This window comes from Celeribacter ethanolicus (genome assembly GCF_001550095.1).
In the GTDB taxonomy this organism is placed as follows: domain Bacteria; phylum Pseudomonadota; class Alphaproteobacteria; order Rhodobacterales; family Rhodobacteraceae; genus Celeribacter; species Celeribacter ethanolicus.
Genome location: NZ_LRUC01000045.1, coordinates 1 through 57,671, shown reverse-complemented (window position 1 = coordinate 57,671; position 57,671 = coordinate 1). Strand labels below are relative to the sequence as shown.

General features: G+C 63.4%; 48 protein-coding genes (1 of these 48 running past the window's edge). 21 read left to right on the top strand and 27 right to left on the bottom strand.

Annotated features, from left to right (window positions below):
- The 3 genes in view from NH195_RS16095 to NH195_RS16085 are tightly spaced (at most 54 nt apart) and all read left to right on the top strand, a layout consistent with a single transcriptional unit that may run on beyond the window.
- On the top strand, positions 1 to 47 hold the 3' portion of the coding sequence (locus NH195_RS16095) for a 2Fe-2S iron-sulfur cluster-binding protein (RefSeq protein WP_066709210.1). 241 nt of this gene lie to the left of the window's left edge; only the last 47 of its 288 coding nucleotides appear in the window; its start codon lies beyond the left edge, outside the window; its stop codon occupies positions 45 to 47.
- A gap of 54 nt (positions 48 to 101) precedes the next feature.
- On the top strand, positions 102 to 1,547 hold the full coding sequence (locus NH195_RS16090) for an aldehyde dehydrogenase family protein (protein ID WP_066709207.1): 1,446 nt from the start codon (positions 102 to 104) through the stop codon (positions 1,545 to 1,547).
- On the top strand, positions 1,548 to 2,297 hold the full coding sequence (locus tag NH195_RS16085; RefSeq protein ID WP_066709205.1) for a sulfite exporter TauE/SafE family protein: 750 nt from the start codon (positions 1,548 to 1,550) through the stop codon (positions 2,295 to 2,297).
- Positions 2,298 to 2,309: 12 nt separating this feature from the next.
- Here NH195_RS16085 and NH195_RS16080 read toward each other — a convergent pair whose 3' ends face one another.
- On the bottom strand, positions 2,310 to 2,957 hold the full coding sequence (locus NH195_RS16080) for a GntR family transcriptional regulator (RefSeq protein ID WP_066709202.1): 648 nt from the start codon (positions 2,955 to 2,957) through the stop codon (positions 2,310 to 2,312).
- 410 nt (positions 2,958 to 3,367) lie between these two features.
- On the opposite strand from NH195_RS16080, the gene NH195_RS16075 reads away from it, so the two are divergent.
- Genes NH195_RS16075 through NH195_RS16065 form a run of 3 tightly spaced genes read left to right on the top strand, consistent with a single transcriptional unit; the run spans position 3,368 to position 5,980 of the window.
- Positions 3,368 to 3,847 carry a GlcG/HbpS family heme-binding protein gene (locus tag NH195_RS16075; protein ID WP_066709200.1) on the top strand — a complete coding sequence of 160 codons (480 nt, stop codon included), beginning with the start codon at positions 3,368 to 3,370 and terminating at the stop codon, positions 3,845 to 3,847.
- Positions 3,848 to 3,854: 7 nt separating this feature from the next.
- Positions 3,855 to 4,898, top strand: a complete 1,044-nt coding sequence (locus NH195_RS16070; RefSeq protein ID WP_066709198.1) for a 2Fe-2S iron-sulfur cluster-binding protein — start codon at positions 3,855 to 3,857, stop codon at positions 4,896 to 4,898.
- 38 nt (positions 4,899 to 4,936) lie between these two features.
- A complete protein-coding gene (locus tag NH195_RS16065) occupies positions 4,937 to 5,980 on the top strand; it encodes a DUF475 domain-containing protein (protein ID WP_066709196.1) in 1,044 nt (347 codons plus the stop codon).
- A gap of 84 nt (positions 5,981 to 6,064) precedes the next feature.
- Here the strand turns inward: NH195_RS16065 and NH195_RS16060 are convergent, their stop codons facing one another.
- The 8 genes from NH195_RS16060 to thiC form a co-directional block, all read right to left on the bottom strand.
- The gene (locus NH195_RS16060; RefSeq protein WP_066709193.1) at positions 6,065 to 6,856 is read right to left on the bottom strand and encodes a carbon-nitrogen hydrolase family protein; all 792 of its coding nucleotides are present in this window, start codon (positions 6,854 to 6,856) and stop codon (positions 6,065 to 6,067) included.
- 394 nt (positions 6,857 to 7,250) lie between these two features.
- Complete coding sequence (locus NH195_RS16055; protein WP_066709190.1) at positions 7,251 to 7,997, bottom strand: hydroxymethylpyrimidine/phosphomethylpyrimidine kinase; 747 nt, start codon at positions 7,995 to 7,997, stop codon at positions 7,251 to 7,253.
- Positions 7,994 to 8,938: a HesA/MoeB/ThiF family protein gene (locus NH195_RS16050; protein ID WP_238379785.1), complete on the bottom strand. Its 945-nt coding sequence runs from the start codon at positions 8,936 to 8,938 to the stop codon at positions 7,994 to 7,996. Before NH195_RS16050 ends, NH195_RS16055 begins: the two co-directional genes overlap by 4 nt.
- Positions 8,905 to 9,513: a thiamine phosphate synthase gene (locus NH195_RS16045; protein ID WP_066709187.1), complete on the bottom strand. Its 609-nt coding sequence runs from the start codon at positions 9,511 to 9,513 to the stop codon at positions 8,905 to 8,907. Before NH195_RS16045 ends, NH195_RS16050 begins: the two co-directional genes overlap by 34 nt.
- Positions 9,510 to 10,271: a thiazole synthase gene (locus tag NH195_RS16040; protein WP_066709183.1), complete on the bottom strand. Its 762-nt coding sequence runs from the start codon at positions 10,269 to 10,271 to the stop codon at positions 9,510 to 9,512. The genes NH195_RS16045 and NH195_RS16040 overlap by 4 nt, the downstream gene beginning before the upstream one ends.
- A 1-nt stretch (position 10,272) precedes the next feature.
- Entirely contained in the window at positions 10,273 to 10,470 is a 198-nt protein-coding gene (thiS, locus tag NH195_RS16035) for a sulfur carrier protein ThiS (protein ID WP_066709180.1), read from the bottom strand.
- On the bottom strand, positions 10,460 to 11,392 hold the full coding sequence (locus tag NH195_RS16030; protein ID WP_066709177.1) for an FAD-dependent oxidoreductase: 933 nt from the start codon (positions 11,390 to 11,392) through the stop codon (positions 10,460 to 10,462). Before NH195_RS16030 ends, thiS begins: the two co-directional genes overlap by 11 nt.
- Positions 11,389 to 13,176 (bottom strand): phosphomethylpyrimidine synthase ThiC, encoded by a 1,788-nt coding sequence (gene thiC / locus NH195_RS16025; RefSeq protein ID WP_066709174.1) that lies wholly within the window; start codon positions 13,174 to 13,176, stop codon positions 11,389 to 11,391. The genes NH195_RS16030 and thiC overlap by 4 nt, the downstream gene beginning before the upstream one ends.
- Before the next feature lie 443 nt (positions 13,177 to 13,619).
- Here thiC and NH195_RS16020 point away from each other — a divergent pair, with 443 nt between their 5' ends.
- The 4 genes from NH195_RS16020 to nadC all read left to right on the top strand — a co-directional run bounded on the left by NH195_RS16020 (position 13,620) and on the right by nadC (position 18,060).
- Positions 13,620 to 14,504, top strand: coding sequence for an NUDIX hydrolase (locus NH195_RS16020; RefSeq protein ID WP_066709171.1), 885 nt, complete (start codon positions 13,620 to 13,622; stop codon positions 14,502 to 14,504).
- A gap of 108 nt (positions 14,505 to 14,612) precedes the next feature.
- Positions 14,613 to 15,581 (top strand): quinolinate synthase NadA, encoded by a 969-nt coding sequence (gene nadA / locus NH195_RS16015; protein WP_238379784.1) that lies wholly within the window; start codon positions 14,613 to 14,615, stop codon positions 15,579 to 15,581.
- A complete protein-coding gene (locus NH195_RS16010; protein ID WP_066709165.1) occupies positions 15,581 to 17,173 on the top strand; it encodes an L-aspartate oxidase in 1,593 nt (530 codons plus the stop codon). Before nadA ends, NH195_RS16010 begins: the two co-directional genes overlap by 1 nt.
- The gene (gene nadC, locus NH195_RS16005; protein ID WP_338012219.1) at positions 17,170 to 18,060 is read left to right on the top strand and encodes a carboxylating nicotinate-nucleotide diphosphorylase; all 891 of its coding nucleotides are present in this window, start codon (positions 17,170 to 17,172) and stop codon (positions 18,058 to 18,060) included. The genes NH195_RS16010 and nadC overlap by 4 nt, the downstream gene beginning before the upstream one ends.
- 102 nt (positions 18,061 to 18,162) lie before the next feature.
- Here nadC and speB read toward each other — a convergent pair whose 3' ends face one another.
- Both speB and NH195_RS15995 read right to left on the bottom strand, forming a co-directional pair.
- Positions 18,163 to 19,134, bottom strand: coding sequence for an agmatinase (speB, locus tag NH195_RS16000; protein WP_066709162.1), 972 nt, complete (start codon positions 19,132 to 19,134; stop codon positions 18,163 to 18,165).
- Between the two features lie 20 nt (positions 19,135 to 19,154).
- A complete protein-coding gene (locus NH195_RS15995) occupies positions 19,155 to 19,796 on the bottom strand; it encodes a glutathione S-transferase family protein (RefSeq protein WP_066709159.1) in 642 nt (213 codons plus the stop codon).
- A gap of 106 nt (positions 19,797 to 19,902) precedes the next feature.
- Between NH195_RS15995 and NH195_RS15990 the strand changes: the two genes are divergently transcribed.
- The 7 genes from NH195_RS15990 (at position 19,903) to NH195_RS15960 (ending at position 32,458) form a co-directional block, all read left to right on the top strand.
- Positions 19,903 to 20,934 (top strand): GlxA family transcriptional regulator, encoded by a 1,032-nt coding sequence (locus NH195_RS15990; RefSeq protein WP_155846206.1) that lies wholly within the window; start codon positions 19,903 to 19,905, stop codon positions 20,932 to 20,934.
- Positions 20,935 to 21,611: 677 nt separating this feature from the next.
- Positions 21,612 to 22,943 carry a type VI secretion system baseplate subunit TssK gene (gene tssK / locus NH195_RS15985; RefSeq protein ID WP_066709156.1) on the top strand — a complete coding sequence of 444 codons (1,332 nt, stop codon included), beginning with the start codon at positions 21,612 to 21,614 and terminating at the stop codon, positions 22,941 to 22,943.
- A complete protein-coding gene (gene icmH / locus NH195_RS15980) occupies positions 22,944 to 25,007 on the top strand; it encodes a type IVB secretion system protein IcmH/DotU (RefSeq protein ID WP_081423980.1) in 2,064 nt (687 codons plus the stop codon).
- A complete protein-coding gene (gene tssM, locus NH195_RS15975) occupies positions 25,004 to 28,606 on the top strand; it encodes a type VI secretion system membrane subunit TssM (RefSeq protein ID WP_066709151.1) in 3,603 nt (1,200 codons plus the stop codon). The genes icmH and tssM overlap by 4 nt, the downstream gene beginning before the upstream one ends.
- 38 nt (positions 28,607 to 28,644) lie before the next feature.
- On the top strand, positions 28,645 to 29,376 hold the full coding sequence (gene tagF / locus NH195_RS15970) for a type VI secretion system-associated protein TagF (protein ID WP_066709148.1): 732 nt from the start codon (positions 28,645 to 28,647) through the stop codon (positions 29,374 to 29,376).
- The gene (locus NH195_RS15965) at positions 29,373 to 30,173 is read left to right on the top strand and encodes a PP2C family protein-serine/threonine phosphatase (protein WP_066709145.1); all 801 of its coding nucleotides are present in this window, start codon (positions 29,373 to 29,375) and stop codon (positions 30,171 to 30,173) included. Before tagF ends, NH195_RS15965 begins: the two co-directional genes overlap by 4 nt.
- Positions 30,170 to 32,458, top strand: coding sequence for a serine/threonine-protein kinase (locus tag NH195_RS15960; protein WP_066709142.1), 2,289 nt, complete (start codon positions 30,170 to 30,172; stop codon positions 32,456 to 32,458). The genes NH195_RS15965 and NH195_RS15960 overlap by 4 nt, the downstream gene beginning before the upstream one ends.
- A gap of 15 nt (positions 32,459 to 32,473) precedes the next feature.
- Here NH195_RS15960 and NH195_RS15955 read toward each other — a convergent pair whose 3' ends face one another.
- The 5 genes from NH195_RS15955 to NH195_RS15935 form a co-directional block, all read right to left on the bottom strand.
- On the bottom strand, positions 32,474 to 33,823 hold the full coding sequence (locus NH195_RS15955; protein ID WP_066709139.1) for a hypothetical protein: 1,350 nt from the start codon (positions 33,821 to 33,823) through the stop codon (positions 32,474 to 32,476).
- Positions 33,820 to 34,224: an ExbD/TolR family protein gene (locus tag NH195_RS15950; protein ID WP_066709136.1), complete on the bottom strand. Its 405-nt coding sequence runs from the start codon at positions 34,222 to 34,224 to the stop codon at positions 33,820 to 33,822. The genes NH195_RS15955 and NH195_RS15950 overlap by 4 nt, the downstream gene beginning before the upstream one ends.
- Complete coding sequence (locus NH195_RS15945; RefSeq protein ID WP_066709126.1) at positions 34,221 to 34,691, bottom strand: ExbD/TolR family protein; 471 nt, start codon at positions 34,689 to 34,691, stop codon at positions 34,221 to 34,223. The genes NH195_RS15950 and NH195_RS15945 overlap by 4 nt, the downstream gene beginning before the upstream one ends.
- 15 nt (positions 34,692 to 34,706) lie before the next feature.
- Positions 34,707 to 35,342: a MotA/TolQ/ExbB proton channel family protein gene (locus NH195_RS15940; RefSeq protein ID WP_198403494.1), complete on the bottom strand. Its 636-nt coding sequence runs from the start codon at positions 35,340 to 35,342 to the stop codon at positions 34,707 to 34,709.
- Between the two features lie 197 nt (positions 35,343 to 35,539).
- A complete protein-coding gene (locus tag NH195_RS15935) occupies positions 35,540 to 36,061 on the bottom strand; it encodes a hypothetical protein (RefSeq protein ID WP_155846205.1) in 522 nt (173 codons plus the stop codon).
- 285 nt (positions 36,062 to 36,346) lie between these two features.
- Here NH195_RS15935 and NH195_RS15930 point away from each other — a divergent pair, with 285 nt between their 5' ends.
- The 4 genes from NH195_RS15930 to NH195_RS15915 all read left to right on the top strand — a co-directional run bounded on the left by NH195_RS15930 (position 36,347) and on the right by NH195_RS15915 (position 40,976).
- Positions 36,347 to 36,718 (top strand): DUF1036 domain-containing protein, encoded by a 372-nt coding sequence (locus tag NH195_RS15930; protein ID WP_238379783.1) that lies wholly within the window; start codon positions 36,347 to 36,349, stop codon positions 36,716 to 36,718.
- 90 nt (positions 36,719 to 36,808) lie between these two features.
- Positions 36,809 to 37,627, top strand: a complete 819-nt coding sequence (locus NH195_RS15925; RefSeq protein WP_066709120.1) for a hypothetical protein — start codon at positions 36,809 to 36,811, stop codon at positions 37,625 to 37,627.
- A gap of 18 nt (positions 37,628 to 37,645) precedes the next feature.
- Positions 37,646 to 39,994: a peptidoglycan DD-metalloendopeptidase family protein gene (locus tag NH195_RS15920; RefSeq protein ID WP_066709111.1), complete on the top strand. Its 2,349-nt coding sequence runs from the start codon at positions 37,646 to 37,648 to the stop codon at positions 39,992 to 39,994.
- A gap of 139 nt (positions 39,995 to 40,133) precedes the next feature.
- Positions 40,134 to 40,976 (top strand): hypothetical protein, encoded by an 843-nt coding sequence (locus NH195_RS15915; protein WP_066709109.1) that lies wholly within the window; start codon positions 40,134 to 40,136, stop codon positions 40,974 to 40,976.
- A 96-nt stretch (positions 40,977 to 41,072) separates the two neighbouring features.
- Here the strand turns inward: NH195_RS15915 and tssH are convergent, their stop codons facing one another.
- From tssH to NH195_RS21485, 11 genes are all read right to left on the bottom strand, one after another.
- Complete coding sequence (gene tssH, locus NH195_RS15910; RefSeq protein WP_066709108.1) at positions 41,073 to 43,712, bottom strand: type VI secretion system ATPase TssH; 2,640 nt, start codon at positions 43,710 to 43,712, stop codon at positions 41,073 to 41,075.
- A gap of 43 nt (positions 43,713 to 43,755) precedes the next feature.
- A complete protein-coding gene (tssG, locus tag NH195_RS15905) occupies positions 43,756 to 44,766 on the bottom strand; it encodes a type VI secretion system baseplate subunit TssG (RefSeq protein WP_066709106.1) in 1,011 nt (336 codons plus the stop codon).
- Entirely contained in the window at positions 44,763 to 46,682 is a 1,920-nt protein-coding gene (tssF, locus tag NH195_RS15900) for a type VI secretion system baseplate subunit TssF (RefSeq protein WP_066709104.1), read from the bottom strand. Before tssF ends, tssG begins: the two co-directional genes overlap by 4 nt.
- Positions 46,679 to 47,206 carry a type VI secretion system baseplate subunit TssE gene (gene tssE, locus NH195_RS15895; protein WP_066709097.1) on the bottom strand — a complete coding sequence of 176 codons (528 nt, stop codon included), beginning with the start codon at positions 47,204 to 47,206 and terminating at the stop codon, positions 46,679 to 46,681. Before tssE ends, tssF begins: the two co-directional genes overlap by 4 nt.
- Before the next feature lie 173 nt (positions 47,207 to 47,379).
- The gene (locus tag NH195_RS15890) at positions 47,380 to 47,865 is read right to left on the bottom strand and encodes an Hcp family type VI secretion system effector (RefSeq protein WP_066709095.1); all 486 of its coding nucleotides are present in this window, start codon (positions 47,863 to 47,865) and stop codon (positions 47,380 to 47,382) included.
- 21 nt (positions 47,866 to 47,886) lie between these two features.
- Positions 47,887 to 49,380 (bottom strand): type VI secretion system contractile sheath large subunit, encoded by a 1,494-nt coding sequence (gene tssC / locus NH195_RS15885; protein WP_066709093.1) that lies wholly within the window; start codon positions 49,378 to 49,380, stop codon positions 47,887 to 47,889.
- Between the two features lie 52 nt (positions 49,381 to 49,432).
- Positions 49,433 to 49,984 (bottom strand): type VI secretion system contractile sheath small subunit, encoded by a 552-nt coding sequence (tssB, locus tag NH195_RS15880; RefSeq protein ID WP_066709090.1) that lies wholly within the window; start codon positions 49,982 to 49,984, stop codon positions 49,433 to 49,435.
- A 96-nt stretch (positions 49,985 to 50,080) separates the two neighbouring features.
- The gene (locus NH195_RS15875; protein ID WP_066709088.1) at positions 50,081 to 51,595 is read right to left on the bottom strand and encodes a type VI secretion system protein TssA; all 1,515 of its coding nucleotides are present in this window, start codon (positions 51,593 to 51,595) and stop codon (positions 50,081 to 50,083) included.
- Between the two features lie 54 nt (positions 51,596 to 51,649).
- A complete protein-coding gene (tagH, locus tag NH195_RS15870) occupies positions 51,650 to 52,996 on the bottom strand; it encodes a type VI secretion system-associated FHA domain protein TagH (protein WP_066709085.1) in 1,347 nt (448 codons plus the stop codon).
- 61 nt (positions 52,997 to 53,057) lie between these two features.
- Entirely contained in the window at positions 53,058 to 53,645 is a 588-nt protein-coding gene (locus NH195_RS15865; protein ID WP_066709461.1) for a DUF6931 family protein, read from the bottom strand.
- A 327-nt stretch (positions 53,646 to 53,972) separates the two neighbouring features.
- The coding region (locus NH195_RS21485) for a beta strand repeat-containing protein (protein ID WP_081423975.1) at positions 53,973 to 57,671 on the bottom strand (3,699 nt) is incomplete at its 5' end.

Below are 57,671 nucleotides of genomic sequence, written 5' to 3'. Positions count from 1 at the left end.
CCTGCCAGACCTTCGTCCGTGGGGATGTGAAAGTGTCCTGGGGCTAGAGGCTGGTGGGCACAGGCCCGACAGCCAAGAAACGCAAGATCAAAGGGACAGCCATGTCTTATCTCAATTTCATTGGCGGGGAATGGGTTCCCGCCCTCTCCGGCGCGACATTCGAAAACCGCAATCCTGCGGATCTGACCGATCTCATCGGGCTGTTTCCCGATGGTGGCGAGGCGGATGTGGCCGCCGCCGTTGAGACCGTGTCGAACGCCTGGCCGGACTGGGCCGCCAAGGGCCCGGAGGCGCGTGCCGACGTGCTTTACAAGGCTGCCGACATCATTTCCTCGCGGATCGACGCCATCGCCGCGGAGTTGACCCGCGAAGAGGGTAAAACCCTCACCGAAGCGCGCAACGAGACCAGCCGGATCGCCGCGAACTTTCGTTTTTACGCCGGTGAGGCGCTGCGGCTCAAGGGCGAGAGCTTTCCGATGCCGGAGGGGCAGATCGCGCTCACTCTGCGCTCTCCTGTGGGGGTTGTCGCGGTGATCACGCCGTGGAATTTCCCGCTTTCCATGGCTGCACGCAAGATCGCACCGGCGCTGGCAGCGGGCAACGGGGTGATTTTCAAGCCCTCCGAGATGACGCCGCTCATGGGGCAACGTCTGGTCGAAGTGCTGCTCGATGCGGGCCTGCCGAAAGGGCTTCTGGCGCTCATCCACGGGCGCGGGCCGACGGTCGGCAAGGCGATTACATCGACGCCGGGGATCGACGCGCTGACCTTCACCGGCTCCTATGCCGTGGGCATGCAGATCGCCCGGGCGCTGACCACCGACACGCGCTGTCAGCTCGAAATGGGCGGTAAGAACGCCACCATCGTTCTCGGCGATGCCGATCTCGACCGTGCCGCCGACATCATCCGCCGCGGTGCCTTCGGGCTGACCGGGCAGGCCTGTACCGGCACCAGCCGGGTTCTGGTCGCGCGCAGCCATTACGACGCGTTGGTGGAAAAACTTACCGGCGCGGCGGAGGGCATCACCATCGGTGCAGGCACGCGTGCGGGGGTCACCATGGGGCCGCTCGCCACCGAGGCGCAGCTCGACAAGGTCAATGCCTATCTCGGCATCGCCAAACAGGAAGGCGGTCGGATCACCACCGGCGGTCTGCCGGAGGCCTCCGCCGGTCTGTCGAACGGGTTCTTTGTGCGCCCGACGGTGATCGCCGATGTGCCGACGGACAGCCGTCTTCTGCGCGATGAAATCTTTGCCCCGGTGGTCGCGGTGCGTGCCATCGAGGATGTGGATGAAGCTATCGAAATTGCCGACGATACCGAATACGGGCTGGCCGTTTCCGTCGTGTCCAATGACATGGCCTCCGTTCTGAAGATTGCGCAAAAGACCCAGCACGGTGTCGTCAAGGTCAACAGCCCGACCACGGGCGTGGCGCTGAATGCCCCTTTTGGCGGCTTCAAGCATTCCTCCAACCAGAGCGCGAAAGAGCAGGGTGGGGCGAATGTCATGGACTTCTACAGCCGGATCAAATCCGTCTATCTGGGGGGCTGAATGGAGCTTGTGCACGAGTTGATCGGCGGCAATCTTTTGACGCCGCATTTTATGGGCATGGTGGCCATGGTCTTCGTGGCCGCCATTCTTCAGGGCGTGGGCGGGCTTGGCTTTGCCATGTTTTCCGCGCCGCTCTCGGCGCTGTTCTTTCCCGAACTTGCGCCGGGGCCCTTGCTCGTGCTCGGCGGCTGCCTCTCCGTCATGGTGGTGTTGCGTGAGCGCTCCGCCATCGACTTCAAATCCGCAGGCACGATGATTTCCGGCCGTGTCATCGGCAATTTCATCGCCGTCTTCATCATGGCGATGCTCAGTGCCAACAGTTTCTACATTCTCTTCGCGGTGCTGATCCTGATCGGGGTGGCGCTGAGCTATAGCGGCTGGCGCATCGTCGCCAACTGGCGCACGCTGGGCTTTGCCGGTGTGATGTCGGGCATCATGGGCACGATCACCTCTTCGGGCGCACCGCCCTATGCCATCGTCATGCAAAACACCCCGCCTGCGACCCTGCGTTCGACGCTGAATTTCACCTTCTTCTTCGGGGCGACGACGTCGCTCATCCTGTTGGCGTCCATCGGTCGGTTCGAGCTGCGCCAACTCATGCTGGGTCTCTTGCTTTTCCCTGCGCTTCTGCTCGGCTTTACCGTTTCGACCCCTCTGGCGCGGCATGTGCCGAAAGGCGCGATCCGGCATGTCCTTCTCGGGTTGTCGGCGCTCAGTGCGGTGGGGCTGTTGATGCGGGCGCTGCTGTAGGGCTGGCTTACCTCAGTCGGTGGCTTGTTCCGGCTCGACCGCATTGTAGACGTGCCGGGAGGCGAGAATGGCCGCGAGCTCTTCGTCGCCTGCGATCACCGCCCGGAGAATATCGGCATGCTCGCGCCAGGTTTCGCGCACCTTGACCGGATCGTCCTGTTTGAACAGCATGGCGGTCTGGTCGCGCAGGGTGCGGATCAGATCCTGAAGTGTCACATTGCCCGAGACCTCGCCCAGAGCCGTGTGAAAGGCATCGTTATGGGCGCGCATCTCGCTGAAATCGCTCTTCTCGATGTCGGATTCCCCGGCGGCCAGAACCCGTTGCAGCTCCTCGATCCGCTCGGGGTCCTTGCGTCGGGCCGCAAGCCGGGCGTTCAGGGCCTCAAGCGTGGCACGCACTTCGATCAGGTCCATTTTCTGATCCGCAGCCGGCATGGAAACGGTCGCGCCGCGTCGGGGAATGATCTTGACCAGACCTTCGGCCGCCAGTTCCCGCAAGGCTTCGCGCACGGGCATCCGGGACACGCCCATTTCTTCGGAAATCCTGCCCTCGACAAGCCGTGTTCCCGGTTCGAATTCCGCATTCAGAATCCGTTCGCGCAGCGCATCCTTGACCATTTTCGTCAAGGGCGTGTGGGCGTCGCCAATTGCCAGAGCCATGTTATGTCCTGTTCATATTCGGTCGCGCATCCTTCGGGCCGGGCGGAAGGCCGCTCTCGGTTGGGGGTCGCGATGCTGCATTCGGTATACCAGAGCCGGTTACGCTTTGCCAAGCCTCTCGCGTGCTCTTCGCGACGTGTCGCGTGCAGGGGGCGGGGTTCGAGTGCCGGCATTGCCGCGCTTTCGGAGCGTGGGATCGCGCGATTCCTATGGCGATGGGAAATCCGGATGTGAGTGCATTTCAGAATGTGTGTCGTCATATTTGGTATACCAAAAAAATAGGCATTCGGAGTATAAATTGGATTTAAAGGCGCTAATTCAGCAAAAATCTCTCAAATAGCCCTTGGAATTTTGAGTATATGGTATACTAAATTGAGGAAAGAGAAACGCACAACCTAAGAGATGGACCATTGAAAACAGTTCTCAGACTGCAATCCGAAGAGGCGCGTGTGATGATCGCCGCCGCTGTTGAAAAATCCAGGGAAATCGGTGTTTTGGAGACCATCTGCATCGCCGATGACGGCGGGTTTCCGATCCTGATCGAGCGCATGGACGGGGCGCGGGTGACCGGGCCGCAGATTTCGTGGAACAAGGCCTTCACCGCCGCCACGCACAAACGCTCCACCCATCTGTTTAACAAGGCGCCCAATGGCCCCGCGCTGCCAGGCAACGAGGCCTTCGGTATCCAATTGTCCTTCGAGGGCAAGTTCGCGGTCTTCGTGGGCGGTTTCCCCATCGTGGTCGATGGCGAGGTGATCGGCGGCGTCGGGCTGTCGGGCGGCAATGGCGAACAGGACACGGCGGCGGGTGTCGCGGCGCTTCAGGCGCTGGCGGATCTACTCGCCCCCCAAGGCCATGAGGTCGTGGTCGCAGCCGATATCAAGAAGTGAGGGGGCCATGACGATCATTCGCGCGGTTCACAAGATCGAAGACGGGGACGAAGCCGTCGTGGCGCAGGTCACCTTGGCGGAGAGCGGAGAGAGTTTCTGCGTCGAGTCCCATGAAACCATTCTCGCCGCGGCGCTCAATGCTGGTGTCGATCTGGCGCATGACTGCAAGAGCGGATTTTGCGGCTCCTGTCGCATTCGGCTGCTCGAGGGCGAAGTTGCCTATGACGAAGAGCCCCTGGGGCTGAGCGAGGAGGAGCGCGGCTGTGGCTTTGCTCTGGCCTGTCAGGCGCGTGCCCGGATGAACCTGCGGGTTGCGGCGGAGCTGATGCCTTCGGATCGGCCGGTGCCGGTCGAGATCGAAGCCGAGGTGGTGTCGCTCACGCCGGTCTGCCCGGATATCCTGCGGCTCAGGCTGCGGCCCGAAGGCGAGATGCCTGACTTTCAGCCTGGGCAATATATCAATGTGGTGACCGAAAGCGGTGCGACACGGTCGTTTTCCATTGCGTCCGCGCCGTCCGAAGGCGAGATCGACCTGCATATCCGGGTGATCCCGGGGGGCATGTTCACTGCGGGCGTACTGTCCGGGATCGAAGCAGGCGAGACACTGCGCCTGCACGGGCCGCATGGACTCTTTCGTCTGCACCCGGAGGATTTTCGGCCGCTTCTGCTGGTCGCGACGGGCACCGGAATCGCGCCGCTGCGTGCCATGCTTGCGGCGCTCAAGGAGGAGCCCGACGGACCGCCGGTGGCGCTGTACTGGGGGATGCGCACGGAAAGCGAGCTTTATCTGGCCGAAGAGATCGCGGCGCTCGGAGCGGCGTTTGACGATTTCACCTTCGTGCCGGTGTTGTCGCGTGCGCCCGGAAGCCCACATCGCTCGGGTCATGTGCAGGACGCCGTTCTGGCCGATCTGCCGGATCTTTCGGATCATGCGATCTATCTCTGCGGCTCGCCCGCGATGATCGCGGAGGCGCGCGGGCGCTTCCTTGAAGCCGGGGCGAGCGTCAACCACATCTACGCCGACAGCTTCCACTTCGCGCATAATCTCTAATCCCCTCCGAGCAGGGCAACACAGGGAGGCCGGGGCCCATGTCCTCGTCCGTATGGAAATATTTTCACTGGAGTTTCGCAGTCACCGGTCTGGGGATTGCGCTCTGTTTCTGGCTCGGCTGGGCCTATACCGGGCATCTGTCCGGCATGGTCACCTTTGCGCTGATCGGGGTGATCCTCTCGGTATTGGAAATCTCGCTGAGTTTCGACAATGCCATCGTCAACGCCAGCAAGCTCAAGGATATGGACGAAACCTGGCGACGGCGGTTTCTGACCTGGGGCATCCTGATCGCGGTCTTCGGCATGCGCATCGTCTTTCCGCTGGCCGTCGTCTCCGTCGCCGCCCACATCGGCCCGATCGAGGCACTGCGTCTCGCGGCGCGCGAACCGACCGAATATGCGCGGCTGATCGGCGAAGCGCATCTGTCGATTTCGGCCTTCGGGGGCACGTTTCTGATGATGGTGGCGCTGAATTACTTCATTGACCCGGAAAAGGAGGTCGACTGGCTGCGGCCTCTGGAGGATCTGTTGCGCAAATGGGCCTCCGTGCGCGGCATGGCCATCGGGTTGGTGCTTTTGATCGTGCTGGTCTTCTCCGGCCTGATCGACGCCTCGCAACGCGGCACCTTCCTGTTTGCCGCCGTGGCCGGGCTCGTCACCTTCATCGCCGTCGAAACCCTCGGTCATGTGCTCGACAGCGGCGCCTCTCTGGCGAAAGGCGGTCTGGGTGCCTTCCTCTACCTCGAAGTGCTCGATGCCTCCTTCAGCTTCGACGGGGTCATCGGGGCCTTTGCCCTCACGCAGAACCTGTTTCTGATCGCCATCGGTCTCGGCATCGGGGCGATGTATGTGCGCTCCATGACCATCATGCTGGTGGAAAAGCAGACCCTCACCGAATTCCGCTATCTCGAACACGGCGCTTTCTATTCGATCCTCGTGCTGTCCTGCGTGATGTTCGCGCAGAGCCTCGTGCATATCCCGGAGGTGATCACCGGGCTGATCGGCGCGGCGTTCATCGCACTCTCGCTGGTGTCCTCGGTGCGCTACAACCGGCGGCGTCGGGAGGAGGCCGTGACCGCATAGACCGGAGACCTCTTCCCGGTCTGCCCAGAGGCGCTTTTCCCGGAGGTCCCCTTTGTTCGGGGAAAGCGTCTCTTTTTTCTGCGATCATTTTGCCGGGGTGTATGTGTCCTCCGCGATGGGGGCGGCGCGAAAATCAGTCCCCTTGCCGGAAAGCGTTTCGGGAGGATAGTCGGACAGTTCCGGCAGATCGACGATCAGCAGACTTTCCGAAGTGCCGGCCCGCGCAAGTGCCCGTCCGTCCGGCCCCGCGACGGTGGAGCCGCCGCCGAACGTCAGCCCGTTGTCCGTGCCGCAATAATTGGCATAGGCGACGAAACCGCCGAGCTCATGGGCGCGGGCGGGCACCAGCACCTCCTGCACATGTTCGTAGCCTTCGGGGTTTGCGGTCGGGACGAAGATCACCTCGGCCCCGGCGTGGGCGAGGGTGGCGGTGTGGCCGGGAAACTCGATGTCGTAACAGATCAGCAGGCCGCATCTGCGCCCGCAGAGATCGAAGGGCGGGGCAAGTTCGGTGCCGGGGGTAAAGCTCGCATGTTCCATCTCGCCGAAAAGCTGGACCTTGCGGTAATGCGCCAGAAGCGTTCCGTCCCGATCCACACAGCTCGCCGCATTATAGACCTTGTCCCCGTCGCGCTCGGCCCATCCGATGACCAAAGCGCAGCCGACCTTCGCGACCATGGCCCGCAGCGCCTGCATCCAGATGCCGTCCAATGGCTCGGCTTCGCGGCGATGCTTCCGGGGGTGGTTGTAGCCCGGGACAAGAAGTTCCGGAACGATCAGCACATCGGCGTCATCTCGGCGGGCCTCCAGAAGAGAGATGTGCAGGGACGCGAGATCGGCGGCAGAGGGGGAGGGCTGAAGCAGGGCGATGCGCATGTGAGATCCCAAGCAAAATGTTCCGGACACAAGAAAGAGCGTCGCGAAAGCCGCATTTCTGCCGCTCCCCCCCTGCCGCTGTTCTCGGCTCAACTCCGGGGCGACCCGGGGCGGTTCGATCCGCAGAGTGGTCTGTGTCCGATGAGATGTGGCTGCTTTCATCCTGCGCCAGAGTGCCGGACTGTCAAGCGCCGGAGACTTGCTGCGAAGTGGAAAGTGCGCCTTCCGCGCCCAGAGTGCTTTTTATGGGGTTTGAAGGTCTTTGCGGTGAAATCCTACGCATGTTCCATATGTGGTTTCCGGGTTGAGATAGCCGGTTCGGATGGTCCTGCCGGAAGGCCGAGCCAGAACGCGGTCGGTGTGCTTCAAGCAGCCCTGCCGGCAACCCGGCTTCTCAGGCTGCAATCGTGGCAGCTTTCAAGGCGTGGAGGACGTGTTTTTTCGCGACCTCAATCGCAGACACGAGCGCGTCAGGGCCTGCGCCGTCACGATTCGCAAGGTGAACTGTGATCGCACTGGCCAGCCGGCATCCCGTGCCGCGAAGCGTTGTATCGGTGCGTCGGGCCGTGAAATCCAACGCAGGCCTGGTGCCGCGATAGAGACGGTCGACGCTCTGTGGTCCGTTGTCATGGCCGCCTTTGACCAACACGGCGCCACAGCCCAATTTCAACAGTTTCGCGACGCAGCCCTCCCGGTCGTCGGGGGCGAGCCCAAGCGCCCGCGCAAGTGCGGAAAGCTCCGGCAGGTTCGGGGTCAGGAGGTCGGTTTTCGGCAAAAGATCCGCAATGAGCGCCGCGATCCCGGTTTCATCTAGCAACATATGCCCGGAGCTCGTCATCAGAACGGGGTCGACGACACAGGGAACGGGAGGCAAAAGCTCCGCAACGGCGCGGACGGTTTCCGCCGTTCCGAGCATGCCGATCTTGACCGCGCCCACCTGACCGGCGATGGCGATCTGTGCCCGGATCGTGTCAGGGGGCACCGGATGGACGGCGCTCACCGCCTGATCGCTTTGTGCCGTGACGGCGGTGACGGCCACACGGGCCGGAACGCCGAAGGCCTCCGCCACGGCACAATCGCGCAACACCCCGGCGCCGCCGCTTGAATCGAGGCCTCCGATCATCAGGACGGGGGCAGTCATGCACCTGCTCCGACGATGGCCACATCCGTATGTCCCTGTGCCGCAAAGGCCCTTGCCGCGCGCCAGGCGCGGAGACCGGAGGTGCAGGTGAAAACCACGCGTTGCCCCGGCGTGGGATGTGGGGCGGGGGTAGGCGTGTTACGCAGGTCGATCACAAGGTCTGTCTCGTTAATCTGGGCCGGAGAGAGAATGGCGGGGGAGGGATTGGTGGGTTCGGGGGCGTTGTCAAAGCGAAAACCACCAAGCCGCCATGTCGCCAGATCAAGTGAGAGCACTTGGCCGAGCGGTGAGAGCCGATGCTGCAACAGCACGGCGAGGGCCATCTGAGCTTGAAGCGCTGCGAGGCATGCGACAACCGGCCCGAGCACACCGGTTTCCGCGCAAGCCCCAAGGCTCTCGGGCAGATCGGGAAACACGGCGCGCAGGCTGGGTGCGCCACCACAAAACCCGCCGACATAGCCTTGTCTGCCGGTCACGGACGCACTGATCAGCGGTTGCCGGGTGGCCCGGCAATGATCCGAAAGCGCATAGCTGGTGGCGAAGGTGTCGGCCGCGTCGAGGATCAGATCGACATCTGCCGCCCATTGAGGGAGGCCAGCGGGATCGAGGCGGGCGATGTGGGGCTCCAGCGTGCAATCGGGGTTCAACAGGCCCAGCGACGCGGCGGCGACCTCGGCCTTGGGGCGTCCCAGATGGTTCATGCGATAGAGCGTCTGACGATGCAGATTGCTTTCCTCGACCACATCTGGGTCTAGGAGCCGGATGAAACCAATGCCTGCGCCCACGAGTTGCGGCAAGAGAGTGGCGCCAAGCCCGCCGGCACCGACGACCAACACCCTTGCTTTGGCGAGTCGCGCCTGACCCTCGGGACCGATTTCCGGCAGGCAGATCTGTCTTTCATACCGGCTCATGTCGCGTTGCCCCGTGTGGCGGCGATCCATTCGGCGCAGCGCGCCTCCGGGTTTTCAGCCGTCGCAATGTCGGTCACGACGGCGGCACAATCTGCGCCCGCCGCAAAGAGACCGGGCAGGCGTTCGGGCGTCAGACCACCTATGCCAACCAGCGGCGTCTGCCCTGCGGCCTTTTTCCACTCCCGAACGCGATCCAACCCCTGCGGCCCCCATTTCATTTGTTTCAAAAGCGTCGGATAGACCGGCCCGAGCGCGACATAGGCCGGACCATGAGACAGCGCACGGTTCAGCTCCGTCTCGTCATGGGTCGAGAGGCCAAAGCGCACACCTGCACGCCTGAGAGCGGCAAAGTCGACGGTTTCCATATCCTCTTGACCGAGATGGACAACGCCACATTTGAGATCGAGCGCCGCCTGCCAATGATCATTCACCACCAGTTGCGCGCGGTGCACCGCACAAAAATCGCGGGCGCGGCGGATTTGCCGCCGGACCTCTGTTTCCGGCTGATCCTTGATCCGAAGCTGAACGAGACGCACGCCGTGAGGCACGAGCAATTCGAGCTGACCGACGTGGCTGACGATGAGGTAAAACGGGTCGAGTGTCATGCCAAAAGCTCCGCCATGCCGAACACCGGGGTGGAAGCCTCAGCCATATCTCGACGCGGCATGAGGCCCGCGTCATAGGCCTGTCTTCCGGCGTCGACAGCACGGGAAAATGCCTCTGCCATGGCCACGGGATCAAGCGCCTTGGCGACGGCGGTGTTGAGCAGGATCGCGTCGAACCCCATCTCCATCGCCTGCGCGGCCTGAGACGGCGCGCCGATCCCGGCGTCGATCACCAGAGGCACGTCCGGGAAATGCGCGCGCATGGACTTGAGCCCCTCAATATTGCGCAGCCCTTGGCCGGAGCCAATCGGCGCGCCCCAGGGCATAAGCACACGGCATCCGGCCTCGATCAGTTTTTCACCGAGGATCAGATCTTCGGTGGTGTAGGGAAAGACCTCGAACCCGTCGGCGCAGAGGATGCGCGCGGCTTCGACCAAAGCGAAGGGATCGGGTTGTAGCGTATCGGCGTGGCCGATCACTTCGAGTTTGATCCAGTTGGTCCCGAACACTTCGCTCGCCATCTGCGCCGTGGTGACCGCTTCGCGGGCGCTGTGACAGCCCGCCGTATTGGGCAGGATGCGACAGCCGCTGTCTTTGAGAATGTCGCGAAACCCCGCGCCGCCTGCGCCCTCGCGACGAAGCGAGACGGTGATCACCTCCGTGCCAGAGGCCGCGATGGCCGCCCGCAAGATGTCGGGAGAGGGGTATTGCGCCGTGCCGAGCAGCAGGCGATTTTTCAACTCGGTGCCGTAGAACATGTCAGCCCCCTTGCATGGGCGAGAGAAGTTCGATCTTCATGCCCGCCGTCAGGTTGACCCCCTCGCGCGCGTCGCGCGGCACGAATTGCCCGTCAACGGCAGAGGCGACAGAGCGCGCCTCATAGTTTTGTTCCGTGATCAGCGCGGCCAGCGTGGGGACTGAGGTTTCGACAGACTGTCCGTTCAATTCAATGCGCATCGGCGCTCTCCTGTGTCAAAAGCCCGGCCAGATCCATGCCCAGAACGGGCGCCATCAGAAAGCCGTGGCGATACATGCCGTTGATGTGAAATCCCGTGTCCTTGCGGCGCAGGGCCGGGATGTTGTCGGGAAAAGACGGGCGCAGGTCGGCGCCGGTCATGATGATTTCGGCCTCGGCAAAGGCGGGGTGAAGGCTATAGGCCGCCGAGAGCAATTCCATCGCCGCGCGCGCCGTGATCGGGCCGGAGCGCGAGGATTCGACCATGGTCGCCCCGATCATGAACCGCCCCTCGCCGCGCGGTACGATGTAACAGGGAAACCGAGGATGCAGCAGGCGCACGGGCCGCGAGAGCGTGACCTCGGGCGTGTAAACCTCAAGCATCTCGCCCCGTACACCGCGCAGATCGGGGAGGGTCTCGGTGGCGGACATGCCGCGACAGTCCACGATCCGCCCCTGTGGTGCGCCGTCGCGAAAAACGACGCCCTGCGCGAGAAGCCTGTGCTTGAGCGCGGTGAGCGCTGCGTTTGGATCGAGATGGGCTTCGTTCTCGAAATAGAGGCCACGGGCAAAGCGATCCTCGAGATCGGGTTCCAACGCATTGGGCGTGACCCAGCGATGCGCGCGCGTGGCACGGGCAAAGCGATCGAGTTCCTGCGCATCGCGGGGCGGGGCCACGACCAGCGTGCCGTGTCGGGTCACATCCACATGAGCGGCCCACCACGCGATGGCGGCCTGACCCCGCGTGACGATGATGTCGGGGGCGCTTTCACCCTCGCAAAACGGGGCCAGCATCCCGCCCGCCAAACGGGAGGCGGGCGCGGGGGCGGTGTCGGGGCATATCACCTCGACCTCGACCCCCGCGTCCATGAGGGCGGTGGCGGCGCAAAGCCCCGCCACGCCTGATCCAAGGATCGAGATCATTCTGCCGGTTCCGCAGCAGGAATGTAGAGTTCCCCGCCTTCGCGGAATTTTTCCGCCATAGAGGCCATGCCTTCCTGTTTGGCCGCTTCGGCACGGATGTCGTGAGAAATCCGCATCGAACAGAACTTCGGCCCGCACATGGAACAGAAATGCGCCACCTTATGCGCCTCTTTCGGCATGGTTTCGTCATGCATTTCGCGCGCTGTGTCCGGGTCGAGGCCGAGGTTGAACTGATCCTCCCAACGGAATTCGAACCGCGCGCGTGACAGCGCATCGTCACGGAGTTGCGCCCCCGGATGCCCCTTGGCGAGATCGGCGGCATGGGCGGCGAGTTTGTAGGTGATCACCCCGGTTTTCACGTCGTCGCGGTCCGGCAGGCCAAGGTGTTCCTTCGGCGTGACATAGCAGAGCATTGCCGTGCCGAACCATCCGATCATGGCAGCACCAATGGCGGAGGTGATGTGATCGTAGCCCGGCGCGATGTCGGTCGTGAGCGGCCCGAGCGTGTAGAAGGGCGCCTCGTGGCAATGCTTGAGCTGCTCGTCCATATTCTCCTTGATCTTATGCATCGGCACATGGCCGGGGCCTTCGATCATGACTTGGCAATCCTTGGCCCAGGCGATTTTGGTCAGCTCGCCCAGAGTGCGCAGTTCGGCAAATTGCGCCTCGTCATTGGCGTCGGCAATCGAGCCGGGGCGCAGCCCGTCGCCCAGAGAAAACGACACGTCATAACGGCGGCAAATGTCGCAAATATCGTCGAAATGCTCGTAGAGAAAGCTCTCGCGGTGATGGTGCAGGCACCATTTCGCCATGATCGACCCGCCGCGCGAGACGATGCCGGTGACACGTTTGGCGGTCATCGGGATCATGTGAAGCCGCACACCGGCATGGATGGTGAAATAGTCGACGCCCTGTTCGGCCTGTTCGATCAAAGTGTCGCGGAAGACCTCCCACGTCAGGTCCTCGGCAATGCCGCCGACCTTTTCCAGCGCCTGATAGAGCGGCACGGTCCCAATCGGCACAGGCGCGTTGCGGATGATCCAGTCGCGGATGTTGTGGATGTTCCGCCCCGTCGAGAGATCCATTACCGTGTCGCCGCCCCAACGGATCGCCCAGACCATTTTCTCCACCTCTTCCTCCATCGAGGAGGTGACGGCGGAGTTGCCGATGTTGGCGTTGATCTTCACCTTGAAATTGCGGCCGATGATCATCGGCTCCAATTCGCGGTGGTTGATGTTGGCGGGAATAATAGCCCGGCCTTCGGCGATCTCCTGACGAACGAATTCCGGCGTGACGAGTTCGGGCAGGTTGGCGCCAAAGGCTTCGCCATCGGTTTTCGCACCCGACAGACGGCCTTCGTTCTCGCGGATCGCGACGAATTCCATCTCCGGCGTGATGATCCCGGCCTTGGCATAGGCCAACTGGGTCACGGCGCGGTCGCCCACGGCACGCAGCGGCGCGCGCTGATGCGGGAAGGCGGGTGTCAGCCGTTCGCCGGTGGCAAAGCCGTTGTCGGCTTCGGTGACGGCACGGCCTTCGTATTCTTCGACATCGCCGCGCTGATGTTGCCAACCGCCGCGCACATCGGGCAGGCCCTTGGCAATGTCGATCTCCGCCGCCGGGTCGGTGTAGGGTCCCGAGCTGTCATAAACGCGAAGCGGAGCTTCACCCGTCACCGCGATTTCACGCAGCGGCACGCGCAGCTCATGCATGTCGCCATGCACATAGATTTTCTGTGACGCGGGCAAAGCCCCGGTGGTGATCGTGGGAATGGTATCTTTCATTTCGGTCTCCTCAAACGATGAGACCCAAGTGAAACGGGTAGCAGACATGGACCGCCGCCCATGCGTCCAAACGCAAATGGGCCATGCGGCCCGAAAGGACCGCCCTCATGATCGAGATTGCGGAGATGCCCTTCGGTCTTCCTACGCCAGTGTCAACTGGGTCAGGTTCTAAGGGTCGCGTCACCTCGGGCGGGTTTGCCGCCGTCAATCAGCCTCTCAGTCCCTTGGGCGGGACTCCCCTGACGTAAGCCTATGTATCTGTAGACTTGTCCGGCTTGTCAACCGGGGGGGCTGCCTGTCATGAAAGGGGGGGAACGGAAAAAATCGACCAGAAGGTTTGTTTTTTCGATAAGGAATCTATCGAAACCCGGACGGGCAAGGTAAACGGGACTGCGGCCAGTTTGAGGCCGACAGGTTTATCTTTTGATCACAGGACGATCCCTTTGCCCGAGAATCTCGCCCATGCCGAACTGATCGCCGTGCTCGTTGCTGTGACCGACAATGAGCCGCGGGTCATGACGCTTGGCGCCGGGGCGGCACTGCCCTCGGGTCCCTTCGAGACCGGGCATCGCAGTCTGCAAAGCGGGTTGCGCGCCTGGATCGAAAGCCAGACCGGGCATCCGGTGGGCTATCTCGAACAGCTTTACACCTTTGCCGATCGCGACCGGGCAGGGGAGGCGTCGGACCCTCAGCGTCAGCCGCGGCACATTTCCATCGGGTATCTCGGGCTGGTGCGTGAACAGGTGGCCCTGGGCGACGCGCGACCGGAATGGCGGAGTTGGTACGAGTATTTCCCATGGGAAGATCGCCGCGAAGGGCGTCCTGCGGTCATGGATGAGATCACCGGACGGCTTCTGGACTGGGCGGGGGAGGATGTCACCCGACGTCAGAGTGTCGAATTTCTGTTCGGATTGAACGGGATGGTCTGGAACGAAGATCTCGTTTTGCAGCGCTATGAGATGATCTATGAGGCACAGCTCGAGAAGGTGCCGGGCTTTGGGCGGCAGATGGCGGGGGACCACCGGCGCATTCTGGCCACAGGGATCACGCGGCTTCGGGCGAAGATCAAATATTACCCGGTGGTGTTCGAACTCATGCCCGACAGTTTCACGCTTCTGGATCTTCAGCGGATGACCGAAGCATTGGCAGGGCTCAGGCTCCATAAATCGAATTTCCGTCGCCAGATCGACCAGCAGAATCTGATCGAGGAAACTGGCGCGATGTCGAGCGAGACGGGTGGGCGACCGGCCAAGCTGTTCCGCTATCGTCCCGCCATTCTGGAAGCGAGCGCGCTGTCGGGCGCGCGCCTGCCGTATTCCCGACACTGACAGGCCATTCCAGAAATCAGAGGTCCCATTGTCATGCACTTGACATAAACTCAAATCGAGAATAAGTCAGGTCTCAGATGTACTCAAGTCGAGTACAAGGAGGATATGATGACAACCCTGCGCCTGCCCGAGCTTTATGATCGCGTGTCGAAGATCATCCCGCAGCCCGACTGGATGCTGTTCGAGGACGATATCGAGGCCATTCTCAGACTGAAACGCGAGAAAAACGCCGTGATCCTCGCGCATAATTACCAGACGCCGGAAATCTTTCACGGCGTGGCGGATATCGTCGGCGACAGTCTGGCACTGGCGCGCAAGGCGGTGGAGGTCGAGGCCGATGTCATCGTGCTGGCCGGGGTGCATTTCATGGCGGAAACCGCCAAGCTCCTGAATCCGGGCAAGACCGTGCTGATCCCCGACATGGGCGCAGGGTGCTCGCTCGCGGATTCGATCACGCCCGAGGACATCGCGCTCTTGCGGGCGGCCCATCCCGGCGTGCCGGTCGTCACCTATGTCAACACTTCGGCGGCGGTGAAAGCGGCGTCGGACATTTGCTGCACCTCCGGCAATGCCAAACAGGTCGTCGAATCCTTGGGCGTCGACAAGGTGCTGATGCTGCCCGACGAATATCTGGCGCAGAATGTCGCACAGCAAACGGATGTCGAACTGATCGCGTGGAAAGGCCATTGCGAGGTGCATGAATTGTTCACCCCGCAGGATGTGCGCAGCATGCGCGAGGCCTATCCGGGCGTCACCGTTCTGGCGCACCCGGAATGCCCGCCAGAGGTGGTGGCGGAGGCCGATTTCTCCGGCTCCACGGCGGTGATGTCCGATTTCGTCGGAGACAAGAAACCCGCCCGCGTGTTGCTTCTGACCGAATGCTCGATGAGCGACAACGTGGCGGTGAACCACCCGGATGTGGAGTTCGTCCGGCCCTGCAACCTCTGCCCGCATATGAAGAAAATCAGCCTCGCGAATATCCGCACGGCGCTGGAAACCGGGCAGCATGAGGTCACCATCGACCCGGCGGTGGCCGATGACGCACGCCGCGCGGTCGAGCGGATGCTGGCGGTGTGATGACCACCTCCGCGCGCCCTCAGGACGCCCCCCTTGTGGATCGCATCGCGCCTTTGGCCGGACAGATCGCGGTGGTCGGCAGCGGCATTGCCGGGCTGATGATCGCGCTCGAACTGGCGCCACGCCCCGTGGTGCTTGTGACCAAGGCGGCGCTTGGCCGGGAAAGTTCGAGCCTCTGGGCGCAGGGCGGGATCGCCGCCAGTGTCGGACCGGAGGACGACCCGGAGCAGCATATTGACGACACGCTGCGCGCGGGCGCGGGGCTTTGCGATCCGGCGGCGACGTGGGGAATTCTCACGCAGGCGCGCGCGGCGATCGAGCGGCTCGAACACTACGGTGTGCGCTTTGATCGCGATGCGACCGGCGCCTATACGCTCGGGCTTGAGGCCGCGCATGGGCGGCACCGCATCCTGCACGCGGGTGGCGACGGATCGGGCGCGGCGATCACCGAGGCGCTGGTCACTGCCGTGCTGAACACGCCGTCGATCACCTGCCTGACCGAGGTCGAAGTGCGGCGGGTCTGTGTGACCGACGGGGCCGTGAGCGGGCTGTGGCTTCAGACCGACGCAGAGGCGGCGATCCTGCCGACCGCGAATGTGGTTCTGGCCACGGGTGGCCTCGGCGGGCTTTACGATGCGACCACGAACCCGCGCGGCAATGTCGGACAAGGGGTGATGATGGCCGCGCGCGCGGGGGCTGTGCTCACCGATCTGGAATTCGTGCAGTTTCACCCAACGGCGCTCGATGTGCCGCGCACGCCGCTGGCGCTGGTGAGCGAAGCGGTGCGGGGCGCGGGGGCGTGGTTGGTGAACGCATCGGGCGCGCGCTTCATGGCCGACACGCCCGGTGCGGAACTGGCTCCGCGCGATGTCGTGGCCCGTGCGATCCACGCACAGATTGCCCAAGGGGAGCGCGTGTTCCTCGATGCGACGCGGGCGATTGGTGATGGCTTTGCCGCGAAATTTCCGATCATTCATCAGTTTTGTGTTGAGGCCGGAATTGACCCGGCACGAGACCCGATCCCGGTGCGCCCGGCGGCGCATTACTACATGGGTGGGATTGCGACGGATCTGCGCGGGCGCAGCTTTGTGCCGGGGCTTTGGGCCGTGGGAGAATGTGCCGCGACGGGGCTGCATGGGGCCAACCGGCTGGCAAGCAATTCACTTTTGGAGGCGGTGGTGATGGGGCGCAGCGCGGCGCGGGACATTTCGGCGCATGCCGTGACGGGACCGCAAGCCGCGCCGCGCACTGCACCGCAGGTCTTGCCGCGACCGGAGACCGCAGAGGTGCGCGCCATCGTCTCGCGCCATCTCGGGATGATCCGGGACGGGGCCGGGATCGCGACCGCTTTGCGTGACTTGCGCCCTCTGGCGATGGCGGAGGGACCAGAGGCGGATGCGGCCATCGTGGCGCTTGGCATTGCCTGCTTCGCATCCCTTCGCGCAGAATCCCGTGGCGGCCATGCCCGCAGCGATTTTCCCGGGACCGCGGCGAAACCTGTCCGTCGTCGTATGACGCTCAATGAAATTTTCGACACCAGCGGCGCGCTCCTTGCCGTCGAGTCCATCCCTCAACCGGAGATCGTAACGTGACCCAGACTTCTTTTCGGGCTTCTTTTCAGCCCCCCTTTCTGGCCCCGCTGCCGCATCTGATGATCGAACCTGTGGTGCGCCGGGCGCTTGAGGAAGACCTCGGGCTGGCGGGCGACATCACCTCGATGGGGGCAATCCCGGCGGAGCATCGCTCCGTCGTCACCGCAGTGTCGCGCCATGACGGCGTGATCGCGGGACTCGATTGTGCCGAGATCGCCTGTCACCTCGTCGATCCCAAAATCACCGTCACCCGACTGGTCGAAGATGGCGCTTTGGTCACGCCCGGCACGCAGATCGCCACGTTCGAGGGGCCGTCCCGCAGCCTGTTGACCGCCGAACGCACGGCGCTCAACTTCATGGGGCATCTGTCCGGGATCGCGACGGTCACGGCGGAGCTGGTGCGCGCGGTGGCGGGGACCGGGGCGGCGATTGCCTGTACCCGCAAGACCACGCCGGGTCTTCGCGCGCTTGAGAAATACGCCGTGCGGGCGGGGGGCGGCATGAACCACCGCTATTCGCTGGCCGATGCGGTGCTGATCAAGGACAATCATATCGCGCTGGCAGGCGGCATTCGTCCGGCACTTGAGGGCGTGCGTGCCACCGTGGGGCATCTGGTCAAGATCGAGATCGAGGTGGACACGCTCGACCAGCTTGTCGAGGTGTTGAAGATCGGGGCGGATGCCGTATTGCTCGACAACATGACGTCGGCCATGCTGCGCGAGGCGGTGGCGATGGTTGACGGGCGCGCGATCACCGAAGCGTCGGGGGGCATCACCCCCGATACGGCGGCCTCTGTGGCGGCGACCGGCGTCGATCTGATCTCGCTCGGCTGGATCACCCACAGCGCGCCGGTGCTCGACATCGGTCTGGATTTCGTGCCGGGGTGAGATGCGCCATTCCATGTCCGTCCCCCCATGTCCGCCTCGGCTGCCAGCTCCATCCCGGGACGGATCGGCGGCCCCGCTCCAGCTTCTGGGGCGATGGGGCCGTCACGACGTTTCGACGCGCTTGCCGTGAAAGATCGCGCCCAGAAAATCGAGTGTCAGTCGCGCCGCCAGAAGCGAGGTGATCCCCGACGGATCATAGTGCGGCGAGACCTCGACGAAATCGACGCCAACGACGTCGAACCGTGACGCGATTTCGCGCAGGATGTCCTTGCCTTCGTAATAGCTCAGCCCGCCATGGCTGATCGTTGCGGTGCCTGGCGCGATGGACGGGTCGAAGGCGTCGATGTCGATGGAGACATAGACCCGTTGCCCGTCCGGCAGATGCGCCAGAGAGGCGGCGGCTCCCTGTTGGCGCAGCCGTCGCAGGGGCACGACATGGGTGCCATAGGCCTGGGCCGCCTCGTAATCCTTGCGGCTGACCGAGGCCATGTTGTGTGGCGCCAGAGTGGTGATGCCGGTCACATGGGACATTTCCGAGGAGCGCCGCATCGGGCTGCCGTGACCCCAGGAAATGCCGTTGCGCTCGTCGATAAAGTCGAAATGCGCGTCGATATGGATGATGTGGAGGGGCGGTTTATCGGAGTATGCCGCCACGGTCGCCATGGTGATCGCATGATCGCCGCCCAAAATGTAGGGCAGGGTGCCCTGATCCAAAAGCGCGCGCACCGCTTCGGTGGCATTTGTGAGGCTGCGTTTCGTGTCGGCATAAATGACATCGCTGTCGCCTGCGTCAACGATCCGCACCTCATCTGCGCTCAGATAGGTCACCTCATCCTCGAAATCGAACACGCCTTCGGGGCCAAAGCTGTGGAACATCGAGGCCTCGCGGATCGCGCGGGGCCCAAATCGGGTGCCGACGCGATAGCTTGAGGCCGTGTCGATGGGTACGCCCAGAATGGCAACATCGGCGCCTTTAAGCTGGCTCCAGTCCTCCTGCGCTGGTTGTCCGGCAAAGCTGACCAGCCCCACGAAGGGCAGGTTCATGCGGTCGGGGAGATCGCGGTTATGTGTCATGTTTCTCATCCTTTCGAGGGTCAGGCGATGCCGTCTTCGATGCCTTCGGCGGCATAGGCACGTTGCACCGAGGGGCGTTTCGTCATGAGATCGAGCAGGCGGGAAATCGACGGGTAGCTGCGCGGCGGCGTGGCCATGGGGCGGGCCCAGCGGCAGAGCATGGTGAGATAGAAATCGGCGGCGCTGATCCTGTCGCCCATGAAATAGGGTCCGTCCTCGGCCAGATGCGCCTCGATCACGTCGAGATAGGCGTTGATCCGGGCCTCCGATCCGGCCTTGACCACCGCTTCGGCGTGGGTGTCACTGCCGGTCAGGCGCTCGGGGTATTGCCAGATCATCAGCTCTTCCTGCAAGGAATTGGTGAGGAAGATCAGCCATTGATAAAACCGCGCGCGCTCCGGTGTGCCGGGGGCGGGGGCAAGGTGCGCGCCGGGGTGTTTGTCCGCCAGATACAGCGCAATCGCCGCCGCTTCGAAGATCACCAGACCGCCGTCGCTCAGCGCCGGGATGCGCCCGTTCGGATTGATCGCGAGAAAGGCTGCGGACTTCTGGGCTTCGGTCTTGCGGTCCACGAGGGACAGCTCGAAAGCGGTGCCGATTTCTTCCAGCATCATATGTGGTGCCGCGTTGGCGTTCGCGGGGTAATAGTAGAGCGTGTACATGGATAACTCCTTATTTTCTTGTGATTAATCGTAGTCTTCGGGTAGCTTTGTCTTCAATCGTCGTGAAAAGACGATTGAAGACAAAGAGCCGTCAGAAAGGGACGTCATGTCCGCACAGCACAAAATCCGGGTGGTGATCTGCATCCCGCCAGACGCGCAATCGCTGGATGTCTCCGGGCCGCTCGATTGCTTTTTGGAGGCCAATCGGCTGATGGGAGAGGCCTGCTACGACATGCAACTCGTGTCTGTGGATGGCGCCCGTCAGGTGCGCGCGGGTGCGATGACCCTGATGCTGGATGCGGAATTCGCCGAGATCCCCGAAGGGATCGACACGCTTCTGGTGGCCGGAACGCCGCGATATGATCGCGCGGACGATTTCCCCGTCTTTTCCGCTTGGCTCCGCGCGCGGGCCGGAGACGTGCGCCGGATCGGCTCCGTGTGTACCGGGGCGTTTTTCCTCGCCGAAGCCGGGCTGCTGGAGGGGCGGCAAGCGACCACCCATTGGCAACATGCGGCAGAGCTTGCGACGTGCTGCCCGGGCGCCGATGTGCTTCCCGATGCGATCTATGTCGAAGATGGGGGGCTCTATACCTCAGCCGGGGTGACGGCGGGGATCGACCTTGCGCTGCGCCTCATTGAGGAGGACCACGGGCATGAGATCGCGATGCGTGTGGCGCAGCGGTTGGTGGTGTTCCTGAAACGCCCCGGAGGCCAGTCTCAGTTCAGCGCGCATCTGGCGGCGCAGATGGCGCAAGAGGGGCGGATTGCACAGGTTCAGGGCTGGATTTTGGACAATGTCTCGGCGGATCTGTCCGTGGCGGCGCTTGCGCAGCGCGTGGGTATGAGCCCGCGTAACTTTTCCCGCTTGTTTCTGGCCGAAGCCGGGATAACCCCCGCGGCTTTCGTCGAATATGCCCGTGTTGATGCGGTGCGCCGCGCGCTTGAGGAGACCGATGCTCCGCTCAAGAGCATCGCTTCGCTTTGTGGATTCGCCGGGCCTGACACCCTGCGCAGGGCCTTCCTGCGCCGGGTGAAAACGACGCCCGCTGAGTATCGTGAGCACTTTTGCCGATCTCACCCTACGTCGCCCCGCACTGGCCCCTTCGCCGCAGGCGTTTCGCGCCCATTTCCCCCGTGAGTTGCCTGTGTGTCGAGGGAGACGCGGCCATGCAGAACCTGTTCGACAACAGGTCTGCGTATGACGCCTTCCGGGACCGCCGCGGATCGCAGTTGGTCGAGGCCGGGGCAAGGCCGGATGTCTCGACGATCATTCCCTATGATATAGTGTCCGCGCGGAAATGCGTCGATCTTCGGGGATCGGAGTGCCGCCGTCGCGATGACACGGGCCTATATCGCGCATGGCGGACATCCCTTGCCCGGGCGCTGTCATGGCCGATCTTCGGCTGTCATGCATGCTGCGCCGGTCCCGAAGGTCCGGGCAATACCATCGGTCGTATCATGTATTTCGAACAGGGGCGCGCCGAGGCCCGATATGTCCCGGTAAGGGCAGGGCGGTTTTTGCCAGAGTGGACCGCATCGGGGACAGGATCGCGATTTGAAGGGTGGTTTCGAACGGTCTGTCCAGAGCCACGGCGCTGCGCATGGCGTTTGGCGATCACCCTCGCAAGACGGTCGGAAATCGTGGATGTGAACAGGGCCAAAGCCAGTTGTGTATCGCGAGAAAGGTCGTCTGGAAAAATGCAATGGGGAAAGCGCCCTGCAACGTATCCTTGACCTTCTGGATCGGCGCCCGTTAAGTTCGCCATCATATTGGCAATTGTTGCACATGTTCGCTTTCGGGGAGTGTTTTGGGCCATGTCTCGGTTTAGTAAGGTGGCTTGGAAAGAAGGGCTTTTCATTAAGCCCCAGCATTTCCAGCAAGCGGACAGATATGTCGAAAAACTGATCGCCAACCGCACGGCTCAGATCACGCCCTTTCCATGGGGCATTGCCGAAATGTCTTTTGACGAGAGTCAGCTCCGTCAGGGGCGGCTGGAACTCGAAAACGTGTCCGGAATCATGCCCGACGGCACGCCGTTCGACGCGCCGCACACAAGCCCGCTGCCGCGTGAGGTGCTCGTCAACGAAAGCGCGACGGGGAAAACCATCTGGCTCACCGTGCCGAACATTCCGCAAAACGAGCGTGAAGTCGGTATGCCCGAGGACATGAGCACCCGCTATATTCTGGCCGAAGAACAGGGGGTGACTGATGTCACCGCCGTCTCGCGCACCGAGGATCAGATCGAGGTCGCCGTGCCGCGTCTCGAACTGGTCATCCGCGACACCCCGCGTGAGGGCTATCAGTGTATCCCGCTCGGGCGCATCGTCGATGTGCAGGACGGCGCGGTCGTCACGCTGGACAAGACCGAACCGCCGGTGGGGCTGATCATCTCGTGCCACAGGGCCTATGCGGGCTTTCTCAAGGCGGTGATGGGCGCGGTCGAAGCCCGGCTCGAAGTCCTCGCGCGCTATGCCGCCGATCCGACCTCGGGCGGGGGGATGCAGGACAAGGACTATCTCATGCTGATGGTTCTCAACCGCGTGCTGCCGCAGCTCAAACATATTCAGGCCATGCCCGCCGTGCATCCCGAACGGATGTATGAATTGCTTGTGGGATTCGCGGGCGAGCTGTCGACATTCGAGGACGGCGCGCGCAAGGCGCGCGATTACAGCTATCGCCACGACAAGCCGAAAGAGACGTTCAAGCCGCTGGTCGACGACATCCGCCGGTTCCTGTCGCGCGATCTCGGGCGTGCGCTGCGCCTGCCGCTCGAACAGCGCCGCGAAAACAGTTTCGCCGCCCTCGTGGGCGATCCGAATCTCTTCGCCAATGCGACGTTTATCGTCGAGGTCTCCGCGGCCCTGCCGCTCACCCAGATCCAGGGCCAGTTCCCGCAGCTCTGCAAGCTCGGCCCCTCGACCCGGATGAAGGAGATCATCGTCAACAACATGCCTGGCATCCCGCTGGTGCATATTCCGAATCCGCCGCCGCAGATCCGCGTGGTCGCCAACCACGTCTATTTCCTCGTCGACAAGACCAGCCCGCTGTGGCGCGACTTCTCGATCGCGCCTGCCATCGGCATGCATTTCGCGGGCGCATGGCCGGGGCTGGAGCTGGAATTGTGGGCCATTCCCGAGGAGCGCTGAATGAGTGACGATGACGACGACCGCACGGTATTCGGTCAGAAAATTCCCCCGGCGAGCCCCGCGCGGCCTGTAGGGCATCCGCCGCAAGCGCCTTACGGACAGCAGCCGCCCGCGCAACCGGGGTGGCCCGCGCCGCCTGTGGCGCAACACTCACCTGTGCCGCCTGTGGCGCAACACCCATCTGCGCCGCCTGTCGGGCAAAATCCGCATGCGCCGAATATGGCGCCGCAACAGCCGTATTACGGTCAGCCCCCGGCGCAGCCGCCTGTGGAGGGCACATCCGACCGCACCATGTTCGGGATGAAAGTGCCCCCGGGACAGCCGCAAGTGCCGCCCGCACAGGGCTATCCGCAGCCGCCGCAGGCCTATCCACCGCATCAGTCGCCGCAAACGCCCCAGCCGCCCGCCTCCGGTGCGGAGGACACGTGGTTCGGTGGACGTCCGCCGCAGCAACCGGCGCAACCGCAGGCGCCGCAGGCGCCTTCCGGCGAGGGCACCTGGTTTCAGGGGCGTGCACCGCAGCAGCCTCCTGCCCCGGCCTATCAGCCGCCGCCACAATCCTACGCCCCGCAGCCAGCCCCCCAGCCGCCGCAACAACCGGCCTATGGTCAACCCTCCTACGGTCAAGCCGGTCAGGGGCAGGGCGGATACGCTCAGCCGCCCGCCTATGGTCAGCCCGCCCAGCCGAACTGGCAGGGTCAGTACCCGGCGCAGCCTGGCCCATACGGTGGGACCTACCCTGCGGGCGGTGGCACGGACGGGCAATTTCCCATGGTGCCCCCGACCACACAGGCCGCAGCCTTTGCCGGCAATGTGCCGAAAATCTCCTTTCAGGACGCGCTCAAGGGGTCCGGGCTGGACATCGGCACCTCGACCAACCCGATTCTCGCGGCCGCCTCGGACCTTCTGGTGCTGTTCGGGCGTCTGCGCACCGGCATGGTCGAGATGCAGGCGATTCCGCTGCGTGATCACGTCATTCGCGAGATCGGCGAATTCGTCCGCAAGGCGCAGGAAAAGAGCGTGCCGCCGGAGGACATCGACGTCGCGCGCTATGCGCTGGCCGCGACCGCCGACGACATCGTGCAAACCATCCCCGGCAGCGATCCGGGCTATTGGCAGCAATATTCCATGGCCGCCGAGTTGTTGAACGACCGCTCTGCGGGGATCGGCTTTTTCGCACGGCTCGATCATGTGATTGCCTATCCGGCACAGCGCAAAGACCTTCTGGAGTTGATGCTGACCTGTCTCTATCTCGGGTTCGAGGGGAAATATCGCACCGAGCCCAATGGCATGGCTTTGCTGGCGCGCTTGCGCAACGAGGTGTACCAGCGCCTGCGCTCCGTCGTCGAACGCCCGAAACCCGATCTCTCGATCAACTGGCTGCCGGTGATCTTCTCCGGCAAGCGCAGCGGAGCGGGGATGCCGCTCTGGGTGGTGGCCGGGATCGGGGGCGGCATGGTGGTGGCGCTGTTCGCGACCTTGTCATGGATTCTGTCGAATGACACTAATGCCGCACAGGCCGCGATCCTGCGGCTCAACGATCCGAACGCCACCGTCGCCATCGAGGGCCAGAGCTTTGCCGCCTCTGCCGTGCCCTATGTGGGGGAGGTGGACACGGCCCAGCTCGACCGCATTCGGAATGCTCTTGCCGCGGAGATCGACAGCGGCGCGCTGAGTGTGGCTGAGAAGGGCGATTACATCATGATCCGGGTGGGCGATGTGCTGCGCTTTGGCTCCGGTTCCGCCGATCTGACCTCGGATTTCTCCGCTCTGGCGAAAAGCATCGGCCAGACGCTCGATGGCGAGCCGGGGGAAATCGTGGTCGAGGGCCATTCGGACAGCATCCCGATTCGGGGCACCGGGCGGTATCGCACCAATGAGGAACTGTCGGAAGCCCGTGCCGCCACGGTGCGCGATGTGCTGGCGCAAAGCCTCAGCGATCCGGCGCGCATGAGCGTGGTGGGCGTCGGGCCGAACGATCCGGTTGACACGAGCGGCACGCGCGAGGCGCAGGCCAGGAACCGCAGGGTCGAGATACTCCTGCAACAGGAAAACAAGATATGAGAGTATTCGGCGTTTCGCCCAAGAAGCTCTGGGGTTACACATGGCTCCGGTTGCCGATCCTGATCCTTGCCGTGGTGATCCTGAGCCTTGCGATCTGGTTTGGCTTGCGGATGACCGGGGTGAGCTGGCTGGTATCGCCCTGGACCCGGGGCGGTCTGATCGCGCTGGTGCTCATGGCCATCGGGACCTCGGCCCTGCTCAAGTATCTGCGCCGGCGCAAAGCTGCGAAAGCACTTGAGGAAACGCTTGTAACCCCCGGAGATGGAGACATTTTGTCCGAGCGGATGCAGGAGGCGCTCGGACGGCTCAAGAAATCCGGCGGCGCGACCTATCTCTACGATCTGCCGTGGTATGTGATCATCGGCCCGCCCGGTGCGGGCAAGACGACGGCGCTCTTGCACTGCGGCTTGGATTTTCCCGGCACCGACAAGGAGGCCGTTGCGGGCTTTGGTGGCACCAAGAATTGCGATTTCTGGTTCGCCGAGGATGCCGTTCTGATCGACACGGCCGGGCGCTACACGACGCAGGACAGCGATGCCACCGCCGACCGCGAAAGCTGGCAGTCCTTTCTGTCGGAACTCAAGAAGGCCCGCTCGGACCAGCCGGTCAATGGCGTTTTGCTGGCGTTTTCCTGCGAAGACATCATGACCGTCGACGCGGCCCAGTTGGAGCGTCACGCTTTGACCGTGCGCCAGCGTCTGGCCGAACTGAACGAGACGCTGCGCATCGACGTGCCGGTCTATGTCATGTTCACCAAGGCCGATATCGTCGCGGGCTTCCGGGATTATTTCGGCCCTCTGGGCGAAGATCGCCGCCGCCGTGTCTGGGGGGTGACCTTCCAGACACGCGACCGCAAGGAAGACACCTATAAAGAGGTGTCGGCGGAGTTCGACAAGCTGATTTCGCGCCTTTCCGACGAGGTCACCGACCGGCTGAACGAAGAGCACGATCCTGTGGCGCGCATCTCGATTTTCGGTTTCCCCGGGCAGATGGCGCTGATGCAGCGCAACATCGCCGATTTCCTGCGCCGGATTTTCCAGAAACCCGAAGAGGTTCACGCCATTCTGCGCGGCTTCTATTTCACCTCCGGCACTCAGGAAGGCACGCCGATCGACCAGGTGCTGGGCGCGATGGCCTCCGGTCACGATCAGGGGGCCGGGTTCCAGCCCGGCTTCATGTCCGGCAAGGGGCGCAGCTATTTCCTGCATGACCTGTTGAAAAAGGTGGTTTTTGCCGAGCGCGACTGGGTCGGCTATGATTTCAAATCCATGCGCCGCCGCCGTATTTTGCGCAGCGGTGCGACGGGGCTGATCGCCACCGTCTGTCTCGGCGCGATGGGGCTTTTCGGTTACAGTTTCTGGCAGAACGCCACGCTGGTGCGACAGGCGAATGCCGCGATGAATCTCTATACGGTCGAGGCGCAGGACATTCTGGCCGAGCCGATCATCACCGATCCGGCGACACGTCCCGTACTCGGTGCTCTGAACACCGTGCGCAACCTGCCGGGCGGTTATGGCGATACGACGGAACAACCATTCATCGAGCGTATGGGCCTGTCGCGGCGCGACAGCATCCGCAAATCCGCCACCGAGAGCTATTCCTACGCACTCGAACACATGTTGCGTCCGCGCATGATGTTGCAGCTCGAAAACACCCTGCCGCGGCTTCTGGCCGCGCAGGATTACGAACAGGCCTACCGCGCGCTCAAGGTCTATCTTCTGCTCGCCAAGGCGCAGCCCGGCAAGGGCGACGACACCGCGATCCAGTCGTGGTTTGCCGAAGCCTGGGCGCGGGAATATTCCGAACCGGGGCTTGAGGTGGCTTATGGGGCGATCAACGATCACCTCGACGCCATGCTGGCGCTCGACGACCGGGTGACGCCCGCGCTTCAGCCCAACAAGGAGCTGGTGGAAACCGCACAGCGGCAGATCGCCACCCTGCCTCTGGCGCGTCAGGCCTATAGCTCGATCCTCGGGCAGGCGGCCAGCATGACCCCGCTCAACATCTACGATCAGCTCTCCGACGTGCAGGTCGATCAGGTCTTGCGCACCGTCGATGGCACGGCGCTGTCCGATCTGACCGTGCCGGGGCTCTTCACCTTCTCGGGCTACTGGGGCGTCTTCAAGGAAGAACTCGCCTCTGCCCAGAGTCGCCTCGACGAGGAGCGTTGGGTGCTGGGCGAGCCGGGCAAGGCCGATTACCAGACCCAGCTCGTGGGCCTCAATCGCGACATCCATGCGCTCTATCAGGCGGATTTCGTCGCGGCGTGGCAAGGAGTGCTCGACAGGATCGAACTGGTGCCTATGTCCGATCCCTCGGGACAATACACCTCGCTCACCATCGCATCCGCGCCTTTTGCCTCGCCGATCCTGAAACTCGCCGAGATGGTGGACCGCGAAACCCGGCTCAGCCGTTTCCTCGACATTGTGGAGAATATGGAAATCTCGCCCGAGGCGCTGGCCTCCGGCAATATCGAGAACGATCTGTCGAACGCGGGCTTCAGCGCGGTGGAGCGCCGCTCCGGCGCCTTCGAGCGGATCGTGCTCAACGCGCTCAAGAACAAGGCCAAGTTCCAGGAACGCGCCGCGCCCTCCGCCACCGCGCCGACCGAGCGCCGTCAGATCGAGGACATCGAACGACGGTTCGAGAAATGGCACGCGCTGATGAAAGGCGACGCCGATCAGCGCAAACGCCCGATCGACACCGTGCTGGCGAGCCTGGAGGAGCTGTTGCAGGATCGCAAGTTTGCGGCGAGCGGCGGTGAGACCCTCAACAACATGGGGCTGCAAGGCGCGCTTGGCAAACTGACGCAGGGCGTCCCTTTCTATCCGGACACGATGGTGCGGTTCGTCAACCAGATCGAGCGTGAATTCCTCACCGTCACCACCAATGCCAATATGGAAGAGCTGCAACGGTTGTTGTCCGAAGAGGTCACGACCTTCTGCACCCAAAACGTCACCGGGGCCTTCCCGTTTGCGGCGAACGGGCGTCACATCTCGACCGCCGCCTTTGGCGAGTTCTTCGGCTATGGCGGGCGGATGGAGAATTTCTACGACGCCCATCTGCGTGAATACACCCAGCGCAGCCCCGAGGGCGACATCGTACCGCGCGACGGCAGCGACATCGGCGACCGGCTGGCCCCCGCCACTCTGGCGCAATTCGGTCGCGCCGAGCGCATCCGCCAGGCGTTTTTCGAACCCGGCAGCATGAAGCCTTCCGTGAGCTTCACCCTGTCGCAGCGTGCCTCTTCGGAGGCGGTCGAAAGCGTTGCCATGTCCTTCGGTGCGCGTCAGGCACAGCTGTTCCCGAATTCCTCTGGGGTCACGCTGACATGGCCCGACGACGTGACGGAGATCGTGTTCCAGCTCCTGCCCAAGGCCAAACGCGGCGCGGCCAACGGTCTGCGCTTTGCCGACGGTCGCTGGGCGCTGGCGGAATTCATCAATGCCGGTGTGGCGCGTCCTTCGGGCAGCCGTGTCGATGTCACCCATAATGTCGGCGGTCGACCGGTGTCCTTCCGTCTCGAATTCGACAGCATCACCGTGCCGTTCCTGATGAAGGAACTGCGCGATTTCTCCTGCCCTACCACTTTGGAATAGACGCCCTTTTACTCAGTATCCTCCGAGGACCCGATCCCGTGATCCCATTTCTTTACGGCAAACATCCCGCCTTCGGCGATTTTCTCTCCTACGGGGGCTCCGGGGCCCTGGTTTCCGGTCTCGATCGGTGGCTGGAGCCGGTGTTGACCGCGCTGCGTGACAGCCTTGGCGACGCCTGGACGATGGTCTGGCAAAGCGCGCCGGTGCTGCGGTTCTGGATCGGGCCGGATGTGCTGGGTGTGCCGGCTTACGGCGTGTTCCTGCCGTCGCGTGATCGGGTCGGGCGCATATATCCGCTTCTGATCGGGGTCAGCGACCCGGAGGGGGAGGGCCACGCCGGTGTGCCGCCGACCGATCCGCGCCATGACGAGACGATCTACGATGCGCTTTTCGCTCATATCGCCGGGATCAAACCGCCTGAAGGCGGATTTCGCGGCGGAGCGGATCTGCTCGAAGGGCTCGACCTGCCATCCTCTCCGGCGCTGATGTGGGAAGAGGGGCTCAGCGGGACGATCTGGGGACAACGCAACGATGGCGATCTGGGGCGGCTTCTGAAAGACGCCGCCGGGGTCGAGGCCGAGCGTGCCGAATTTCGCCGCAGCCATTGGTGGCACCCCGAACAGGGACCGCGTGCCGCCGGGTGGCTGGCCTGTGACGGGTTGCCGGGTGTGGACGCGCTTGGCTGGTTGTTCACGGAGCGACTGCGTTCGCCACAGGACGAGGCCGGAGCAGAAAACAGTCAAGCAGTCAGTGAAGAGTATCGGACATGACAGATCTCGGACGACGCTTCCGCTTCGACAGCGCGCTCAAGAGCGACGTGGGACGGGTGCGCAAGATCAACGAGGACAGCGCGCTCTGTCTGCCCGAGAGCGGAATCTGGGTCGTGGCCGATGGCATGGGCGGTCATGCGGCGGGCGATTTCGCCAGCCAGACCATCACTGGGACGCTAGAAACCGTCGGCGTGCCGGTTTCGCTCAATGACCTGAAAATCCGTTTCATGGAGCGGTTGTCGATGGCCAATGCCCGGATCATCGCGCATGCCCAGTCCTTGGGGGGCGGTACGGTGGGCGCGACTTTGGCGTCCGTGCTGATCCATGGCGACCGTTTCGCCTGTGTCTGGTCGGGCGACAGCCGGGTCTACCGTTTCCGGGCCGGGCAACTGGTGCAGGTCAGTCGCGATCATACGGAGGTGCAGGCGCTTCTGGACGCAGGCTCGATCACCGAGGAGCAGGCCGCCAACTGGCCGCGCAAGAATGTCATCACCCGCGCCATCGGCGTCACCGAAATTCCGCAATGCGATGTGGTCGAGGATGTTCTGCACGACCGCGATCTGTTCCTGATCTGCTCGGACGGGCTGACCGAATATTACGAGAATGACGAGATCGCATCCGTGCTTGCGACCGGGGAAGAAACGGAGCTCGACAGGCTGTGCGCGCGTTTCGTCACGACGGCGGTGGAGCGCGGTGGCAAGGACAATATTTCGGTCGTGCTTTTTCGCTGCCATGAAGAGCCGCCGGAACGGCAGGAAGCGCTTTGGGCCTTCCCTGAATTCGAGGGCACCCTATGAGCGACGATGACAAGACGATCCCGCCGACTGGGGAGGTGCCGAAGCCGCAGCCCGTCGCTGAACAGGGGCCGGAGGAAGACCGCACGGTTCTGGCCTCTCCCGAGACGTTGCAGGCAGCGCAGAAGGCCGTGACGGGCACACCTGAAACGGAAGAGCCGGTGGCAGATCAGCCAGAGCGTTTCGAGGAAGATGCGACGATCCTCTCGCCGATGAACGCCCCGGCGAGCGTGCCGGTCGATCTGTCTGCCGCGTCGTCCCCGGAGCCGGGGGAGGATGCGACCATCCTGAGCCCTCTGCCGACGCCGGATCTGCCGCAGGACATGCAGCCCGCCGACCCGGATGCGACCCTTCTTGCCGGTGTCTTCACGCCGTCTTCCGGGGGCGCGCAACCGCCCGTCGCCCCGCCCGCCGATCCCGATGCTACGGTGCTGGCGGGGGTGGCTCCGGTCGTGGCCGGGGCGGCCAGCGGCGCCGCTGGCTTTGCCTCCTCTGAGGTGCCGCGCCCGGTGACAGTGCTCGAACCCGGCACGGTGATCAACAACATGTACCGGGTCGAAAGCGCGCTCGATCAGGGCGGCATGGGCCGGGTGTTTCGCGGCGAGGAGATCGGCACGGGGGACCCCGTCGCGATCAAGGTGATCCTGCCCGAGATGGCCGAGGACCAGAAGGTCGGTCAGATGTTCCGACGCGAGGCGCGTACCCTGCGCCAGCTCCACCACCCGGCCATCGTGCGCTATTTCGCCTATGTGCCGCCGGACGAGCGGATGAACCTGCACGCGCTGGTCATGGGCTTCATCGAGGGCACCAAGCTGTCCGATCATCTGCGCGACAAGGGCGCCTTGACCACGGATGAGGCCTGTCGCCTGTTCTCGCGGCTTGCCGACGGTTTGCGCCGGGCGCATGACATCGGGGTGATCCACCGCGATCTCGCGCCCGACAACGTCATGTTGCAGGATGGCGACATCACCCGGGGCGTGCTCATCGACTTCGGCATTTCGCGCTCTTCCAAGGTCAGGGATGTGACCATCGGCAACGAGTTCGCGGGCAAGCTGAAATATGTCTCTCCGGAACAGCTCGGCGCCTTTGGCGGCGAGGCGGACGGGCGCTCGGATGTCTATTCCATGGGGCTTCTGATGATCGCGGCGCTCACCGGGAAAACGCCGCAGATGGGCGACACCATCGTGGACGCGGTGCAGAAACGCCAGACCATCCCGGATCTCTCGGACCTGCCGGGACCGTTTCAACCCTTGCTCTACGCCATGTTGCAACCCGATCCGGCACAGCGCATGCCCGACATGCAATCGGTGATCGCAGGTCTCGACATGATCTCCGGCGGCCAGACCGGATCTGGCGGCTCATTGACGGGGATGGGGGCGACGCTCACCGGTATGGGAACCGGTATGGGAACCGGAATGGGCGGCTTTGCCTCCGGTCTCACGACCAACGCCGTGCCGGGGCTGCAATCCGGGCCGGCGGCGAGCCATCTGGGGATTCAAAGCGTGACCGCCGACAGCCTTGGCGATATCGCCGAGATCGAAGAGCTGCCGGAGAAGAAAAGCCGCAGCGGGCTTATGCTCAGTCTCGGCTTCGTGATCCTCGCAGCGGCCATCGGCGGGGGCGCGTATACCTGGTGGAGTAACCATCCGATCGGCCCGGAGACCGTGGCCGAAGAGGGCGGGCTTGTCCGCGATGAGAGGACGGTTGCGGGCTATCTTGCGGCACAGGCCGGAGAGGGCTGCGCCTACGCCTCCGTGACCGAAAGCGGGACGATTGCCGCACTGAGCGACACCGGAACCGCCTTTGCCGGGCTGGCCGCGAACTGGCCGTTCGACGCCGCGCCCGAGGTCGACGAAACCGCGATTGCCGTCCCGCAATGCGCCGCTCTCGCGCTGGCCAAACCCTTTGCCGGAACCGCACGCGACCCGATTTCGATCCGCTTCGAGGCGCCGAGCGTCTCGCGCCAGACCGGCATCGTCGGCACGGTTTACGGCACCGAGGGGCGCCAGATCTGGCTCTCCATCGTCGCGCCGAACGGGCGGGTCTTCTCGCTCGCGCGGCAACTCGAAACTCCCATCGGCAACACGCGCCGTTTCTCCTTCCGCCTGCCGTCGGCGCAGCCTGGGGTCTATGTCATCGTCGCCACCGCCTCCGAGGCGGCTTCGGTGCGCGCAGGCGCGATGAAGGACGGGACCGAGGCCAGCGTGATCCTGCCGCTGATCGGTCGGGAGATTGCGCAGGACGATGCGGGCTATGTGGTGGTCGGCGCGCTTGAAATCACGCCCTGAGCGCGCATCTTGCGCTTAGCGCACGTCGAAACTCGCCATCGCAAAAGCGCTTTGCCGCAACTGGTCGCGGTCGAGCGAGGAAAACACCTCCTCGGCCGTGCGCCCGTCCATATCCGTCAGATCGAACGGTCCGTCGCCGCCCAGAACCATCAGGATTTGCCGGGTCTCGCGCCCGTCGCCGACGCGCGCCACCGGAGCCGAAATCACCGGAACGCCATCCTCGATCGTGGTGAAACGCGCGAGGTCCTGTACCACGCCATTGTCGTCGACCAGCAGCACCGCAATATCGAGCCCGCCCGCGCCGGAGATCCGCGCCTCAACCGTGTCGCCGCTTTGCATGGAGGTGGAGGCGAGGCTGAACCCGATGCGTGCCGCAGGGTAGGATTCGGTCAGGGTCAGCGCATCGAGGGCGGCGCACTGTCGGGGATCCACCTCTTCGCGAACGCGTTGCACCGTATCCATCCCGGCCAGAATTTCTGCGCCATAGGCGTCGAGGGCGGCGCGATCCGCCCCGATCAGCGACAGGCCGACCTGACCGTCCGCGCCGCGTCTGGGCAGGGCCAGAGTGCACCGCGGCGCCTCGCTGGTGCGGATGCGGGTCAGGAGCTGACCGATGGTCAGATCGGCGGCGCTGGCATTGGCAAGCGGCGCGCCGGGGCCGGTTAGCGACGCGGCGGGGGCTGGCACGCTGGGCGGTTCGAGGGCCGCGAGCGCCAGCGGGCTGTCCGGCAGGGGCGGTTGGGTAAAGAGGCTGTCGGGAGCCTCGAGCGAGATGTCGCCCGAGAAGGGCGAGGGGGCAAACCCGCCGGTTTCGGCCAGTGGCGAGACGAAATTGTCCTGCACGAGGCTCTGCTCCGTGGGCAGGGAGAGACCGCTCAGCGGCACGGCAATTTCCGGGGCTACCGGGGGGGGCGGTTCGGCTGTGTCTTCTGGCGTGTCGACGATCTCTTCGACGGGGGCCTCGACAGGGTCTTCTGCTTCGAGTTCTTCGATCTCCGGCGTTTCGGAGACGGGGTCCCCGGTCACCGGGGCTTCAGGCGTGGGCTCTTCCGGCGCAGCTTGCTCGGCGACGCTTTCTTCGATGGCGCTTTCTTCCGGAGGCGTGAGTGCGCCGTCGGGATTGCCGTCCTCCCCGGTGTCAGGAATATTCCCGGAGTTTTCCGCGATCGGTGCGGTTTCGCCAAAGCTTTCGAGGTCGAGAATTTCGAGGCTGATCAGCAGCTCCGGTTCCTCTTCCTTTGGGGGGATGATCGCCAGGGATGCGGTTGAAAACAACAGAAGCGCCGCGCCGTGAAACAGCAGCGAACCGGTGAACGGCAGAGCCCATTGACCGGGGCGGATGCGGTCGTAAGGCAGAAAATTCACGGGGCGTCCTCCGAGGTACGGTGGATCGTCACGAGTTGAATTTCAACTGCCACAAGTCGTTCGGCGGCGAGAATGTCGAGCAAGTCGAAGGCGCGCGTGTCGCGATCTGTCAGCACATGCAGCACCGGATTGTCGATCAGCCGCGCGTTCAGCGTCCCCGGGACGACCGGCCCGCCATCGAGCACCATGGCACCATCCGCGCTGACGATCAGAAGCGGTTTTGGCAACAAATCCAGCGGCAGGTCTTCGGTCTCGGGCAGACGCACCTGAAATTCCCGCGCGCCGATCAGCGAACCGGTCGTGAGAAAGAAAAAGATCAGCAACAGCACGATGTTGACGATGGCCAGAGAGGAATCCAGCTTGATCTTCAACTCTGGCGGATGCAGGCGCTGGCCCTTCATGGCGCCTCCCGGATGATCCGGACCCCGGCAATTTCGGCGCCTTCGAGGGCGGAGAGGGCGGTGGCCACGTCCTGGACCCTTGCCGTGGCGGTGATCGCCAGAACGAGTTGCCCGCGGAGCCCCTGTTGGCCGAGTGCATTGGCCAACTCCGAGAGCTGATCCGTGGCAAATTCCTGTCCGTCGACGGCCACGCGCCCCTCAAGAAGTCGCCAGACCGTGATCTCGGCCCCGGACAGCGGCGCATCGGGGCCGGCGTCGGGATCGGCGCTCAGTGCGGATGTGTCCTCGGGTAGGGCCTCGCCCTCGGATTCTGACGGTGCGCTTTGCAGGGTCAGAAGCGAATAGGGGGTGAGGCTCGAAGAAAGCATGAAGAAGATGAGCAGTTGGAACATCGCGTCCGCAAGCGGAGTCAGGGCGAAGCGATAGCGCCGTTTGCGCACCGGGAGGCTGGAGATCAGGATGCTCATGACGCCCCTCCGGCCTCAGGCGGCCTTGGCTTTCGGATCGACGCGCCCGTGGATCGAAGCCGACATCAGCGCCTCCATCATGTTGCGTTCGCGGTCGATGCGGCTTTCGCACCAGGTCGCGACGAAGAACGCAATGAGCGCGATGGCGAGGCCCGCGGCGGTGGTCGAAAGTGCAACATAGATGCCGGAGGCGAGTTGGGTCGGATCGACGGCACCGTCGGTTTGCGAGAGCACGCTGAAGGCGTCGATCATGCCGATCACGGTGCCGAGAAGCCCGAGCATCGGCGCCGATTGCACCACCATGTCGAGCGAGCGCATGCGTTCGCTCATTCGTGCCAGTTCGATGATCGCGGTCTGGCGCGACAGCTCTTCGGCATAGCTGAGATCGTTCGGTCTGGCGCGCACACCCGAGAACGCGGCCTGCAACACGCGGGCCAGAACGGAATCGCGTTTCGAGGCGGCCTGCACCGCACGGTCGACCTTGCCCGAGAGCCAGTCATCGAGAATTTTCTCCGCAGCCTTGCGTTTGCCGACCCCCATCCGCGCGAATTGCGCGACTTTGTAGATGGCCACGCTGACAGTGAAAAAGGACAGAGCTGCAAGGGCGATGTAGATCGTGAGGGAGATGATCTGGAAAATGCTGAAACTCATGAGCAACCTCTGGGCGCGATACAGGGGGAAGGGAGGATGGGATGCGCGAGAAAATCGAAAAAGATGTCTGAATACATGATGATGGAGATCGGTACAGAGATCCTCGAAACAAAAGAACCACCGCCTGTAATAGCGATGGTCCGGGGCGTTAAGTCAATAGGCTAGTCCAACTTTGCACAAGTCTCATGCCAGCCAGCTCAGCGATAGACGCCGATCAGATAGTCCGGCATCGTTTGCACTTCGGTCACACCGAGATAGGTGCTTCCGCTATAGGCGGCGATGTCGGGCGACATGCTGGGAAGGTGCGGCTGGGATGCTGCGCCGAGCGGGGCGTCGCTGTAGAGCACGGTCATGCCGCGCGGTTCGGGCAGGGTCAGATCGAAGCCGGACATGCTGCCCTTCGAAACCGCGACCGAAACCGGGGCGGGCGAAACCGCAGGCGCAAGCGGCGCAGCGGAGGGCGCGGTAACTGCGGTCTCCGGCACGGTGGCGAGCGGTACCGAGGTGTGTGCGATGCGATCTTCCGAAGCGGGCATCACAGGCGCGCGCAACTCTTCGACCGAAATCGCAGCCGGGCCGAGCTGAGCCAAGGTCATGGACCGGCTGCCACAGGATGCACTGTCGGATGCGCTGATCTGGCAATGGCCGTAAGACAGGCCAAAGGCAGAGGCAACGGAAAGGCAAATGGCGCCTACGAAGAACAAGATACGATGTTTCATGGGGTCACTATAGCACAATTGCTTTACGAAAGCATAACCGGAATCGACCTTGAGTGGATTTTTCCCGGGGGCTGTGTCGAAGCCCTTGCCTGACTGGTCCGGCACGCGTTCTGTTGCACAGGGTTTACCTCCTGTTGTAGGCACGTCGCGACGAATTTCTCGATCAGGCAGGAAGGGGGCGTGGCGGAAATGTCACATCCGAGACTCATGAAATCCTTGTCCGACTGCCATGCGCGGAGCCGAGTCGCCTTGCGGCGGTCAGCGTTCCGCGGGCTGGCGGCTGCCTTGGCCCTGTGGCTCGCGAGTCCCGCCGAGGCGCGGTTTCAGGTCTGCAACCAGACTTTCGACGTGGTCAATCTCGCCATCGGGCAATGGGATTACGACGCCTGGGAAACCTCCGGCTGGTGGACCATCGGGCCGAACCAATGCGCCGATGTGATCGAGGACGACCTGACCGCGCGCTTCGTCTATGTCTATGCCCGCGACGTGTTCAACAAGACCATGGTGTCGGGCACGACCGAGATGTGCATCGACCCGGGGGAATTCCGGATTCGCGGTCATGAGGACTGTCTCCTGCGCGGCTATCTCAGTGCCCCGTTCTTCGAAATCGACACACGGCGCTCGGAGCGTTGGACCTTCTACATCCAGACCCGGTAAATTCCGCGCGTTTTCCGAGCTCTTGACTTGCTGGGAGGGGGGGATTTCGCCTATCGTGGACAGGTGTTTAATGCGTGGAGAGGGTCGGCGTTGGAAAAGCCCAAAGACACTGGTGTGGTCAAAGGACATGCCCGGCGCGCCTGTCTGGGCGGTGCCTTGCTGGTGACGCTCGGCTCCGGCCTCCAGGCCCAGAGTTTCAATGCCCCTCCGATCCTGTTCGAGCCGGGACAGGGCGAGACACCGCTGGTCGTTGCCTATGAACCCGCCAGCGATCTGCCCCGTCTGATCCGTTTTACGACCGTGACAGAGGCGCAAAGCGGCGAAGCCATCGCACCGCGCGCCGGATTTCCCGCTCCGTCGATCATTCTCGGGCGTGTGCCGGCCGGGACCGAGGAGAGCTATGGCATCGACCGGTTGATGCCGGAAACCGTGGCGCAATTCGCCTTCCCCTATAATGACATCGCCAGCCGCAATGCGCTTCGGAGCTCCGATCCGGAGATGTTTCGCGCGCTGGTAAGTCAGGGCCATATTGATCCGCCAGAGGACCGGGTTGCCGTAGCGCTTCAGGAAGAATTGCAGCGGATGAACTGTTACCGGTCGTCGATCGACGGTGCCTGGGGGGCGGGCTCGCGCCGGGCGGCGGCGGAGTATTTCCGTACCAGCGGCGTGAACGACAACGGCCTCGGGGCGACGGCCACCGCCGCGCTGTTCCGCAGCATCGTTCTGGGCGGAGACACCACCTGTGTCGTGGCCGCCCAGACCGGCACACAGACACGCCCGGCCAGCACGGGCAACCGTCGTCCCGCCAGCACCGGCTCCTCGGGCGGGACGTCCCCCGGCTCTACGGGCGAATCTTCGGGTTCCTCCGGCCCGTCGATCTCCGGTGGCGGTGTTGGCGTGTTCCGATAGGGCGCTGCGGGCTGAACGATGCAGATCGAAGTGGATCCGACTTTCAAGGGCAGCGGTCGACGCGCCGTCAAGCGCCGCCGTTTGCGCCTGATGCGACAGGTTGGGTTCGGTCTTGGCAGCCTGGCAGTTCTGGGCGGGGCGGTGTTCCTGATCCGGAGCGGAGGCGACCGCGCCGCGCTGCCGGATGCGGAAGATGCGATGCTGGTGCAGATGGGGGCAACGGCCGACGAGACGGTGCAAATTGCTGCCGCCGGGGCCGAGGCCTTTCTCAACATTCGTGGCGCGCCGATGATCCTCACCTTGCCCGAGGGCAATGGCAACCTCGGCGAGCGCCGTCTGGTGGCCGGTTCGGCGCTTGAGCCCGGACGGTTCCCGGCAGGGCGGCATTTCGACCTGCTCGAAGATGCGCTTTTCGACAGCAGCCAGCGGGTGCAACTGTCCATTCCCTCTTCGAGCGCTGACCTTGCGGCTTTCAACGCCCGCCGCTCCGACGGCATTGCGCTGGGGACGCAAGCGGACGACGCCGGCAGCAGCCTGCCGGAGGAGGTTTCGGCGGGCACCGAGGTGGACATCAAGGACGGGCGCGGCAGTTGGGGCGCGGTGATCGGCGAGAGCGGCACGGTGGAGGCACAGGAGGTGCGCTATATCGAGACGGTGATCGAGAACACCACCACCTCCGCGCTGAGCACGCCACCTGCCGAACGTCAGGCGCTGTTTCGCGAGGTGCTCGAAGACGTGCCGGAGCCGCGCAGGCTCACCGACATCCTGAAGGCGCAGAAACTCTCGGAGACCGAGATCGAGCGCATCCTCGCCGCGCTTTCCCGCGAATCCGATGCCGCCGGGGTGGCGGTTGAGAGCCTCACCGATCTGCCTGCCCGCAGCCTCGTGGCCCTGCGGCTCGACGACAATCGCTACGAGGCGCGGTTGTTGCAAATGTCGATCTACGGGCCTGAGGACTATCTCATGACCCTGGTTCAGCCGCGCCCCGGACGGTTTGTCTCGGGGGCCGATCCGTGGTTCTCCAGAGATCTGCGGTCTCTCGCCAACCGTGCCCTGGCGGCGCGTGGCACGGAAGGTCAGCTCAGGCTCAAGGACGCGATCTATTCGCTGACCCTGCGCCACCAGATGCCTTCCGATCTTGTCGGCGAATTGCTCGTGATGCTGGCCCGGGTTCAGGATCTCGACCAGATTGTCGACGAAAAGGACCGTATCCGCATTCTCTACGCCGAGGAGGGGGCGGATCTCCCGGCTGGGCGTATCGCCTTTGCATCGCTGACCGGACCGGAACTCGATTTGAAATGCTACGTGACACGCGGACCGCGCGAAGATGCACCCTATGCATGTTTCGATCCTTCGAAACCGCAGAGCCCGGCCTATGGTGGGGGCGGCAGCGGACTTTTGCCCGGTTTCATCGTGCCTGTGGCGGGGACCAAGACTTCGGGCTTCGGGCCGCGGTTCCATCCGATCCTGAAGAAAACCGTCAATCACGACGGGCTCGACTGGGGCGCGCCGGTGGGCACGCCGGTCCATGCCGCCGCGGCGGGCACCGTGATCCGGGAGGAATTTTCCGGCGCTTACGGCAATGTTGTCGGGCTCAGACATGCGAATGGATATGAGAGCCGCTATGCCCATCTCAACGCCTTTGCCGATGGGGTGAAGGTGGGGGATGAGGTTCAGGCGGGCGACCTGATCGGCTATGTCGGCACCACCGGTCGCTCGACCGGCCCGCATCTGCATTTCGAAATCCGGCTGAACGGACAGGCCATCGACCCGACCGGCAGCAGCCATGGTTCGCAAGCCGTGGAGGCTTTGGTCAACCGCATCATCCGGGTCGAAAGTGCCGGCAATGCGCGGGCCAAGAACACACGCTCCTCGGCCACCGGGCTTGGGCAGTTCATCGACGGAACATGGATCAGGATGATGAACACCTATCGCCCCGATCTGGTGCGCAGCCTTGATCGCGCCGCACTTCTGGAACTGCGTTTCGACCCGGCGCTGAGCCGGGAAATGGTGACTAATCTGGCGCGTGAGAATGAGGCCTATCTGCGCGCGCGCGGCCATGTCATCACGCCGGGGCGGCTTTATCTGGCGCATTTCCTCGGACCGGCGGGGGCGGATGTGGCACTTAAGGCGACGACGCAAACGCCTGATGCCTCTGTTCTGGAGGTGATGGGCCCCGCCGTGGTGCGGGCGAACCCGTTCCTGACGGGGTGGAGCGTGTCGCAAATGGCCGCCTGGGCGGATCGCAAGATGAACGCCTCGGGTGTCGGGCGGGTGGTTGCTCAGGCCACGCCCCCCTTCGTGCCTCTGACCGCGGAGACCAAGCGCTATGTTTCGGCCGTGGATGGGCTTTTGGGGCGTTTGTGAGAGCGGCCCGTTTCCGAAGCGAGCTGTGCGAAGTTTCGCTCAAGCGGTTTGCGGCGTGTTCGGAGGGCGTGGAGCCGGTTGACAGATGAGCCGATAACGTCCTCTATGAAAACAAATTTTTGCCAGTGGGATTCTCAAGATGTCAGGTGCCAGTATTCAACCCGGGTCGACCCCGGTTGCCAGTCAGATCAATCATGCCGGAAACGTCCTGCGGCCGCAGTCCTGTCGCGATATTTCTTCGAAAATCGCCAATCTCCAGCGCACGATCTCTGCCGCCGAACAACATTTCGAGGCTCAATTGCGTGCGCTCGATCAACAGAGCTTTGCCAACAAGGGCATTTTCTGGGCCTCGATCATCAAGGACAGTTGTGTCGCCTTTCTCGATGTCGGCGCCAATGTGCTTGAGATCGTGGGCATGAAACAGGCGGCGACCGTGGCCTCGCAAGGGGTGAACGCGATCCAGATTTCCGGTACGGCGGCGGAATGGCATGCCGGGCAGAAATCCACGTCCCAGGCTCTGACGAGCTTTGCCAAAACCGGTGTCTCCGCGCTTCCGACCAACTCGGCGGCGGGGCAGGCCGGGAAATTCATCGGCGGGTCTTTCCTGGGCGCGGGCGAGATCGCGGTCAACGGACCGCAACAGGCGCAGTCCGAGACACAGAATATGGCCATGGGCTATGCCCGCGACCAGATCATCGGCACCGCCGATCTGATTGCCAAAGCTGCCGAAGAGGGCGATGCGTCATGGGGCGCCGGGCTTGGCAAAGTGATGAACGGGGTGAAGGGGCTTGTCGCGCTTCAGACCTATGATCAGAACCTGAACAAGAGCATGGATGCCTATTTCGACGAAAAGGTCTCCATCGACACGCGCACTTTCACGCTGAAACTTCAGTTCCGTCGCAAATTCGCCGAGTTGAAAACCCAGCTCCGCACGCTCGAAGCGATGCTTCAGCAGTGTCTGGCGGAAAACGATCTGGCGTAACGGGACCTTCATCTGCGCTCAGGTGGCCCTGATGGTATAAAACCCCCGCGATGCGGGGGTTTTTGTCATTGTGGGCGTCGCCTTAGCTTCCAGGCCTCAGGCAAACTCATACTCAAATGCATCTTCCGTCCGGGTCACATTCACCCGCGCAAACTCCTCGCCCGAGACCATGCGCTCCAACACATGGCGCGACAGTTCCGGCAGGATGGAGTTGGTGATGATATTGTCGATCATCCGTCCGCCGCTGTCGGGGTCGCGGCATTGCTCGGTGATGTAATCCATCACATCCGCGCCATAGACCAGTTCGGCATTGTGCGAGGCCTTGAGGCGTTTGGCGACCGAGCGCAGTTTGAGCCGGGTGATGTCCGCCAGCGCCTCTTTGCCCAGCGGGAAATAGGGGATCGACACGATCCGACCCAGAAGCGCGGGCGGGAAGACATCAAGCTGGAACGGTTTCAGCGCAGCAGACAATTCGTCCACGTCCGGCTTGGTGTTGCCGTCCTCGGCCATCTCCATGATCACCTCGGTGCCGACATTTGAGGTCAACAGGATCAAAGTGTTCTTGAAATTGATCGGGCGACCGTTGCCGTCCTCCATGATGCCTTTGTCGAAGACCTGGAAGAACAGCTCGTGGATGTCCGGGTGGGCCTTTTCGATCTCGTCCAAAAGCACCACGGAATAGGGTTTGCGCCGCACCGCTTCGGTCAGTCGCCCGCCCTCGCCATAGCCGACATAGCCCGGAGGCGCGCCTTTCAGGAGCGAGACGGAATGGGCCTCCTGGAATTCGGACATGTTGATGGTGATGATGTTCTGCTCGCCACCGTAAAGCGCCTCAGCGAGTGCCAGAGCGGTTTCGGTTTTACCGACGCCCGAGGGGCCACAGAGCATGAACACGCCGATGGGTTTTTCCGGGTTGGCCAGGCCTGCGCGCGAGGTTTCGATGCGTTTGGCGATGGTCTGAAGCCCGTGATCCTGTCCGATCACACGTTCTTTCAACCGGTCCGCCAGCGTGAGAACTGCCTCCAACTCGTCCTGCACCATGCGGCCCGCCGGAATGCCGGTCCAGTCGGAAATCACCGAGGCCACGGATTGCGCATCGACATGGGCGTAGACCATACGCTCGTCGGGGTTGGCGCCTTCGAGTTCTGCAAGCTTGGCAGCCAGATCGGCGCGGACCTCTGCCGGATCGACGTCTTCGGCCTCGTCGGCGCCAAGGCTTGCGCGCAGTTCCAGAATGCTGTCGACCAGTGCCTTTTCCGCCTCATAGGCGGCTTCGATCCCGACCAGTTCGTCGGCGATCTTCTGTTTTTCTTCGGCGGCCTCGAGGATGCGTTCTTCATCCGTTTGGCCCAATTCGCGCTCGGCGGTTTTCGAGGCGATCTCTGCCTCAAGCTCGCGCAGTTTTTCGCGCATATCGGCGATCCGGGCGGGCAGGGCGGCCTGCGACACCGCAACCCGCGCGCAGGCGGTGTCCAGAAGCGACACCGCCTTGTCCGGCAATTGCCGCGCCGGGATGTAGCGATGCGACAGCGAGACGGCGGCGACGATCGCCTCATCGGAGATCCGCACGCCGTGGTGCGCCTCCATCGGGCCTAGGATGCCGCGCAGCATATAGGTACAGCGCGCCACATCCGGCTCGTCCACATTCACCGGCTGGAAGCGGCGGGTCAGCGCCGGGTCTTTTTCGAAATAATTGCGATATTCGGACCATGTGGTGGCGGCGATGGTGCGCAACGTGCCGCGTGCCAAGGCCGGTTTCAACAGGTTGGCGGCATCGCCTGTGCCGGCGTTCCCGCCCGCCCCGATCAGCGTATGTGCCTCGTCGATGAAGAGGATGATCGGGGTCGGCGAGTTTTGCACCTCGTCGATCACGGATTTGAGCCGCTGCTCGAATTCACCCTTCATGGAGGCGCCGGCCTGCATCGACTGGATGTCCAGCTCGAACAGCTTCGTGCCCTTGAGCTTGTCGGGCACATCGCCTTTGGCGAGCCTCTGGGCAAAGCCTTCCACGACGGCGGTCTTGCCGACCCCCGCCTCGCCGGTGAGGATCGGGTTGTTTTGGCGACGGCGCAGGAGCACGTCGACGATCTGGCGAATCTCGTCGTCCCGCCCCACGATCGGGTCCATGCTGTCCGCCGCTGCGGTCATGTCCTTGGCAAAGCGGCCAAGGGCGGTGGAGGCACCGGGGCCTTCGACCCCATCGGCGGAGGTGCCGCCCGCGCCAATCGACGAGCCGTCCATCGGTTGCAGGTTTTCCTCGTTCGAGGCCGACCAGGCCCGCGGGCCTTCGCTCACCACGCGCTCGGGCGAGAGATCGCCCAGTGTTGGCGAGAGCCGCTGCAACACGCGTTTGCGCTCGCCATGGGACAGGATCGCGACAAGCGCGTGCCCGGTGCGGATCTGGGCCTCACCGAACAAAAGCGTGGCATAGACCCAGCCGTTGTTCAGAGTTGCGCTCATGATCTCGGAGACCACCGGCATCTCGGTCACGTTCTTGTCGAGCTTCGCCAGCGCATTGGTCAGATCGGTCAGAACCCGCGCCCGGTCGAGGCCGAACTCGCCGATCATCACCGAGATGTCGCTCTTCGGATCGGAGACCACATGGTAGAGCCAATGCAGCAGATCGACATGGCGATGGCCTTCGCCACGCGCCTGGCGCATCGCCTTGATAAACGCGTCATACCCGGTGCGATTGAGCTTGCCCGCATAGGTTTCGACCTGAATTTCCGCAGCCATAATATCTTGTCCCCTATTACCCTTTACGGACCCTGTCGGCCCTTTAAGTTATATCCTGTGTGATCCGGAAGCGGCAGACCTGCACCCGGTTCCCGTTCGTGATGTTCGGTGTCGCCTGCACGCCCAATGGCAATGCACTCATCCAGCCAAGCTCCATGCTCTGGCCGAGTTGCGCCGGCGCAATCGCGCCTTGCGGCAGCCAGAGCGCGACGTTGACGTCGAAGAACGGCCCGAGATAGCCGGTCACGAGGTCCTGAAGTTCACGCGCCTGCGGCCGGCCGGGCAGAAACCCTTTGAACTGCGCCATATCGCGGCAGTCGAGATGCAGCGTCAGTGTCTCGCCCAGCGAGCGTGCCCGACGGCCCGCCCGCAGGTTCTGGCCCAGGGTCATGCCCTGTTGTCCCAGCTTGGAAAGATCCTCGGGTGCAAAGGGCAGCCAACTCGCGACGAACTCTTCGACCCGCACCGGCAATTCGAAATGCGCCTTGAGCAGCTCGCGCAGTTTGACCGGGCTTTTGACCCGGCCCATGGCGAGTGCGGTGTAGCGCACCCGCACGATGTCATCGACCGCGCCTCTGTTGCGATGCGGCAGGCCGGCATCGCCGGTAAAGGCGCGGAGCTGATCGGGAAAGCGCCCGCCCGCGGGGTGATCGAACTGGGTGATGGCGCGGGCGTCCGACCAGCTTCGGTAGAACAGTTGCTGGAACCGCGCGGTGAGCAGGTCGGCGAAGCGCACAAAGGAGGCGTCGCCGTTGGCCTGCCAATGCGCCGCCTCGCGGGTGATCGCGGAGGGCATCGGGCCGAAGGGGCCGAAGAGGCCGAGAAAGCGTGGGCGCACCACCGGCGGATTGGCCGAGAGGTCGACGTCAGAGAGATCGCTGTCGGGGAAATGCAGGAACGGGTCCTGACCCATCTGGGCGATCTCGTCGCGCACCCGGAGGTTCTCTCCGACCCGGGGTTTCTTGCCCGCCCGCCGCTCCAGATGGCGCATGAGGGTTAGAAACCCCCAGCCCTTGCGCCGCCCGGCGCGGGCTTTTTCCGTGTCCGTGCTCACAGAAGCGGCCCCGATCCGGACCTGGGTGGCCAGGTCTTGTGCAGCTTGCCGGTACGATCCAGCAGCGTGAGCTGGGTAAAGCTGTTGACGGCGGCGTAATCGGCAAAGAACCGATCCAGAATGGCCGAGAGCGTGATCATCCCGCCGCTGTCAATCACCGTTTCGTCGAGGGTCAGGCGAATTTCGATGCCGCGCGCGCTGTGATAGCCGTCGGGACGGCGCAGCGTGCGGGTGATCGGGCGCACCTTCATCTCGTGGACGGCATTGATATGGGCCTGTGTCACCTGATCGGAGACATCGCTGAACAGCCGCAGGATCTCGCGCAGGGCCTCGATATTGCCGCTGCCGTCACGCCCGGTAAAGCCGCGCTGGCTGAGGTTCAGAAGCGAGATGAGGCGCCAGTAATTGTCGCCCGCATGGCTGCGATGCCCGGCCTCGCGGTCCAGCTCGCTCGCCGCCTCGCGCGGTTTCGTCGGCGCTGCCACCGGTTTGAGATGCACGCTGCGATCGTCGAGCAGATGAAAGGTCGCGTCGGCGATCGGCAGGATCTCAGGCAGGTGCCGGTTGGAACAGAGCGTGCGCAGGAACAGGAGGTTGGCTTCGTCCTGCTCGGGTGGCTGGTAGAGCGTGATCCAGGTCTCCGTCCCCTCGTAGCGGTAGCGCACACCGCCGGCGCGAAGCTCTTCGCTCGTCAACCGCCGCCGCTCTCGTTCGAGCGTGTAATACAGTGTCTGGCGCGTGGTCGAATGTCCCTTGGGCAGGGCATAGAGCGGCAGCACGTCGACCCGCTCGCGATTGCCCTCATATTGCGCGCGCACGCCCAGAACACGGTGCACCTCGTAATTCATCACCGGGGTGCGGTTCGGCACCACCGGGTAGCGATGGTGGCGATTGTCGAGGGCGATGGGCTGGGCATCGTCCTCAAAGAGGTTGACCGCCGGGGCGCAGTAGAGACCGAGGTCCGCCTCGGAAAACCGCGTGCTCAGATAGCTGTTCACGGCGGAAAATTCGAAGATCACCTGCACGCTGTCGCTCTTGATCCCGGCGAGATGGCGCGACAAGTCGGTGAAGATCATGCCGAGGAATTTGCGCGGGAAGGCGTAATATTCCAGAAGCGTGGAGATGCCGGGGAACAGCAACTCGTCATGGCCGAACAGCCCGGGACCACCGAAACCGACCTGAGCCAGCACCTCGGGCGGCAGGCGGCGCAGAACCGGATCGCCATTGCGATCTTCCCAGCGCAGGGTGATGCGGGTGAGCTGGCTGAACACCTGTTCGTAAAGCGCCATGGCTTCGCGCATCGCGCCGGTGAAATGGATCGGCAAGGCGTCGCAGGTCAGCTCTTCGAGCGGTCCGCCGCCGCCACGCCGGAGCGTGAACACCAGACCGGCTTCGGTGCGGGCCGCGCTGTTCTGATCGGCGGAGGGCGTGTCGCAGCCGAGCGCATTGAGCGGCGTGGCGGAGCTGTGATAGGTCGCCTCCGGGATGGCGAAGGGCCAGAGCGTGAGCGGTTCGGCGAGACGATAGCGACAGGTGATCCGGCGTTCGGCCTGGCTGAACGAGCTGTCGAGATAGGAGCCCGCGGGAATTTCACGCCCCTCCGCGACGTCGCCGGGTTTGCCGGGCAGCGCCGCGCGCACCATCATGGCGGAGGGCAGGGGCGCGGTGGCATCGGGAAAAAGCTGTTCGAGCAACTCGCGGCTGAACGTGCGGAATTGCTGGTCGATGTTGAGCTGGACGCGGGCGGCCATGAAGGCGCTGCCTTCAAGAAGTCCGGCAATCGACGGATCGAGGTTTTCCTCGAGCAACCCGCCGAGACGCTCCGCCAGCCCCGGATTTTCGAGGGCAAAGGCCGCGGCGCGTTCCTTGAGGAGCGCCAGCTCGCGCTCGTAAGCTGCCTTGAACGCGTCCTTCATGAGCCGACGCGTTTCGGTTTGTCGACCATGCATTTGCCGGCCCCAAGATCGACATCAGCCTGAAACTCGATGGCGATGTCGGCCGGGTCGGCGATCAGCTCGGCACTCACGAAAACGGCGATACGTTGCCGGGCATCGCCTTCGATGGCTTCTACCTTGACGTTGAGCGACTGTTTGACGATGCGGGGCTCGTGATCGAGCAGGGATTGCCGGATCGAGCGGGAAATATAGGGCGCGATCAGGTCCTGTCGCGACATGTTGGAGAGATCCTGGAACCCGTAATTGACCACTGAGCGTGCCACATGCGGCGTGTCCGACAGATCGACGGTCGCGTCGAGACGAATGGTGTTCATCAGGATGGACAGGTGTTCGCGGACATGCGCACGCAGCGTTTCCTCATCGACGCCGAGACGCCGCGCGTTGGAGCGTTGCGACAGTTCTGAGGTCAGGGTGAGATTGTCTCTCTCGCGATGCACCACATGGGCGGCGCGGGCGTCCTTTTCCTCGAAGGCGAGCCGGAACACGTCAATCAGTGCGATACGCGACCGATCGTGAATTTGGCGCGACTGATGCCGCCGGGATGAGGATGGGGCGGGTGACACGGGCGGGCGCTCTGAAAAGGGGATCGTCAGCAGTTCAGGAAGTCGATGCGCCACCCTGTAAAGGATGGCGCATGACAATCTTCAAACGAATGGGATTACACCGCTTCGTTTTTCGCGATGTCGAAGCCCGCGGTGCCTTCCGGACCTTTGGACCCGTCGGCTTTTTGCGACGCGTAGGTCACTTCGTATTTGGCGAAGTTCAGCGTCACGGTTTCCATCACACGGTCCATGCCATCGCCGGAACCGCCGGTGGTGTAGGACGAGATGATGATGTCGGTCATCTTGATTTTGAAATATTCGAGCGGCGTGCTGCCGGCCTTGCGAACGATGAGCTCACCTTCCGCAATATGCAGACCGGAGGCACAGGACTTCAGAAGTTCGTGCGTCGCCATGTCGACATATTTGGTCACGGTCAAATCCTGCACATTGACCTTGCCGGAGCCGCCGCCCGGGCCGAGGTGGGTGGTGCCGGACTGGGACATGCCCCAGGACCATGCGGTCACATCAATCGAGCCCGCGTGCACTGCGTCCACGGATTCGCCTTTAATTTTGTCGAGAATGAGAAAGATATCGACAGCCATGTCAGTTTCCTTGGTTAATCATTACTTAGCTGGCGGGATTTTGGACACGAGGCTCATCCCAATGTCCATTCCCTCCATCTGGAAGTGCGGTTTGAGGAAGAACTTGCCCATATAATATCCGGGATTGAGTTCGTCCTCGACCACGTCAACCCTGGCGGCAGCCAGAGGTTTCTTCGCCTTTTCACGCTCATCGGCATTTTCCGGGTTGAGCGTCACATATTGATCGATCCAGCTTTGCAGGTTTTTCCGGATCTGATCCTTATCTGCCGACGAACCGATTTGATCTCGGATCATTGCCTTCAGATAATGGCTGAAGCGAGAAATCGCGAACATGTAAGGCAGGCGCGAGGACATGTTGTCCGATGCGGTCGCCTCCGGGTCCACGTATTTCTTCGGCTTGTACAGAGACTGGCCGCCGAGGAAGACGGCTTTGTCGCTGTTTTGACGGTGAATGAGCCCCAGAAGGCCCACTTTCGACAGCTCGCCTTCGCGGCGGTCGTCGATCGACACTTCGGTCGGGCATTTGAGATCGGTCTCGCCCGCGCCGGTGTCGAAATGGTGTGTCGGCAGCTTGGTGACTTCGCCGCCGGACTGAACGCCGCGGATGCGGACGGTCCAGCCGTATTCCTTGAACGCCCGGTTGATGTTCACGGCCATCGCATGGGCCGCGTTCATCCAGGAGTATTTCTCGCCCTTGTGGCCGTCGGTGTCCTCGACGAAGTTGAACTCTTCGACGGTCATGGTGCTGTCCGGACCATAGGGTTCGCGGGCCAGAACGCGGGGCAGGGTCAGCCCGAGGAAACGGGCATTCTCGCTGTCGCGCAGCGAATTCCAGCCAGCATAGTCGGAGGCCGTGAACAGGTCCTCGATGTCCGGCGGATTGGCGATGTCGTTCCAGCTCTCGAGGCCCAGAAGGCGCGGACCGGCGGAGGCGATGAAGGGCGCAAGCGCGGCTTCGGCGATCTTCGACACCGAGCTCAGAAGCGCCACATCGGCGGAAGAGTGATCGAAATAATAGTCGCCCACGATGGCGCCGATGGGCGCACCGCCCAGGGTGCCGATCTTGCGCTCATAGATCTGGCGATAGAGCGGGGAGCGGTCCCATTTGGCGCCCGGATAGCGTTTCATCATCGAGGCCAGCTCGGATTTCGAGGCGTTCATCACCTCGACCTGGAGAGAGGCGCCGGTTTCCGAATTGTTGACCGTGTAGGCCAGACCGCGCCAGGAGCTTTCGAGTTTCTGGAACTCTTCGGCATGCAGGATCTCATTGACCTGCGCGCTCAACTGTTGGTCGAGCCCGGCGATCATCGCCTGCAACGTGTCGATCACGTCATCGTCGACGATGGTCTGTTCGGCAACGGCCGTCTGAACCACGGTGGCCAGCGCGTTGTCGATGGCTTTTTCAGCCCCCTCCGTCGTCGGATTGATCGTCTGTTTCAGAATGGCGGAGAAGTCTTCAAGTTCGCTCAGCGCGGACTTCTCTTCTCCCGATGCGACCTGGGCTTCTTCTGCCAATTGTCACGCTCCCTGTAAAAATGCGGCGCGCCGGGGCGGCCGCATGCGATTGTCACTCTTCCGGTGTCTCGGTCGCTTCCGCGGCCTTGCGGGCGTCCGCTTCCGCTTTCGCCTGAGCGGCGAGCACCTTGAGACGTTCCGGGTCGTTCAGAAGTTCCTTGATCTGCTCCTGAGCCTTCGGTTTCGAGGTCATGTAGAGCAGGAGATCGGCAAGCTGCTGACGCGCTTCGAGAAGCTCGTTGAGCGCCGGAACCTGTTTCGCGATCTGCGCCGGTTCGAAATCGTCCATCGAGTTGAACCGAAGCGTCACACCGAGTTTTTGCCCCTCGCCGTCCTTCAGCTTGTTCTCGACCATCATGCTGAGGCCCGGTTTGACCTTTTTCTGCATGTAGCTGTCGAGCGTGGAATTCGTCACTTTTTCGAATTCGCGCTGATCGACAGGCGCTTTCTCGACGCCGGGAGTGTTGCCCGACAGATCGCTCATCACGCCCATCACGAAAGGAAGCTCGACTTCCTTCTGCGAGTCGATCGGATCCGTATAGGCGATATGCACCCTGGGCGGACGATTGCGTCGAATGTGTCCGCTGCCCGTATCTGAGGCCATAAATCACTTCCTCCAAAACTTACTACGGGGGATTGAGCCCCACGAAACGCTGTTATGTCAATGCTATAATTGCCCGAACTTCATGAAGCTTTCGCGTCAGACCTGTCGGGGGATCAGTTCGCGCATCAACGATTCGAAGTCCTTTCCGATGTAGGAACGGGCCTTTGTGAGCAGCATCGGGATGGGAGAAGAGCGCTCTACGGCCCGGAAATAGCTCTCGATCGACATCAGTTGCGCCTGTGCCTCCTGCGAAGTTGTCACCGGATAGCGGGCCGCCTCGACCAGAAGCGCGGCCTCGTCGTCGGGATCAAGGGGAACAAATGCGGGGCTTTTCCCCGTCGAAGATGCGGCTGTCGGGGCCGGTGCGGGCGTCGGGGCCGGGCTGGGGGGCGCAGGCTTTGGCGCGGAGCCCCCCGATTCGTGCATGCCGAGAATCTCGTCGATCGACAATTTGCGCGGGGCTTCCGGCTCGGGCTCCGGTTCGGGGGCGGGCTCGGGCTCCGGCATCACGGGCGGCGGTGTCGTGACACTCATCGCCTGATCGGAGAGCGCCCGCAAATGGCCGTGACTCAAGCGAAACCCGCTGTCTTCGGCGAAATTGATCGCGGCCCGTTCGGCGGTGTCGGGCATCAGCACCTCGAAGGCCTCAATCAGCGACTTTCCCAAAAGCATGCGCGATTGCGTCACCAGCAACAGCGCCGCGGACGACGGTTCGAAATGCCGGAAATACTGTTCCACCGCGCGCAGACGGGCGGCGGCCTCCTGTTGCGACTTGATTTCGGTCTGCGGCGGGGCGGGGACCATTGCGGGCGCGGCTGCGGTGGCTCCGGCCAGGGGGGCTGCGGCGCTGGTCGCAGGCGCCTCAGAGGCCGGAGGGGCCGCCACCGGGGCCTGGTCGGGTACGGCGGCATCGAGCAGGGCCAGAATATCCGACAACAGGCTGTCGAGCGGTCCGAACTGCGGTTTCGGGCCGCTGGTCACCGTGTCGCTGATTCGGTGCAGGGCATTGCGGAAGCGCTTGAGCACCAGCCGCTCTTCTTCGGTTTCATCCTTGGCGAAACTCAGCTCGCGCATCAGCGCGCCCAGATCGACATCCTGTTCGTCCTCGCGCGCGGTCATCTCACCCCGCGCCACGGTCACCAGCCGATAGGTGGTCGGCGTGCCTGCGAGGTTCAGGTGACGCAGCGGTTGCAGCATGGTTTCCTGATGACCCAGGTCGTTGAGCGCATCGAGCCGGTCCGCCGGCCCGTGTTCGAGCGTCGGCAGGACATCGTCCGGCATCTCCGTCATCAGCCCGGCGATCGCCTCGACACTCTCGACACAGGCCTCGAGCTTGCCCGCGAGGATTGCCCATCGCGCCCTGAGCGACAAAAGTCGCAGGTCGCGGCTGCGCTTCAGCAGCGCATCAATGCTTGAGAGTTCGGATTTCAGGTCCACATCCGCAGGGTCGAAGACGGTGGCGCTGTCCATGCCGGGTTTGACATAGGTGATGTCGATCCGGTCGAGGGCGGAGAAGTAGTAGTCGCCATATTCAGCGTCGTCGGCTTCCCAGAGATCGGGACCCGCCGGGCTGTCTCCGGCCAGCGCTTTGCTCACCCAGTCCAGACTCATCTGCCGATCTCCCTCATGCTGCGACTCTCGTCATTTCCGATATCTGCCACTGTGTCACATCCGACGCAGCGCGTCAGCATAATGTCTTGAAAAAGCTTCAATAAAAGCATCCAACATGCCGTTTTCGCCCTTTGCTGCCTTGTCGTCCCAGCGTCGCACGAACTCTTCCCAGAATTTCTTCGACTTGCCGCTGAGACGTCCGCCCTCGGTCGTGGTCTCGATCTCGTCCGGCGACAAACCGTCGAGCATCTCCGCCAGCGCCGGTTGCAGTGCGGCGACCACGGCGGCCTGATGCTGACGAATGTCGGTCAGCGCATTGGCGAAACTGTCGGGCCCGGTCATGTAACCGTCGCGGGGCGTCAGAAACATGGCGGCAAAGGCCATGTCCCGGTCCGGCATGAACTTCATCGGGTTGTTTCCCGAAGCGTTCAGCATGGTGCGCTCTTCCTTGGAAAAGAACATCTTCACCGCCGAGCGATCCGTCAGCATTTTCATGAAGTCGTCGGTGCACATGCGCACGCATTGGCCGAGCATCCGTCCAAGCACCTCCGGCGGAATATCCGGCACGGCGTGCGGCGACACCCCGGCGCCTTCGAGGAAAGCGGTGAGAAAACGGTCCTGTGTGTCCGTGCTCCCCTGGGGATGAGACGGGGGCTCGGGGGCCAGCGGCGCGGCGGGCTGGCCGTAGAAAGGCTGCGGTTCGGGCGGCGTCGCGGGGGCGGGGGGCTCGGGGGCAAAGCCGGGATGGGGCGGCGCATAAGGCTCAGGCGCTGCGGGCATCTCCCAGGCCGAGGGGCCAGAGGGCGGTACGGCGGGCCCGCCATATTGCATGGGCGGGGGCGGCGTCATCGGCGGAACGAACCCCATATCGGGTGTCGGTGGCGCCTGGTCGGGCATGTGCCCGGGCGTTTGCAGCGGCGGCTGTGCCGCGCTTGTGTGATGTGCCGGTGTCTGCGGCATCAGGTCGGCCCAGTCGTCGAGATCGGCCTGATAGGGCGGTACGGAGACACCGGGCACGGGGGTGGGGGAGGCCGCCGTGGCCATCGGGGTTTGCAGCCCGTCATGCACCCCCTCTGTCGCCCCGGCTTCGAGCGTGGCGCGGATGATGTAATGTCCAACCGTATAGCGATCGCCATCCTGCACCTCATGGGCGCTGTCGAGCCGGTAGCGTTCGCCATGCAGGAAGGTGCCGTTGGCGGAGACATCGGTGATGTAATAGCGCCCGTCTCGAAAGCTCACATCGAAATGGTGCCCGGAGATGTGGCGCGAGGCATCGGGCAGAACCCAATCCATCCCGGCTTTGCGACCGACTTGCGCCGAGCCTCCCGACAGGGTCAGGGTGACCGGCCCCCCGTTCGGCAGAGTGGCGTGGTTTTCGATGCGCAATTTCAGGCTATGCATAGGGTCTTCAAAGTGCTGGGCCTGTCCGGTGCGAGGAAGCGCTCTGACCGGACATGACGTTTCAATAGATTCTGAACAATCCTGCCGCGAGATCGAGGACGCGCGCAAGGCTCACCGAGCGATGATCGAGGCCCAGAGTGGCGATCGAGGACAGAACCGCGACATTCACCGCCTTCGGGGTGCGCCAGAGCGGCACGGACAGCGGGTCGTTCGGGGCCATCGGGCCACCGGACCAGCCGACGGCGAGGCCGAGATAGACGAGGGGAGTTCGCCGCGGTGCGAAAAGCGCGCCCTGCATGGCATGCCAGCGGGTTTCATGGCCGGGATATTCGAGCCATTGCAGCACCGCATTGGCGAGATGGCTGTCCTCGGCAGAGAGGTTGGGCTGGTTCATCCGCACGCAATCGACGCCCCAGGAAATCGCCATCTTCGGCTCGGCGGCGAAAGCGGCATAGGTCACCGCATCTTCCGGCGTGGTCGAACTGCGCAGCCGTTCGAGATACCCCAGCGCATCCTCGTCCTCGCTCGGGCGATGCTTGGTGAAAATCCCCACTTCCGGCATGGTGCGGTAGAGGGCCTGCGGGCTGTCGAAGCGCAAGCTGCGCATGGGGGGCATGGTGTGTTCGCTGTCGAGTTCACTATCCATCATGGTTTCCCTGTCGTCACGCGCCTCTGTCAAGCGCCGCGTTGCCTTGTTCAATCCGGTCCCGTTCTTCGGGGCTGTCGGAGGTACGATCCGGGGCCGCCGCACCGGATAATCGGTTGCAGAGGCTTGCCGACGCGTTCCGGGCGCTGCCGCCGTGTCTGATCGCTGAATACATCGCTTATCTCGTCAATCGAATACCGTGCAGGGGGGCGTGTCAAACGGTTCCGGGGCAACATGCCGATATTCAGGACGTCGGCAATCGTATCACCCACAGGAAAAACACGTCTTCCCTCAGAGGCGATATGGCCCGCCTGAGCGGGCCACGTCTGATCAGAACTGGATACGGAACTGGCCCGTGATCCCCCAGCTTTCGAGGTTTTCACCCTTGCGCCCGTCGAGACGGATGGTGGCGTTCAGCATTTTCGCCGCCCCGAAATCACCCGGCTCCAGCAGGCGGGTGTAGTTCATGCCCAGCGACAACTCGCCATAGGCCCCCAGAGACTCGAGGGAAATATCGCTCGTGTCGCCCACACTGTCGGTATAGGTCGCCAGGCGGTCGTCCGCGAAGTCGTTGTAGAGCGTGAGCGTGCTGAAATAGTTGAGCGCACTCTTCTGATCCGTGGCGATCTTGGTTTTCGACAGCGATCCGCTGAGGAAACCGATTTGGGTTTTGCCATCTTCGAGTTCGAGCACAGAGCCGTTGTCGAAGTTGATCGGATCGGTTTCCGAACTGGTGAAGGAGAACCCGGCGGTCGTCACGAAGTTCAGGCCGCGTTTGTCGATGTCCGGGAAGACATAGCCCATGGAGCCGGAGACGGTGTAACCGGTGTTGTCGTATTCCGCATTGGTCAGCCCGAGATCGGTGCCGTTCGACCCCGCGACAGCGCTGTTGGTCGAGGTGAAGGCGGTGTCTTCCAGACGCAGTTGCAGATCGGCGAAGAAGCGATCTTTTTCTGCCACGACATAGCCCCCGACATAGGTCTGATCGAAATCGGTCTTGGTGCGGCTGACCACGGTGTCGGTCGAGGTCCCGGTGAGGGCGCTGAAGCTGTAGACGTCGTTCTTGGAGGAGCCGGTGTTGACCCCGACGATGCCGCCGAACGAGAGGTTCCAGCCGTTGAAATGGCCGCCGAAGCAGGAATAGTCACCGCCCGCCTGCAACCCGCCATAGTTCAGGCTGAGCGGGCTGGTGCCGCTGCGCCCGGTGCCCACGTCGGTGTAATTGCCGTCGGCATCCGCCTTGCCCCCGGTCGCGCGCGCCCAGCTTCCGAAGCCGCAGGGTTCGTTTTCGCCCGGGTTGAAGCCGGCCACGAAGGCCGAGGTCGGGCGGTTCACCACGGAGCCCACAAGGGACTGGATGAGACCGACTGAGGAGGCCACCGCGCTGACACCGTCGGCGACCGAGCTTTCGATCACGTAGCTGCCGGAACCTGTGCCGGAGTTGACCTTGGTGAGCGAGTACACCAGACCGCCCGAGGTATCCAGTCCGCTGGTGTCGGTCACTGTCAGGGAGGAGGTGCCGCCATAGGTCAGAACCGTGATTCCGCCCGTGTCGATTGTACCCAGGCTGCCGCTGCTGTTGCTGAAGCTGAGGTGGACGTTGCCCGAAACATTGCCGCCGACCGCGATGAGGTCGCCGGTGCTGGAGCCCTCGGAGAGATCGACATCCATCTCCACCGTGCCGTTGATCACCGCGTCGCCGGTGATGTTCAGCACATCGGTGTCGACACCGTTGGCCAGATCCAGCGTGCCGGAGGTGTCGAGCGAGGCAATCGTTGCCGTGCTCGCGACACCGGCTGTTTCGTTGACCAGGGAGGTGGTGCCCCCCGAGGAGTTGGTCAGGCCGACAATCGAGCTGCCGCTGTAAAGCATCAGTGTGCCGGAGTTGGTGATCGCCGCCGAACTGCCTGCCGAGATGGTCAGGCCGGTCTCCACCTGCATGTTGCCCGCGTTCGCGAGGCTGCCGGTCAGCATGAAATCGTCGAACACCTGCAGAGAGCCGCTGTTCAGCACACTCAGGGAGCCATAGACATCGCCGCCCAGCGTCATGTCCCCGCCGTTCTGGATGGTGCTCGTATCGGTATCCGCGCCGAGTACGGCGCTTGCATCGACATCCAGAGAGGCCCCGCTGTCTAGGGTGATGTCGCCAAGATACGTGCCTTCGACCGTGGTCTGCGATCCGTTCTGAAGCGTCGTCAGCCCGGTGACGGTCAGGGTCTCGCCGCTGTCCACGTCAATCGTGCCCGCGGAGGTCAGCGTGCCGTCGATCAGGCCCGCCGCGTCCGTCGTCTCGATCGTGCCGCCTGTCTGGTTGACCACATTGCCGGCCAGATCGCCCGCCAGATCAATGAAACCGCCGCTCTGGTTGGTCACCGTGCCGCCTGCGGTCAGGACCGCACCGTCGTCGATCAGAAGATCGCCCGCGTTGGCCGTCGTGCCGGTGACGGCGGAGTCCGCATCGTCCACGGTCACCGTGCCACCGCTCCGGTTGGTCAGGTTGCCGTCGATCTCGCCGGTCAGGGTCACGTCGCCGCTGTTGTCGAGATCTGAGGCCAGCGTCGTGCCGTCAGCGATGTCGACCGTGCCGCTGTTACTGCTGCCACCGGTGACGGTGAGCGTGCCGGAGGTGATGTCGAGCGTCTCGGCATTGGTGAGCGTGCCGTTCACGGTGCCGCCGCCGGTGACGGTCATGGTGCCGCCCGAGAGGTTGCTCGCCGCGCCGACGGAGCCGCCGTTCAGCGCGAAGGTCGAACTGTTGGTGAGCGCGCCCGTGATCTCGCCCGTCGCACCGAGGGTCAGCGTGGCGTCCGTGTCGTTGGTGATCCCGCCGGCGCTGTTGAGGGTGCCGTCGACGGTGAGCGTGCTCCCGGCCCCGGTGTTGACCGTGCTGGAAACGGTGCTGGTGCTGCCGTCCGCAAAGCCCATCACGCCGCCGTTCTGGTTGGTCAGGAGACCGCCATCGGTGATTGACCCCGTCGCAGTGACGTCGAAGCTGCCGCCATCGTTGGTGATCGCGTTGCCGCCTGCATCGAGAGCGGCGCCAAAGCTCAGCCCCCCGGTGTTGGTCAGATCGCCGGTCAGCGTCATGTCGCCGGAGACGGTGAGTGTGGCGGCGTTTTCGATGTCCCCGTCGAGCACCACCGAACCGTCGAGATCGGTGCCGCCATTGAAGGTTGCCGCGTTGTCGATCACGATGGTGCCCGCCGACAGCGTGCCGGTGCCGACCGTGGTCACATTGCCCGAAGTCGTCAGCGTGCCGCTGGTGCCGACCGTGATGCCGTCCGTGGTCAGAGCCAGCGTGCCGGAGTTGTCGATATCGCCGCCGACGGTCTGATCGACCGCGACATTGAGCGTGCCGGAGTTGGTGACATTGCCCGACAAGGTGCCGCCCTCGACCGTCATGGTGTTGGCATTGTCGAGATCGCCGGTAATTTTACCGCCGGTCATGGTGACGGTCCCGGTGGTGTTGTCGACAGAGGCCACGGTGCCGCCGCCCAGTTCGAGCGTGCTGGCGTTGGTGACCGCGCCCAGATTGCCGCCGTCGATGTCGAGGGTGCCGCTCTGGTTGTCGAGGGTGCCCGAGGTGCCGCCGGTGATGTCGAGCGTACCGCCCGTCACCGTCGCGCCGCCGGTCAGATCGCCCGAAGAGGTCACCGTGCCGCCGGTGACCGTGGTGGTGCCGGTGACGGTGCCGCTGTTGTCGAAGGTGCCGCCGGAGTTGACCAGCGCGCCGACCGTGCCCGCGTTGCTCGATCCCGTGCCGGAGTTCGACAGCGTGCCGGTGACTTCGCCGGTGCTCGCCACGTCGACATCGGTGGCGCTGGTGACATCGCCGTCGACCGTGCCGGAGATGGTGCCGGAGGTGGCGGCTGCATCGAGATCGACGCTGCCGGTGAGGGTGGCGCCGGAATTGACCGCGAAGGTCCCACCGTTGATGTCGGTCGTGCCGGTCACGGTGGTGTCGCCGTCGACGGTGGTCGACCCGCCGCTCTGGGTTACGGAGGCCACGGTGCCGCCGCCCAGTTCGAG

What these genes read in the sequence shown, in the direction of transcription:
- NH195_RS16090 (WP_066709207.1), top strand. Translation starts at nt 102, where the DNA reads ATGTCTTATCTCAATTTCATTGGCGGGGAATGGGTTCCCGCCCTCTCC.
- NH195_RS16085 (WP_066709205.1), top strand. Translation starts at nt 1,548, where the DNA reads ATGGAGCTTGTGCACGAGTTGATCGGCGGCAATCTTTTGACGCCGCAT.
- NH195_RS16080 (WP_066709202.1), bottom strand. Translation starts at nt 2,957, where the DNA reads ATGGCTCTGGCAATTGGCGACGCCCACACGCCCTTGACGAAAATGGTC.
- NH195_RS16070 (WP_066709198.1), top strand. Translation starts at nt 3,855, where the DNA reads ATGACGATCATTCGCGCGGTTCACAAGATCGAAGACGGGGACGAAGCC.
- NH195_RS16065 (WP_066709196.1), top strand. Translation starts at nt 4,937, where the DNA reads ATGTCCTCGTCCGTATGGAAATATTTTCACTGGAGTTTCGCAGTCACC.
- NH195_RS16060 (WP_066709193.1), bottom strand. Translation starts at nt 6,856, where the DNA reads ATGCGCATCGCCCTGCTTCAGCCCTCCCCCTCTGCCGCCGATCTCGCG.
- NH195_RS16055 (WP_066709190.1), bottom strand. Translation starts at nt 7,997, where the DNA reads ATGACTGCCCCCGTCCTGATGATCGGAGGCCTCGATTCAAGCGGCGGC.
- NH195_RS16050 (WP_238379785.1), bottom strand. Translation starts at nt 8,938, where the DNA reads ATGGATCGCCGCCACACGGGGCAACGCGACATGAGCCGGTATGAAAGA.
- NH195_RS16045 (WP_066709187.1), bottom strand. Translation starts at nt 9,513, where the DNA reads ATGACACTCGACCCGTTTTACCTCATCGTCAGCCACGTCGGTCAGCTC.
- NH195_RS16040 (WP_066709183.1), bottom strand. Translation starts at nt 10,271, where the DNA reads ATGTTCTACGGCACCGAGTTGAAAAATCGCCTGCTGCTCGGCACGGCG.
- thiS (WP_066709180.1), bottom strand. Translation starts at nt 10,470, where the DNA reads ATGCGCATTGAATTGAACGGACAGTCTGTCGAAACCTCAGTCCCCACG.
- NH195_RS16030 (WP_066709177.1), bottom strand. Translation starts at nt 11,392, where the DNA reads ATGATCTCGATCCTTGGATCAGGCGTGGCGGGGCTTTGCGCCGCCACC.
- thiC (WP_066709174.1), bottom strand. Translation starts at nt 13,176, where the DNA reads ATGAAAGATACCATTCCCACGATCACCACCGGGGCTTTGCCCGCGTCA.
- nadA (WP_238379784.1), top strand. Translation starts at nt 14,613, where the DNA reads ATGACAACCCTGCGCCTGCCCGAGCTTTATGATCGCGTGTCGAAGATC.
- NH195_RS16010 (WP_066709165.1), top strand. Translation starts at nt 15,581, where the DNA reads ATGACCACCTCCGCGCGCCCTCAGGACGCCCCCCTTGTGGATCGCATC.
- speB (WP_066709162.1), bottom strand. Translation starts at nt 19,134, where the DNA reads ATGACACATAACCGCGATCTCCCCGACCGCATGAACCTGCCCTTCGTG.
- NH195_RS15995 (WP_066709159.1), bottom strand. Translation starts at nt 19,796, where the DNA reads ATGTACACGCTCTACTATTACCCCGCGAACGCCAACGCGGCACCACAT.
- NH195_RS15990 (WP_155846206.1), top strand. Translation starts at nt 19,903, where the DNA reads ATGTCCGCACAGCACAAAATCCGGGTGGTGATCTGCATCCCGCCAGAC.
- tssK (WP_066709156.1), top strand. Translation starts at nt 21,612, where the DNA reads ATGTCTCGGTTTAGTAAGGTGGCTTGGAAAGAAGGGCTTTTCATTAAG.
- icmH (WP_081423980.1), top strand. Translation starts at nt 22,944, where the DNA reads ATGAGTGACGATGACGACGACCGCACGGTATTCGGTCAGAAAATTCCC.
- tssM (WP_066709151.1), top strand. Translation starts at nt 25,004, where the DNA reads ATGAGAGTATTCGGCGTTTCGCCCAAGAAGCTCTGGGGTTACACATGG.
- NH195_RS15965 (WP_066709145.1), top strand. Translation starts at nt 29,373, where the DNA reads ATGACAGATCTCGGACGACGCTTCCGCTTCGACAGCGCGCTCAAGAGC.
- NH195_RS15960 (WP_066709142.1), top strand. Translation starts at nt 30,170, where the DNA reads ATGAGCGACGATGACAAGACGATCCCGCCGACTGGGGAGGTGCCGAAG.
- NH195_RS15950 (WP_066709136.1), bottom strand. Translation starts at nt 34,224, where the DNA reads ATGAAGGGCCAGCGCCTGCATCCGCCAGAGTTGAAGATCAAGCTGGAT.
- NH195_RS15945 (WP_066709126.1), bottom strand. Translation starts at nt 34,691, where the DNA reads ATGAGCATCCTGATCTCCAGCCTCCCGGTGCGCAAACGGCGCTATCGC.
- NH195_RS15940 (WP_198403494.1), bottom strand. Translation starts at nt 35,342, where the DNA reads ATGAGTTTCAGCATTTTCCAGATCATCTCCCTCACGATCTACATCGCC.
- NH195_RS15935 (WP_155846205.1), bottom strand. Translation starts at nt 36,061, where the DNA reads ATGAAACATCGTATCTTGTTCTTCGTAGGCGCCATTTGCCTTTCCGTT.
- NH195_RS15920 (WP_066709111.1), top strand. Translation starts at nt 37,646, where the DNA reads ATGCAGATCGAAGTGGATCCGACTTTCAAGGGCAGCGGTCGACGCGCC.
- NH195_RS15915 (WP_066709109.1), top strand. Translation starts at nt 40,134, where the DNA reads ATGTCAGGTGCCAGTATTCAACCCGGGTCGACCCCGGTTGCCAGTCAG.
- tssH (WP_066709108.1), bottom strand. Translation starts at nt 43,712, where the DNA reads ATGGCTGCGGAAATTCAGGTCGAAACCTATGCGGGCAAGCTCAATCGC.
- tssF (WP_066709104.1), bottom strand. Translation starts at nt 46,682, where the DNA reads ATGAAGGACGCGTTCAAGGCAGCTTACGAGCGCGAGCTGGCGCTCCTC.
- NH195_RS15890 (WP_066709095.1), bottom strand. Translation starts at nt 47,865, where the DNA reads ATGGCTGTCGATATCTTTCTCATTCTCGACAAAATTAAAGGCGAATCC.
- tssB (WP_066709090.1), bottom strand. Translation starts at nt 49,984, where the DNA reads ATGGCCTCAGATACGGGCAGCGGACACATTCGACGCAATCGTCCGCCC.
- NH195_RS15875 (WP_066709088.1), bottom strand. Translation starts at nt 51,595, where the DNA reads ATGAGTCTGGACTGGGTGAGCAAAGCGCTGGCCGGAGACAGCCCGGCG.
- tagH (WP_066709085.1), bottom strand. Translation starts at nt 52,996, where the DNA reads ATGCATAGCCTGAAATTGCGCATCGAAAACCACGCCACTCTGCCGAAC.
- NH195_RS15865 (WP_066709461.1), bottom strand. Translation starts at nt 53,645, where the DNA reads ATGATGGATAGTGAACTCGACAGCGAACACACCATGCCCCCCATGCGC.